The sequence below is a fragment of the Streptomyces sp. NPDC053432 genome, assembly GCF_055585365.1.
Genome location: NZ_JBVJKF010000034.1, coordinates 1 through 55,074 on the forward strand (window position 1 = coordinate 1; position 55,074 = coordinate 55,074).

Here is a 55,074-nt window from a genome sequence, read left to right on the forward strand (position 1 = left end):
ACGGAACCCGCGAGGGTCTTCTTCGAAGCGGCGATACGGCGGATGACGGCGTTGGACACGGAAAAGACCTTCCGACGGGAACAGGAGCAGTCGCGGGCACACCAGAGGCATGCGTGAGCCACTCACGCGAAGGAGAGGGGTTCGTGGGCGGCGGGTGAAGCACCCGTGCCGCCCGGCGACTCACCCAGTTCTACCCACGCCCCCGACCCCTGGCAACGACCCCACCTACTAGACGCCCTCGCAGGACGCGCCCGGCAGCCTCTCCGCCGGGAGGTCGACGACGGGCCTTGCGGCACGTTCAAGGACCACTACCGCGGCTCGTATGTGACGTGGGTCCTGTGGGGCGCCTCACCGCCGGAGGCCCCGAACGTCACGGTATGCGACCGGCCGCGGACTCCCCGGGGTCGGGGGGCGCTCGATGCATCCGTACCGGCGCGCGCGCCGAACGGCCGCGCGCGGAGTTGCCGGGTCCGGAGGCCGGTGATTGCTTGGACGGGAAGGGCTCCCGGACCGCGGGGGCCGCCTCGCACCAGGAGGACCCATGAAGTTCGCGCAGATCATCGACTTCGAGACCGAGCGCGCCGACGAGATTCGCGAACTCATCCACCAGTACGAGCAGACGGCACGGGCCGAAGGCCGCAAGCTCGGCCCCACGCACCGCACCCTGCTGCGGGACCGGGCCAATCCGAACCGCTATCTCGCCGTGGTCGAGTTCGACTCCTACGAGGACGCCATGGCCAACAGCGACGCGCCGGAGACGGCCGAGCTCGCCAAGCAGCTCGCGGCCCTCTCCACGCGGCCGCCCGCCTTCACGGACTGCGACGTGGAGGAGTCCGGGGACCTGTAGGGGACGGCCGACAGCGGCCCGCGGGCCCGCCTGCCCGCGGGCGGGCCGCCCTCAGGCCACGAGTGCGTAGGTACCGCTGGCCGTGAGCCAGAGCCCGGCCAGCAGCGAGAGGGCGACGATCAGCTGGTCCTGGTGTTGCTCCAGCCAGGTCCGCAGGCCGTTCAGCCGGGCGTCGGCGGTCTCCGGGGCCCGGACGGCGTACAGCTCCATGACCATGAGGCTGAGGGTGGCCAGCAGGCAGTAGGCGGTCAGGGCGAGCCAGTCGGAGAGGGAGGAGAGGTCGGCGTCGACGGCCGTGGCGGCGCCGGCGCCGACCAGCGCCCAGGGCTGGAGCAGCCACGCGAGTGCCGCGGTCGCGCCGAGCGAGGCGTTGTCGATACGGGCCGTCCAGCCCGGCGGCTTGCGCGGGCGGGGAGGCCGGCGGAAGCGGTGGACGCCGAAGAGCACCAGGCCGACGCCGAACGCCAGCTTCGCCGCGTCCGCGGCGGTCGACGGCGTGCTGTGGTGGGCGGGCGGCGTCCCGCCGGTCAGCAGCACGACGCAGGCGATCACCACGACCAGGTTGGCCAGCCAGGACAGCAGGAACGTGAGGCCCTTGCGCACGCCGCGGCGCGATCCGAGCAGCAGGATGAAACCGCTGTTGTGCAACGGGCCGAGCGTGATGGCCGTGCCGATCACGACCAGGTCGACGACCATCGGCACGGCCACTCCCGGGGTTGAAGGCCGGCCGGCTTCCCGGACGGGCGTTGTACGCGGGCGTGCACGGGCGTGCGGCATGCGCGGCGTGCCCGGCCGGCAGGGGTCCGGCGCACGCGTGGCGCCGCGTCCCGACTCTGCGGCCCCCGGCCGGGCGGGTCAAGCGGGCCACGCCGATACCCCCGAAAGCCTCTCCCCGCGGATCCCGCGGGCCGTGCCGTCGATCGCGGAGACCCGGGCCCACCTGCGGGGCCGGGCTGCCCGTGGGGCAGGATGGCAGCCCGGTCGAGTGCGCACACCCGCTCGAACGGGGCTCCGTACAGCACGATCTGACAGGTGAAGAAGTGACGACACGACACATACGCCGGCCGGCGGTCCCGCTCGCCGTCCGCCCGGACCCTCTCGCTCCGGAGGGAGTCCTGTGAGCCGGGACCTCCTCCTGCACGACTGGGTGGTGGCCGCCGTCGCGATGGCGGCGGGTGTCGCGGCCGCGTTGCTGCTGCGGGCACTCCTGCGGTGGCTGGGCGGCCACGCGAGCCGGACGGCCTGGAGCGGGGACGACATCATCGTCGACGCGCTGCGCACGCTCGCGCCCTGGGCCGCCGTCATCGGGGGCGCGGCCGTGGCGGCGTCGGCGCTGCCCCTCACCACGCGAGTCACGGGGCTCGTGAACGATTCGCTGATCGCCGTGCTCATCCTCATCGCCACGGTCTCGGCGGCCCGCGGCGTCGCGGGACTCGTGCAGTCGCTGGCGCAGTCCCGTACGGGTGTGGCCGGGTCGGCGACCATCTTCGTCAACATCGCCCGAGTCGTCGTACTGACCATGGGCGGGCTCGTCGCCCTCGAAACCATGGGCGTGTCCATCGCTCCGCTGCTCACGGCGCTCGGCGTGGGCGGTCTGGCGGTCGCCCTGGCGCTGCAGGACACCCTGGCCAACCTCTTCGCGGGCGTGCACATCCTCGCGTCGAAGACGGTGCAGCCCGGCGACTACATCCGGCTCAGCAGCGGCGAGGAGGGGTACGTCGTCGACATCAACTGGCGCAACACCGTGGTGCGCAACCTGTCGAACAACCTCGTGATCATCCCGAACGGCCGTCTCGCACGGACGAACATGACCAACTTCACCCAGCCGGAACAGAAGCTGTCGATCCTGGTCCAGGTGGGAGTCGGGTACGACAGCGACCTGGAGCACGTCGAGCGGGTCACGCTCGAGGTCGTCGACGGCGTGATGGCCGACGTGTCCGGCGGGGTCGCCGATCACGAGGCCCTCGTCCGCTTCCACACGTTCGGGGACTCCAGGATCAACTTCACGGTGATCCTGGGCGTGAGCGAGTTCAGCGACCAGTACCGGATCAAGCACGCGTTCATCAAGCGCCTGCACGAGCGGTACCGGGCCGAGGGCATCTCCATCCCCGCCCCCAGGCAGACGGTCTCGGTCGAGTCGTGGGGGGCGTCGGTCCCCCACCAGCGCGATGCCGTGTCCTCCGTGCTGACGGGGAACGGACGGGACTAGGGACCGCACGCCCCCTGCGGAATCCCCGGACCGCGCGGCGGGGGCATCACCGCATGGGGTGCCGGGTCCTCACGCACGCGGCGGCGCGGCGGCGGGCCCGCCCTTCGGCAGGGCCGTGGCCGCGAGGAGGAGGGCGGCGCCCAGGGCGCAGCTCGCCACCGTGAAGGCGCCGGGGGTGGCAGCGGCGCTGACGATGCCGGCCTCGTCCGCCGCGTCGCTGTTGATGCCGAGGACCACGGCTCCCGCGGCCGCCAGGCCGATCGCCCCGCCCAGCTGGCGGAGCGTCTGCCGGACGACGGACGCGTCGGGCCGCCGGTCGGCGGGGACCGCGCGCATCATCTCCGCGCTCAGGGCGGGAACCGGCAGACCCATCCCCAGTCCCACGAGGGCCATCCCGGGGACCAGCCAGCGGTACTCCCCCGACGGCAGCGCGGCCGTCCAGGCCACCGCACCCGTCGTGGCGGCGGTCAGGCCCAGCAGGACGGGCACCCGGATCGACCGGAAGCGGTCCAGCAGGTACCCGGACAGGAAGGTGCCCGTGGTCAGTGAGGCGACCAGGGGGATCAGGGCCGTGCCGGTGGCCGGGATCGACAGGTGCAGGGTCTGCCGCAGGAACAGCGTGCCGTGCACGATCACGATGAGCTGCGCGGCCTGCACCAGGAAGGTGAGGGACACTTCCACGGCGTACGGGCGGATGAGCAGCAGCCGCAGGTCCACGAGGGGCCGCGGGGACCGCAGGACGAGCCGCACGGTCAGGGCCAGCATCAGCGAGCCCGTCGCCAGGGCGGTGAAGGTCCCCGGATCGGTGACGCCCCGGACTCCGCACTGGTAGAGCCCCCAGACGAGCAGGCCCAGCGAGAGGATGACGGCGAGGGGCTGGCCCACGGTGAGCGCGCCGCCCCCGCCCTCCGTGCGGACGCGCGCCCGGCCGATCATCCAGAGGGTCAGCGCGCCGACGGGCACGTTGACGAGGAAGACGGACCGCCATCCGAAGCACACGATGAGGACCGCCCCCACCACGGGGCCCATGACGAAGAGGATCTGTGCCAGTCCCGCGTACGCGGCGAGTGCCCGGCCGCGTTCCCGCTCCTCGTACACGTCCGCGATCAGCGTCGTGGCCACCGGCAGCATCAGGGCGGCGCCGACGCCCTGCACGGCCCTGGCCGTGAGCAGGTACGGCTCGGCGGCGTCCCCGCCCGGCGTGAGGCCGCAGAGTCCGGAGGCGACCATGAACACGGCGGTCCCGCACCGGAAGGTGCGCAGGAGGCCGAAGCGGCGTGAGGCCATGGCTCCGACCGGTGTGAACGCGGCGGCCGCCAGGCTGTAGACGAGCACCACGGCGTGCAGGGCGAAGGTGGTGAAGCCCAGGCTCCGTGCCACCGGGTCGAGGGCGACGGCGACGACCGTCTGGTCCAACATGACCATGCCCCCCGCGCAGCCCATGGCGGCGACGACGAGGTGCGGGCGGGGAGAGGAGGGGCCTTCGGCGGAAGGACGGCGCGCGGACGACACTCGTCCCCAACGAGCGGGCGGCCCGCACGACATGGCCCGGCCGCGGGCAGGATGGGGGGCGTGAGCTTCGCCGTGCATGCCCGCCGCGTCCGTGACGAGCGCCTGAGTCCTGCCCGGCGCGGTGCCGCTCTGGGCAGTGCGATCGTCCTGTACGCCCCGTTCGGTTACCCGTACACCTACGCCTACCTGGGCCTGTTCGGGGACGTACGCCGCGACCCGCGGGCCATGGTGACGGCTCTGGAGCGGCTGGAGCGCAGCCGGGACGCGCGCACGGCCGAGTGGGCGGAGTTCGCCCGCCGCCGGACCGGCGAGAAGCGCGAGGCGCACCGGCGCACGCCGTCGGCGGCCGACCGGGCCTGGGCGGCGGCACCTCGTTGGGCCGGCCCCGACCTGCACCACGCCCACCGGGCGATGGTGTTGCGGTGGTCGTGCCTGCCGGTGCCGCCGGCCGCGGAGCTGCGCCGTGAGGGGCTGACCGGCCTGGAGCGAGCGGTGGTCGCACAGGTGGACGTCTACCTGTCGGCGGACCGGCCGAATCCGGAGGCGGGAGCGGTTCTGGGCGGCCTGCTGCCCGGTCTGCGCGAGGCGGCGGCGCGCACGCGGGGCACGCGGTCGGCGAGCCGGCTGGAAGCACGCGCCGACCAGCTGCGCATGATGGCCGAGCTCGTCCACTGGGACCGCCCCGCCTCCTGATCGTCCCGCCGGCCGTCCCGCTGCGTGCGTGAAGGGCCGGTGCGGCGCACCGGCCCTTCACGCGGCGGGCTCCCCCCGGCGGGGCGTCAGCCGGTGGCGGCCCGGAAGCCGCGCAGACGAAGGCTGTTGCCGACCACGAAGACCGAGGAGAAGGCCATGGCCGCTCCCGCGATCATCGGGTTGAGGAGGCCGGCGGCGGCGAGCGGGAGGGCGGCGACGTTGTAGGCGAAGGCCCAGAACAGGTTCGAGCGGATGGTGCCGAGGGTCTTGCGGGCGAGGCGGATGGCGTCGGCCGCGGCCCGCAGGTCTCCTCGTACGAGGGTCAGGTCGCCCGCCTCGATCGCGGCGTCGGTGCCGGTTCCCACGGCCAGGCCCAGGTCGGCCTGGGCGAGTGCCGCCGCGTCGTTGACTCCGTCGCCCACCATGGCCACGCTGCGGCCCTCGGCCTGGAGCTTCTTGACGACGTCGACCTTGTCCTGCGGCATGACCTCGGCGATGACCTGCTCGATGCCGACCTCGGCCGCGACGGCTTCGGCCACGGCGCGGTTGTCGCCGGTCAGGAGGATGGGGGTGAGGCCGAGCTCGCGCAGTCGCCGGATCGCCTCGGCGCTGGTCTCCTTGACCGCGTCGGCGACCTCCAGGACCGCGCGGGCCTCGCCGTCCCAGGCGACGGCGATCGCGGTACGGCCGGCCGCCTCGGCCCGGGCCTTGGCGCGCTCCAGGTGCACGGGCAGCTCGATGGCCCACTCGGCGAGGAGCTTGTCTCGTCCCACGAGGACGGCGTGGCCCTCCACGACGCCCTGGACGCCGAGGCCGGGGACGTTGGCGAAGTGTTCGGGGGTGGGAAGGGGGCCGGCCTCTGCGGCCGCGCCGGTGGCGACGGCCTGTGCGATGGGGTGCTCGGAGGCGTGCTCCAGGGCGCCCGCGAGGCGCAGGACTTCGGTCTCGTCGGTGTCGTCCGTGGTGTGCACGGCGAGGAGGGTCATCCTGCCGGTGGTGACGGTGCCGGTCTTGTCGAGGACGATGGTGTCGACCTTGCGGGTGGTTTCCAGGACCTCGGGGCCCTTGATGAGGATGCCGAGCTGGGCGCCGCGGCCGGTGCCGACCATGAGGGCGGTGGGGGTGGCGAGTCCCAGGGCGCAGGGGCAGGCGATGATCAGCACGGCGACGGCGGGGGTGAAGGCCGCCGTGAGTCCGGCGCCGGAGCCGAGCCAGAAGCCGAGGGTGGCCAGCGCGAGGCCGATGACGACGGGTACGAAGACCGCGGAGATCCTGTCCGCGAGCCGCTGGGCGGCGGCCTTGCCGTTCTGGGCGTCCTCGACGAGCTTCGCCATCCGGGCCAGTTGGGTGTCGGCGCCCACGCGGGTGGCCTCGACCACCAGACGGCCGCCGGCGTTCAGGGTGGCACCGGTGACGGGGTCGCCCGCGCCGACCTCGACGGGTACGGATTCGCCGGTGAGCATGGAGGCGTCCACGGCCGACGAGCCCTCGGTGACGATGCCGTCGGTGGCGATCTTCTCGCCGGGGCGGACCAGGAAGCGGTCCCCGACCTGGAGTTCGGCCGTGGGCACGGTGACCTCGCGGCCGCCGCGCAGCACCGTGACCTCCTTGGCGCCCAGTTCCATCAGCGCCTTGAGGGCGGCTCCGGCCTTGCGCTTGGACTTGGCCTCGAAGTAGCGGCCGGCCAGGATGAAGGCGGTGACTCCGGCCGCCGCCTCCAGGTAGATGTTGCCTGCTCCGTCGGTGCGGGCGATCGTGAACTCGAAGGCGTGGGTCATGCCGGGGGTGCCGGCGGTGCCGAGGAACAGCGCCCACAGCGACCACAGGAACGCGGCCGTCGTGCCCACCGAGATCAGGGTGTCCATGGTGGCCGCGCCGTGCCTGGCGTTGGTCCAGGCCGCGCGGTGGAAGGGCCAGGCCGCGTAGGTGACGACGGGCGCGGCCAGGGTCAGCGAGAGCCACTGCCAGTACTCGATCTGGAGCGCCGGGACCATCGCCATCGCGATGACGGGGAGGGCGAGGGACACGGCGGTGACGAGGCGCTGTCGCAGCGGGCGCAGTTCGTCCTGCTCCCCCGCCGGGCCGTCGGCGGCTCCGGCGTCGTCCGTACGGACCGGCGCGGGTTCCTGCGCGGTGTAGCCGGTGGCCTCGACGGTGGCGATCAGGTCCGCGACGGAGACGCCGTCCGCGTCGAAGGTGACCTTGGCCTTCTCCGTCGCGTAGTTGACGGTCGCCTCGACGCCGTCCATGCGGTTGAGCTTCTTCTCGATGCGGGCGGCGCACGAGGCGCAGGTCATGCCGCCGATGGCGAGTTCGACCTCGGCGGCGCCGACGGTGCTGGTGGTCATGGATGCTGCTCCTCGTTCGTGCGCGGGAGGGGGTGGGGGCCGGGGCCCGGGCCCCGGCCCGGGCGGGCCGTTCGCACGGCAGTCTGGGCGGGCCCCGGCGCGGGGGCGGTCGGGCCGGCCGTCAGGCGGCGCGGCCGGTGAGCTCGTAGCCGGCGCCGTCGATCGCCGCCGCGACGGCCTCGTCGTCGGGCTCGCCGACGGTGGTCACCGTGACGAGACCGCCGTCCACGTCCACGTCGACGGAGACGACGCCGTCGAGCGCGGTGACCGGCTTGGCGATGGCCGCCCGGCAGTGTCCGCAGGTCATGCCCGACACGCGGTAGGCGGTGCTGACGGCGGTGTCCGCGACGGCCGCGGCGGTCGCGGTGCCGGTCGCCGCGGTCCCGGCGTTCGTGCCGCAGGTGCCTTCGGGAGTACAGCAGGACATGGATCTCTCCGTTCGCTCGGATACCCAAGGGGGGTATTGATATCGACGACCACAGGTATACCCCCAGGAGGTATGGAGCGCAAGAGATCCACTCCCCTTGACTTCATACCCCAGGGGGGTATCGTGACGGACGCCCGGCAGCCGCCGCGGCATCCCACAACGCCCTTACGGGAGAGCAGACATGAACACCGGACTGAAGATCACCGCCTTCGCCGCCGCGCTCACGGCGGCCTTCGGAACCGCGTACGGAGTCGGTAAGGGGGTCGGCCCGGTGGGCACTCCGGAGAAGGCGGCGCACTCGGGTCACTCCGCGCAGGCGGGCGCACCGGGCGCGCCGGGCGCAGACGGGGACGGGCACGGCGAGCACCGTGAAGCCACGGGGCCCGCCGCCCCGGCATCCGCGCCCGGGGGCCTGCAGGTTTCGGACGCCGGATACACGCTGTCCCTGGACACGCGGCAGGTCGGACCGGGCCCCGCGGAGCTCAGGTTCTCCATCCAGGACCGGGACGGCCGCAAGGTCACGGCGTTCCGGACCGAGCACGGCAAGGAGCTGCACTTCATCGTCGCCTCGCGCGACCTCACGGTCTACCGGCACCTCCACCCGGTCCGGGCGGCGGACGGGACGTGGTCGACACCGGTGGACCTGCCCGCGGCGGGCGGCTACAAGGCCTTCGCCGACTTCACCCCGGCCGCCGACGGCGCGAAGGGCATCACCCTCGGCGCGGACCTCTCCGTGCCCGGCACGTACGCCCCCGCCCCGATGCCACCGGCCGCAGCGACGGCGGAGGCCGACGGGTACGGCGTCACGCTGGGCGGCACCCTCGACCCGGGCAGGGCGGGCGAGCTCAGGCTCACCGTCAGCAAGGACGGAAAGCCCGTCACGGACCTGGAGCCCTACCTCGGCGCGTACGGCCACCTGGTCGCCCTGCGCGACGGCGACCTCGCCTACCTCCACGTCCACCCCAACCCGGGCGGCCGCGGCCCCGAGGTCTCCTTCACCGCCACGGCCCCGAGCGCCGGCACGTACCGGCTGTTCCTGGACTTCCAGCACGGGGGCAAGGTCCGCACGGCGTCCTTCACCGTCCGCACGGGCGCATCCGCAGACGAGCCCGCAGGGCACTCCCACTGACCGGGCGCCTGCTCCGTACGGGAGGGGGAGGCCGAGTCGGGGCCGCTACCCGCCGGCGCGGGCCCCGTCGGCGGTAGGGTGCGCCCCGTGTCCGAGCATGAGCGCGATCTCATCGGTTACGGCGCCGAGCCGCCGCACGCCGCCTGGCCCGGCGGTGCGCGGGTCGCCGTCAGTCTCGTACTCAACTACGAGGAGGGCGGGGAGCAGAGCGTCCTCGAAGGGGATGCCGCCTCCGAGGGGTACCTGCACGAGGTCGTCGGCGCGCCGCCCGTGGTGGGCGGGCGCGATCTGAACGTGGAGTCGATGTTCGCCTACGGCTCGCGCGCCGGGTTCTGGCGCGTCCACCGCACCCTGGCGGCGCACGGGGCGCCGCTCACCGTCCACGCCGTGGGCCGGGCCCTGGAGCGGAACCCCGACGCGGCGCGGGCGATGGGCCGTGCGGGGTGGGAGGTGGCGGGCCACGGCTGGCGGTGGATCGACTACCGGCACGTGCCCGAGGACGTGGAGCGCACCGACATCGCGCGCTCGGTCCGGACGATCGAGCGGCTCGTCGGGCGCCGGCCCGTCGGCTGGTACACCGGACGTACGAGCGGCAGCACGCGGCGGCTCGTCGCGGAGGAGGGCGGCTTCCTCTACGACTCCGACGACTACTCCGACGACCTGCCGTACTACGTGGAGGCCGCCGGGCGGCCGCACCTCGTGCTCCCGTACAGCCTCGACACCAACGACTTCAAGTTCCTGATCGTGCACGGCTTCACCACCGCCGACGACATGCTCGCCTACCTCGTGGACGCGTTCGACGCGCTCCACGCCGAGGGCGCCGACCGTCCGCGCATGATGAGCGTCGGCATGCACTGCCGGATCATCGGCCGGCCCGGCCGCATCCGGGCCCTCGACGGTTTCCTGGAGCACGTCGCCCGGCGCGGCGGGGCGTGGGTCGCGACGCGGGAACAGATCGCGCGTCACTGGCTGGCCATGCACCCGCCGCCCCGCTGAACGCGGGCGCCGAGCACCGGTCCACGTAGTCGGCCGGCAGCGGCCCGAGGGCGTGCGGCACCGTCAGGTCGCGAGCGAGAGCCACAGGGGTGATCTGTGGTCATCCGATCGGGCAGTTCGCGATCGATGCCCATATGTCCACCCCTTGTGCGGGCCAAGCTGGTTCCTCGACACCGAGCCCGTTCGGCCTGGTCCGACGACCGTTGGGGAAGACATGAAGACATCGAAGTACGCTGCCGTCCCACTGGCCGTAGGGCTCGCCCTGACCGCGGTCACAGCCTCCGTACCGGCCACGGCCCAGCCCCGTCCGGCTACGGCGGGTCCGGCCGCGGCGGGTCCGGCTTCGGCGGCCACCCGGGTGACGCTGACCAACACGGACGACGGCCACAACGTCGTCCTGCAGCTCGGTGACGACGTCGAGGTCAGGCTCTCCAGCTACCGCGCCGACGGACTCACCTACACCTGGAGCGTTCCGGTCTCCAGCGTCCCCCTGGTGCTCCGGCGGACCGCAGGGAGCACGACACCGAACGGTGGTGCTCAGGCCGTCTTCCACGCCGAAGAACCCGGCGTCAGCACGATCACCGCCGTGCGCCACTGCCGCCCCGACCCCGGTCGCACCTGCCCGCTCGTCCTCGTGCCGTGGACCGTCACGACAGAGGTGCAGTAACGGGACGGGCCCACGCGTTCTTCCGCAGCCGCTCACCCGCTCGAAACGTCACGGTCGGCACGCAGGGCCCGGATGAGCCAGGGGTGGACCGGGCTCAGGCCCGGTACCACCTGCCAGCCGTTGAGGATCCACACCAGCCGCCAGTACCGGTCCACGCGCGGATCGTGGGCCTCCTCGAACCGCCGGGCCAGCCAGTCCCGGAAGGCGGCGTCGGGGGTGCGCTCGAAATGCTCGGCGAAACGGTGCACGAGCTCGTCGACGACCGGGCGGGCCCGGTGGTCGAACGGGTCGATGTCCGACTCCACGGCCTCGGCCACCTTCCGGCGGACGAGGTCCGTCAGCTCCTCGCCGGCCTCGCCCTCGATGCCGAGCCGGCCTCCGGCGGCCTGGTAGGCGGCCGTGCGGCGCATCCGCGCCCGGAAATCCCCGTCGCCGAGCAGTTCGACGAGCTCCACCCAGGCGGCGATCTGCTCGGTGGACGGGTCGTCGGGGAGGTCGGGAGTGGCAGCGCGAACCATCGCCGCTGCGGCGGGCGCGCCTTCCTCCGTGCCGGGGCTGCCGAACGTGTCGGCCAGGAAGTCGTCGATCAGACGTCGGCGTTCCTCGCCGGACAACTGCGTGAGCCGGTGCATGAGCTTGATCTCCTCGGGACTGGAGCCGCTTCCGGCCACGGCTCGCAGAACGCTCCGACGCAGTTGCAGCACCCGGATCCGGGCGTCCACGGCATCGGCGTGCGCCGCGGCCACTTCCGCCACCGAGAGCTCGCGGTCCAGTACCCGCTGGATCGTGGCCAGGTCCATGCCCAGCTCACGCAGGGTACGCAGGAGTTCCAGGCGGAGCAGTGCGTCGAGGCCGTAGAGCCGGTAGCCGGCGGGGCTTCGGGTGGTCGGCGCCACCAGCCCCGCGTCGGAGTAGAACCGGATGGTCCTGACGGGCAGGCCGGTCCGGCGGGAGAGCTCCCCGATCGAGCAGAGGGTCGTGGCGTCCATGGCTCCCACTCTGCTGTCTCCAGTCACTGGAGACTCAACCCCGTCGATGCCCCGGCGCCGGGCAGGGCCGCCGGCAGCCTGTGCGGGGACGGGCCGGGCGGCCCCTCCGGCACGGCGGGTCATGGGGTCGGCCCGGGGCCGGGGCCCTGCCAGGCCTCCAGGAGGCTGATGCCGGGCAGGGCGACCGGCTCGCCGCGTACGAAGGCCTCGTCGAGCTCGCCTTCGCGCAATGCCTCGCCCGGGGCCGTCAGGACGGTGCGGCGCGCGCCGCGGTCGGACAGCACCGGTCCGAGCTGCCGCTCCAGGCGGCGCACCTGGGTGCTGACCGCGGACTGGAGGATGCCCAGACGGCCGGCGGCCCGGCCGAAACCGCCCTCTTCGGCCACCGCGACGAAGTACCTCAGCTGTCTCGGTTCCACGCTCGTGCTCCCCCGGTACGACGGCGTCTCCCCCGCCGGCCACCTCGGTCCGAGATGGCCGTGATCCTCAACCGGCGCCGGCCGACGGGTTGTTCCCGGCCGAGCACATGGCACTGCCCGGGGGAGCCGGGATCCGGCTGCTCGCCGACGCCGCCGACACCGGTGGCGCGGTGGGCGCCGATCTGCTGAAGCCGGCCGCCGGGGCCGATGGTGCGGGCCCGCTCCACCACGCCCGGTCGACGGAGGTGTTCCACGTCGTGGCGGGCACCGCCCGGTTCCGCCTGTCCGGCGGGGACGACGCGGACCGCACACGCGACAGGGGCGGCCCCGACGGCCCCGGCGGTGACCGGGTGGGGACCGTGGGTGCGGGCGGCCTCGTGGTGGTCCCGCCGGGTACCGTCCACGCCTTCGGCGCCGCGCCGGGTCAGGAGGCGGGGGTGCTCGTGCTACTCGCCCCGGGAGTCGACGCTTCGGGTACTTCCGGGCCCTGGGGCGGGTCCGGCGGGGCGAGGGGCCCTTCGAGGTGCTCCTCCCCGAACAGCGGTGCTGCGACGTACACTTCGCCGGTTCGGTCCCGCCGTGGCGGGGAGGTGGACGAGGACCGCGCGGCACCCCTGCCGGGGGCTGCCGGGCGGCAGACCGCGTCCGGGGCGCACTTGCCCAGGAGACGTTCCGGCCCGGCGGACACCCCGGCGTCGGCGACGGGCGGAGAGGAATCCCATCGACATGGACGTGCCCGATACGACCGCGGTCGTCCACGCCTGTCTGCGCGGAGGCGCCGGCGGCAGCCCCACGGCGGTGGTGGCCGACGACGAACGGCTGGGCGACGAGGACCGCCGGCGCGTGCCCCTGGAAAGCGGGACCTCGCACGCCGTCTTCCTCCGTGTGCCGGGCCCGGGCACGGCCGAGCCGCCCGGAGTCCGCGTCCGCTTCTTCACCTCCGAGGGCGAGCTGCCCGCCTGCGGACACGGTACGGTCGCCGCGCTGGCCTTCCTCGCCTCCCGGGCGGGGGACGGGGCCGGGGCCGGGGCCGAGTACCGGGTCACCCTCCGGACCTCCACACGCGTGTTCGACGGCTGGGCGGTGCGGCGGAACGGGGCGCACTTCTCCGCGGGCTTCGACCCCGGCCCCGTCGCTCTTCGGTCCCCGACCGCCGCCGAGCTGGGCCTGGCGCTTCCCGCGCTCGGTGCCGCCGCGGAGGCCGCCGCCTCGCAGGTACGGGTGGCCGGGGTGGGGCGGGAGCGGCTGCTCGTGCCCGTCGCGAGCCGCGCCGCGCTCGCCGCCCTGGACCCGGACCTCGACGGGTTGCGGGACGCCTGCGACCGGCTGGGGCTGCTGGGTGCGTACGTCCACTCGCCGCCCTCGCCGACGGGTGAGCTGGCGGCCCGGATGTTCGCGCCGTCGATCGGGGTCCCGGAGGACATCGCCAACGCGAACAGCACCGCCTGCCTGGCCGCCCGTCTGGCGGGGCGGGGCATCACGCGCATCGCCGTCGACATGGGCGACGCGGTCGGCAGTCCCGCCACCGTCACCGCCACGGCGCGTCCCGGGCCGTCGGGCGTGCGGGTCCGCGTGGGAGGCACCGCCACGGTCGCCGGACTCCGAGTGGCCGGCCGCCGGCAGGCCTGACAGGCTGTCGGCAGTGACCGACAGGAGGCATCCGTGCTGCTCGAAGGCGTGATGCTGCTGTGGTTCCTTCAAGTGGCCGTGGCGGTGGCGTTCGTCGCCGTCGACATCCGCAGGACGCCGGAAGCGGCGGTGATGAAGTGGGGCTTCGTCATCATCACCGCTTTCAGCAGCCTCTTCGGCGCCCTGATGTACGCGGTGAGCTGCCGTGAGCCGCTGCCCGGCACGCACGAGCAGTACGTGGCGGCCAAGTGGCGGCAGGTCGTCGGCTCCACCATGCACTGCGTGGCCGGTGACGGCGTCGGCATCCTCGTGGCAGCGGTGATCACCTACAACCTGGGGCTCCAGCCGTGGGCGGAGCTGCTGTGCGAGTACGCGCTGGGCTTCCTGTTCGGCTGGACGGTCTTCCAGGCCCTCTTCATGAAGAGCATGTTCGGCGGCTACCGCGCGTCACTGAAGAAGACGTTCATGGCGGAGCTGCTGTCCATGAACGCGGTCATGGGCGGCATGACGGCGGTCATGAACCCCTGGATGACCAACACCGTGCCCCACCCCGCTCCTACAGGTCCCACCTTCTGGTTCATCATGTCCATCGCCCTGTGCGCCGGTTTCCTGGTGGCGCTGCCCATGAACTGGTGGCTGGTTGACCAGGGGCTCAAGCACGGCATGGTGACCGTCCGTGATGCGGAGCCGGTGCCGCTGGCCGCGAGCACGGCCCTCGCCGGCGCAGCCCTCTCCGGCGGGGCCCTCTCCGGCGGGGCCCTCTCCGGCGGGCCGGACTCCGGGGATGCCGGAGGGCACGACCACCACACGATGCAGGCGGGGGTCGGCCGCCGCCGGCTCGCCGTCATGGCGGTGGTCAGCTTCCTCGTCTTCGGCGCCGGAGTCCTGGTCGCCGGCGTTTTCGGGCATCTGACCATGTGATCCCGCCGCATCCTTTCTCCGGGAGAGGCCGCAACCGCCCGTCCGGGGCCGGACGGGCGAGCCGCTGAGGCCCCCTCAGACCTGGCGCGCCCCGCCGTCCACGAAGAGTTCGATCCCGGTGACGTAACTGCTTTCGTCCGAGGCGAGGAACAGCGCGGCCGCGGCGACCTCCTCGGGGCGGCCGGGGCGGCCGAGGGGGACGCGGGCCGTCGCCTCCTCGATGACCTCGGCGGGGGCCTGAACCAGGGACGGGGTGGCGATCGGGCCGGGGCTGAGCGTGTTGACACGGATCCCGCGGCCGGCCAGTTCCAGGGCCATGCTGCGGGCCATCGAGCGGACGGCGGCCTTCGTCGCGGCGTAGACGCCGAAGCTCCTGGAGCCGCCGGAGCCGGACGCCGAGCCGAGCAGGATGATCGACCCGCCGTCCTCGAAGAGGGGCAGTGCCCGCTGCACGGTGAAGAAGGCCGCCTTGAAGTTGAGGTCCGTGGTCCGGTCGAACTGGTCCCGGGTGAGATCGGCGAGTCCGGCGGGCCGGCCGCCCCCGGCGTTGACCACGAGGATGTCGAGAGGGCTGCCGGTCTCCTCCACCGCCGTGCGGAGGCGGAGCAGGTCGGCCTCGCGGGTCACGTCCCCCGGGACGGCGGTCGCCGAGCCGCCCAGCGCGGCGGCGGCCCGGGCGAGTTCGGCCTTCCGCCGGCCGGTGAGGAAGACCCGGGCGCCCTCCTGGACGAAGCGGGTGGCGATCGCCAGGCCGATGCCGGACGAACCTCCCGTGACGACCGCGACCTTGCCGTCGAGCTGTCCCATACGTCGCCCCATACGTCGTCCTCCGAGCCGTGGCCCCCGACGGAACGGCCGGGGATGCGCGCCCGAGGGTCGGGCGGCGGCCCGGGGAAGTCAAGGCCCGGTCCCGGCCCGCAACGGCCGCGGCCCCGCGAGCCGGTGGGCTCGCGAGGCGGCGGGGGTGTGCGGGGCCGGGTGCCGTCCGGGGATCAGGGACAGGTGGCCAGGAGGACCGAGACGACCGTGCAGGAGGCCGTCGCGCTGTCGTTGAGCGTGTCGGGGTCGGTCGGGGCGGACGCCGTCCGTGTGGCGGTGACCGAGACGCGGCCCAGCGAGAGCAGGCTGAGCGGTACGCGGAACGTCCTGGCCGGGGCGGAGCCGGCGGCGATCGTGCCGTAGACGCAGGTCACGGTGGCCCCCAGGGCGGTGCACCCCGGAGAAAGGGATCCGGCGGACGAGCCGGGCGGCAGGGTCGCCGTGAGCGTGGCCGAAGTGACCGTACCCGGGCCGGCGTTCCGGGCCGTGAGCGTGTAGGTGAGGTACGGGACGAGGAGGCTCGCGCCGGGCTGCGCGGTCAGGTCCACGTCGATGTCGGCGGGCGGGACCTGGTACGTGTACCGGCCCGCGGCGGCCACGGCGCTGGTGCCGCCGGGCGTGGTGACCTGTACGTCGACGGGGCCCGCGGCGTGCGCGGGGGCCGTGGCCGTGCACGCGGTGGCGGTGCAGGACAGGGCGCCGGCCGGGTTGCCGGGGCCGAAGGTGAGCGAGGTGGCGCCGCTGAGGCCGGTGCCGCCCACCGTGACAGCGGTACCGCCGTCCGTCGTGCCCGTGGACGGGCTGAGCGAGGTCACCACGGGTACGGGGACGTAGGTGAAGCGGTCGGCGGCGGACGGTGCGCTGGTGCCGCCGGAGGTGGTGGCCTGTACGTCCACCGTGCCGGTGCCGGCCGGTGCGGTGGCGGTGCACGAGACGGGGGTGCAGGTGACTCCGGTGGCGGGGTTGCCCGCGCCGAAGGTGATGCCGGCGCCCGCCAGGTTCGTGCCGGTGACCGTCACCGCGGTGCCGCCCGCGGCGGGTCCGGTGGCGGGGCTGACGCCGGTGACCGTGGGAGCGTCCCGGTGGAACGCGAACACGATGCGGCCGTCTCCGGCGTTGGCGCCGTTGGTCAGCGTGACCGGTGAGCCGGGGACCGTGCCGGAGACCAGGCTGGATCCGCCGCCTCCGCCACCGCCCCCGCCGCCGGTGGTGCCGTACCGGCCGCCGGCGCCTCCCCGGCCTCCGCCGCCGTACCCGGCGCCGCCGCGCCCGCCGGCGCCGGTCGGGCTGAAGACCCCTTGCGCGGCTGAGCCGCCTGGGCCGTTGGGGTAGGAGCCCGGGGAGCCGTTCGCGCCCTCGTTGTCCGTGCCGAAACCCCCGGTCCCCGCCGTCCCGCCGGCGGTGTCGGTGCCCGGGCCTCCGCCCGTGCCGCCCTGGGCGTCGGGGACCTGGCCGTTGCCGTCGGCCCCCGCGCTGCCGCTGTCGCCGCCGGGCGCTCCCGGGTAAGCCGGGGAGCCGATGCCCGGTCCGCCCGCCCCGCCGCCCGAACCGGCTGTCAGCAGGGGGGCGTTGGCGGCCGTCGTGACCGCGACGAGGGCGCCGCCGGACCCGGGGGCGCCGAACTGCGTGTTCGCGGCCGCGTTGGCCCCACGCTTTCCGACGGTGACGTCGAACGTCTGCCCGGGCGTCGCGGGGACGGTCGCCACGAGGTGGGCGCCCTTGCCGCCCGGTGTGCCGTCGTAGGCGCTGCCGCCGCCCGCGCCGTCGAGGGTGACCACGGCACTGGAGACGTCGTCGGGCACGGTGAGGCTTCCGGAGCCGCCCGCCGTGCAGGTGATCGTGGTGACGCCGTCCGCCACGACCGGTGCGGCGCACACCCCTTCGGCCGCCGCCGGTTCCGCCAGGACCGTCAGGCCGCCCGCGGCCAGCGCGGACGACGCGGCCACGGCCAGCAGGCGGCTCCGCCACCAGGGTCTCGGCCCGCGTGACACGGCGATCGATGACATCGAAGTCTCCCCCTCGGAGCCGGTATCGAGGACCGCTCGCGGAGCGGCGGCCCGGTGATGACGGCGGAAGCATCGCAGCGGCGGGCGCGCGGCGGGCGCGAAATGCCGGATCGTCACTTCTGCCCCGCCGGAAAATCCGACAGGGGAACCGGATCGGCTCACGCGTACGAATATTCCGTGCCGGGGGTGGAGATTCCGGGTCGGCCGGATTCCGGGAAGCGCTCGACGACGGCCGTCACGCCCTTGCCGGTGTCCGGGTCGGCGCCGCTGGTCCGGAGACCGGGAGTCAGCCGGCCGGGGGTACGGCGTACGGGCGCAGGACCATCAGGGAGTCCTCCACGGCCGCGACCATGGCGAAGGGGAACCTGTCGAGCTCGAGGCAGAGCGCGACGTCGTCGGGGTGGGCCCCTTCGCGCAGCCCCCGCGCCAGCTCGGCGGCGGCACGCGACCGCGCCGCGCGGCGGAGGTACCCGGCCGCGTCCGTCCCGGCCCCGGTGGCCCTCCCCGCGATGTACTGGGCGCACGCCAGGTCCTCTTCGGCCCGCCCGTCCTCGCCGGTGACCACGAACGTGACGCTCTCGCAGGCGCGGGTACGCAGGAACCGGGCCGTGGCCTCCGCCACCACGAAGCCGGCGCACAGCACCAGCGGGGCGTCCTTGACCGCGAGGGCGCCGACCGTCCCGGCCGTGGTCTTCTGCACCACGGTCCGGCCGCCGAGGTCGACGGAGCGCAGCAGGCCGGGCGAGTTGACCAGCTCGAACCCGGGCGCGGGCGGACCGTCCTTGAGCGCCACCCATTCCGGGTGGCGTGCCGTGAGCTCGCGGGCCTCGTCCAGCGAGCCGGCGAGCACGATCTTCTCGGCTCCCCGGGCGAAGAGCCAGGCGGCCACCGTGAAAGCGCGCATGACGTCGACCACGACCGCCGCGGACGACGGGGCTTCGGCGAGCTGCGGGATGCCGAGGAATCGAGTGTCCATTCGATCATGATTGCGTACGTCCGGCCGGTGTATCGCGGGTGTATGGAAAATCGCATACGCCACCGCAACGGCCCTCCGGTTCCCATGGGTGCATGGACCACAGCGCATCTCCGTCAGCCCCGCCCCGCCGCACGCGCCGGATCGTGTTCCTCGCCGTGGCGATCCTCGGCTTGGCGGGTCTCCTGGTCGTCATGCGGCGGCCGCTCATGATGTCCGCTCCCATGTGCATGGCCGGGCGGTGGCACGGCTGCTTCGACACGTTCAACGGTGTGGTGCTGATGACGCTGGTCGCACTGCCGCCGGCCGTGCTGGTGGCCTGGCTCCTGGCGCGGCGGCGGCGCGCCGCCGGTGTCGCGGGGGCGTGGCGGATGTCGCTCGCCGAGGTGGGAATGGTCCACGGGACGGTGCCGTTCGTCTGGCTGACCATGATGCCCGGCGCCGGTGCCGGCGTCGTCCCCGGCCGGGTGAGCATGGTGCCGCTGCGGGACCTGGCCACGATGGGGCCGCTCGGGATCGTCGGGAACCTGCTGGTCTTCGCGTCGCTGGGGTTCTTCGCCCCGATGCGGTTCGCGGCGCTCGCGTCGCTGCCGCGGATCCTGGCGCTCGGGGCGGGCTGCTCGGTCCTGGTCGAGGCCGCGCAGTACGTCCTGCGGCTGGACCGGGTGTCCTCCGTGGACGACGTACTGGTCAACGCCGTCGGGGCGGTGCTGGCCGGGTGGGCCTCGCGCGCCTGGTGGCGCACCACGGCGTCCGCGCCGTCGGACGGTGCTCGTCCCGCGCAGGATCCGGCACTGGAGCCGGCGGGCTGAGCGGCGTCGGATACGCCGCCGATACGCGGTGCTGCTTAGGCTTCGGACATGCGCGTACTGATCGTGGAGGACGAGCCGTACCTGGCGGAGGCCGTCCGTGACGGTCTGCGGCTGGAGGCGATCGCCGCCGACATCGCCGGCGACGGCGACTCCGCCCTGGAGATGCTGAGGGTCAACTCCTACGACCTCGCCGTGCTCGACCGCGACATCCCCGGCCCCTCCGGCGACGAGGTCGCCCGGCGCATCGTCGCCTCGGGCAGCGGCATGCCGATCCTCATGCTCACCGCCGCCGACCGGATCGACGACAAGGCGTCCGGGTTCGAGCTCGGTGCGGACGACTACCTCACCAAGCCGTTCGAACTGCGGGAGCTCGTCCTGCGGCTGCGGGCGCTCGACCGCAGGCGCGCCCACGCCCGGCCGCCGGTCCGTGAGCTCGCGGGCCTGCGGCTCGACCCCTTCCGCCGGGAGGTCTTCCGCGACGGACGCCATGTCGCGCTGACCCGCAAGCAGTTCGCGGTACTCGAAGTACTGGTCGCCGCGGAGGGCGGCGTCGTCAGCTCCGAGGAGCTGCTGGAACGGGCCTGGGACTCGAACGCCGACCCCTTCACCAACGCCGTCCGCATCACCGTCTCCGCCCTGCGCAAACGGCTCGGCGAGCCATGGGTCATCGTCACGGTGCCGGGCGTCGGCTACCGCATCGGCACGGGACCCGACGGCGCCGCCACCCCCGCCCGTGATTCGGATGCGTAGACGCCCGGGGCTCAGTGCCCGGCTGAAGCTCACCCTCAGCTACGCCGGATTCCTCGCCGTCGCCGGGGCCCTGCTGCTGGCCGTGGTGTGGGCGTTCCTGCTGCGCTACGTACCCGACAACTCCCAGGGGCTGCTGGGGATCTCGCCCAACCGCTACCTCCTGGTGCACATGTTCGCGCCCGCCGCGGCCGTGGCGATGGCCTTCCTGCTCGTGTTCGGCCTCGTCGGGGGCTGGATCCTCGCAGGGCGGATGCTCGCGCCGCTCACCCGGATCACGGCCGCGGCGCGGACGGCCGGGGAGGGGTCGCTGTCCCACCGGATCCGCATGGAAGGGCGGCAGGACGAGTTCCGTGAGCTCGCCGACGCGTTCGACACCATGCTCGGCCGGCTGGAGTCGCACGTCGCCGAGCAGCGGAGGTTCGCCGCGAACGCCTCCCACGAACTGCGCACCCCGCTGGCCATCACGCAGACGCTGCTCGACGTGGCCCGCAAGGACCCCACGCGTGACCGGGACGAGGTCCTCGAACGCCTGCAGAGCGTCAACGCGCGCGCGATCGGCCTCACCGAGGCCCTCCTGGTCCTCAGCCGCAGCGACCGCGGCGCCTTCGCCCGTGAGCCCGTCGACCTCTCCCTCGTCGCCGAGGAAGCGGCGGAATCCCTGCTCCCGCTCGCCGAACGGCGCGGCGTCGCGCTCGACGTCACCGGCGGACCGGCATGGACCAGGGGCTCCGCCGAGCTCCTGCTGCGGATGGTGACGAACCTCGTCCAGAACGCGATCGTCCACAACCTCCCCGCCGGCGGCGCCGTGACGGTCCGCACCGAGGCCCGGCAGGGCACGTGCGTGCTGCGGGTCGAGAACACCGGGCACGCGGTGCCACCGGAACTGGTGCCGACGCTCACCGAGCCGTTCCAGCGCGGAACGGAACGCGTGCGCACCGACGAGCACGCCGGCGTCGGCCTCGGCCTCGCCCTCGTGCAGAGCATCGTCCGGGCCCATGACGGAACCCTGGAACTCCTCCCCCGGCCCGCCGGCGGTCTCCTCGTCACGGTCCGTTTTCCGGGCGGGGGCACGCCGGGGCCGGGAGAGCGTACGGTGCTCATGTGATCAAAGGCGAGAACACGGCGGGGACCGCACTGCTCCTCGCGGCCGCGCCGACGGGCAGGAGCCGGCTCATCAACGCCACCGGCGTCCTGCCCACCCTCGCGGCCGTCCCACCCAGCACCCTCACCGGAACCCCGGCCGGCACGATCGTCGAGCTCGCCGACCCGATGGACCAGCAGACGGTGCTCACCCGCGTGCGCGCGGCCGCCGCGGCCCCGGGGCCGCTCAGTCTCCTCATCACCGGGCAGCTCCAGCTCGACGCGCGGCAGCACCGGCTGCACCTGGCCCTGGCCCGGTCCACTCCCGCGACCCTGCGGTACTCGGGGCTGCCGTGGGACTGGCTGGTCGGCGAACTGAAGCCGCGGCGCCCCGACTCGACGAGGGTCCTGGTCGACCTGGTCGCCGCCCCCGAGGCCTGGCAGGAGATCGCCGCGTACGGTCTCACGCTCGGACCCGGGATACGGCTCCACGGCCGGGTGACACCGCCGCCGGCCCGCAACCGGCCCCCCGCGGAACCGTCGTACCTCCAGGCCGTCGCCACCATCTGGCGCAGCGGACTGAACCCGCCGCCGGACGAGCTCCACGCCAGGGCCGCCGCCCAGGCCGGCCACGACGGGGCGCTCCTCCTCGCCGTGGACTCCGCGCCGGCGCACACGCCACCGGCTACGGCTGCGGCTCCGGCTCCCGCTGCGGCTGCGGCTCCGGCTCCGGCTCCGGCGACGGCGGCCGGGGATCCGCTGCCCGCGATCCTCGCCATCGCGCACGCCGGGCGCCACGGCGAGGCAGCGGCGCTCGCGGCGCAGTGGGAGCGCTGGGCCGTGCGGACCAGCGGCGCGGGGTCCGTCGAGGCCGTCCACTGGCTGGAGGTCCGGGCCGATCTGGCCCACGTCGCCGACGACGCGGGAGGCAGCTGCGAGCTGTGGATGGCGGCCGCCGATGCCCGCCTGGCCCGCCACGAGTCCCCGGACAGCCCGGGGGTGCAGGCGGCCGTGGACCGGGCGCACCACCAGTGGCAGCAGCTCCAGGACCCGCGACGCGCCCGGGAACTCGGGCCGCGCCTGGTCTCCTTGCGGGGCCGCGTCCCGGGACGGCGGCCCGGAGCCACGGAGGCCGTCCGGCGTCGGCTGGAGTTCCTGCGCGCGGGGGCGCTCACCGCGGGTCAGTGACGACGGCCGGGGCGCGGCCGACATCGCCGGCCGACTCGCCGGCCGGGGTCTCGGCCCACGGGTGACGCGCCGCCCGACGCGGCGTTGTTCCCCATATGGACAGGGACGAAGACCTTCTCGACGTGCTCCTCGACCGGCCCACCGACGGGCGGCTGAAGCTGATCAGCGAGGACGAGGCGCGGGCCGTCATGGTGCTGCTCGGCATCCTCGGGGACGAGACCCGCTCCGAGGAGGTCCGCGAGGCCGCCGAGGAGCTGCGCTGCCGTCTCGGCGCGCGGCTGGCCGCACCGGCGGCCTCGTACCGGACGACGTCGTAGCGGACCCCACCGGGCCGCCGCAGGGCCGGTGCGGCCCGGTGGGAGGCGCCTTTGTCATCATCGTCCGATGAACGATGATCAGCGCATACACCCCTCGAAGGTGGCCGGTGACCGTGCGTCGCTCACCTCCTTCCTCGACTACCAGCGGGCGACCCTCGCCATGAAGTGCGCCGGGCTGACCGGCGAACAGCTGAAGCGGAGGGCGGTCCCGACCTCGGGGCTCACGCTCCTCGGCCTGGTGCGGCACGCGGCATCGGTCGAGCGGAGCTGGTTCCGTCTCGTCGTGAACGCCGAGGACGTCAAGGTGCCCTGGCCCGGCGAGGCCGACGGCACCTTCGCCGAGTTCGACGTCGAGGACGCCGATGTCGCCGAGGCGTTCGAGGTGTGGCGCGAGGAGTGCGCCCGAGCCCGCGCCGTGGTCGCCTCCGTCGGTTCGCTCGACGACACCGTCGGGTTCCGCGGCGAGGAGATCTCGCTCCGCTACGTCCTCACCCACATGATCGAGGAGTACGCACGGCACAACGGGCACGCCGATCTGCTGCGCGAGGCGATCGACGGGGCCGTCGGCGAGTAACGGGCCGGACGCCCCCGGAGCGGGAGTTGTCGGTCCCTCGTGGAAGACTGCGGCGCATGTCTCTCTCCGGCCTCACCTTCGACCAGTGGCAGTCGTTCGACGCGGCCACCGCCCGCCGTGTCGCGCAGCAGGCCGCCGACGCGGCGGGCGGCCGCCTCGTCGCCGTCGAGGCGGTCGAGCATCTCGGTGCGCGGATGCACCGTGCCCGGATCGAGCGGGACGCCCGGGAATTCGCGCTCGTGCCGGGCGGCTCCGTCGTGCTGGGGTTCGACCCCGACTCCTGGCGGCCGACGCCCGAGCAGGCCGCCGACTACCAGGAGAGCCAGGAGGAGGGCTACGGGTACGGCCTCGATCTGCGGGAGTACCTCGCGCACGTGCTGAGCCCGCGCCGGCGCGTCACCCTGGGGACGGTGCTCATGGCGGTGGAGGACGAGAACCTGTCCGAGCCCCCCGCGGACATGCCGGCCGTGCTCGCGGCGCGCGGGCTGCGGATGCCGAGTTCCGATGAATGGGAGCACGCCTGCGGGGCCGGTGCGAGCACCCTTTTCCGATGGGGCGGTGACTGCCCGCTCGACCGGATCCCCTACGGCGATCCCGCCGGACCGCACCACGGCCTGAACGCCCTGGGTCTGCACATCGCCTACGACACCTACCGCTCGGAGCTGACGAGCGACGTCACCGCGGTGCACGGCGGCGACGGCGGCGAATCGGTGTGCGGCGGCTACGGCAACCTGCTGGGGTGGCTGCCGCTGGCGACGGCCAACCGCAACCCGTTCGCCGCCGAGTTCGTGTACGGGCCGGAGGGCGAAGGTCTGTACGACTCCTTCTCCACCCGGCCTGTCATCCCCCTCTGATCACGTCGTCGTCCACGCGTCACAGCGTGGGCGGCCCCGTGTGCACCGAGGTGTCCGCGTGGCGGAGTTCGGCGAGGAGTTCGCTCTGCCCTGCCAGCAGCTCGGTGAGGATGCGCCGCGCGGCCCGCAGCAATTCCGCCACGTCACCGCCGGCCAGCGCGTAACTGACCGTGGATCCGTCGCGGATGGAGACCACGATGCCGGACCGGCGCAGTACCGCGAGCTGTTGGGAGAGGTTGGACGGTTCGATCTCGATCTCGTTCAGCAGTTCGCGCACCGGAACAGGGCCGTTCTGCAGCAGTTCCAGTACGCGGATCCGCACGGGATGTCCGAGCATGCGGAAGAACTCCGCCTTGGCCTGGTACAGCGGCACCTGCATGCGACAACACTCCCACCCGGGTTCGACCAATCCATGGTCCAGCGGCCGGTCCTGGCGGACCGGCGACGTCCAGCTCAAAGCCATCCTCCCGCTTCCCGGCCCCGGCCCACTCGCGGCTGATCACTTTCAGATGTGCCGAGTTGAAGATTCTTTCAACTCGTGGGCGTGCGAAGCCGGGATGCGGGACGAACGGTTAGAGCTCCAGCTCCGCCTCGATGCGCTTGAGCTGGTGCCGCGCCATGGCCAGGTTCGCCCTGGCCTTGTCCAGGACCAGGTACAGGAACAGGCCGTTGCCCCCTCGGCCCTTGATCAGCCGGATGAGGTGGTACTGGGCGCCGAGGGTGATGAGTACGTCCTCGATGTCCTCCTTGAGGCCCAGCATCTCCATCGTGCGGGTCTTCGCCCGGATCACGTCGGTGTTGCCGGCCGCGGCCACTTCCAGGTCGAGGTCCTTGCCCCCGCCCAGTGTTCCCAGTGCCATACCGCTCGTGTAGTCGACCAGCGCGACCCCCACGGTCCCCTCGATCGAGGTCATCGCCTCCTTCAGAGACGTCTCCACGCTCACCATCAGTACTCGCTCCCTCGACTCTCGACGGCCCCGGCGGAGTTCAGAAGCTCCCGCCAGGTGATGACCGCAGACGCTACCCACTGCGCGTCAGGAGGGCGGTGAAGAACGGGTAATCGGCGGAAAACGATCGTCCGCACCCTAGAATGCGCCGCCGCGCCTCATGAGGCCGTCGCCGTGCGGACCCGGTGCTCGCGCCAGAACGAGGTGAGGTCCGTGGTCGTCACCGCCTGCGCGGCGCGCTGGAAGGCCTCGGTCGTGGAGACCCCGTACCAGTGGTCGCGCACATAGCGCCGCAGCATGCCGGCCATCGCCGGGGAGCCCAGCACCCTCTCCAGGTCGTGCAGCACGCACGCGCCGTAGGCGTAGACGAAGCGGCTCCAGCCTGGGCCGTAGGCGTTCCAGTAGCCCATCGAGTTGGTGACGGCCTGGGTGTCGTTCTCCCAGTTGACGACCTCCGCGCAGTACGCGCCGGCGTCCCCCGCGAGCAGGTCGCCGGAGTACACGGCGAAGGCCTCGTCCAGCCACGGCGAGGCGTACTCGTCATTGCCGACGATCCCGTACCACCACTGGTGGGCCAGCTCGTGGACGACGGCGCCGCCCTGCTCGTCGGCCCAGACCAGGACCAGGCCGGGGAACTCCATGCTGCCGATGGGTGCGAAGCGGTCGCTGAGGACCACGTCGACCTCGCCGTAGGGGTAGCGGCCGAAGCGCTTCCCCAGGGCGTCGACGGCTCGGAGCGCCTCGGCGCGGGCGGTGCCCACCCACGCGTCCGGAGTGCCGTCCGTCCAGTACGCGCGCACGGTGACGCCGCCCGGAGACGTGGCCGCGCCGCCGCGGAACGGGCCGGCCGCCCACGCGAAGTCCCGTACCTGGCGCGCGGTGCTGGTGGTGACGCTGCGGCCGGGGGCGCCCGGCCGGGTGGTGGTGGTACCGGTCGCCGGGACCCTCAGCCCGGCCGGGTGGTCGAGGGTCACGCCGAAGTCGGAGGCCAGGGTGTAGTAGCTCTCGCCCCGGTCGACGTGGGGGTCCAGGTGCCAGCCCCGCGCGTCGCGGACGGCCAGCACCGGCAGCGCGTTGCCGAGGTAGCGGTGGGCGCCGTCCCGTCCGAAGCGGTGCAGCCGCTCCGGGACGGTGATCGAGACGTCGAAGCCGACGGTGGCCCGGCCGCCGGGCGGCAGCGGGGCGGGCAGCGCGATCCGTACCGCGGTGCATCCGACGGACGGGGCCTGCGGGGTGCCTCCGGTCACCCGGTCGATCCGGACCGGGGAGGGTTGCCGCGGGGTGCCGCAGCCGTCGGTGCCGTCGCCCCAGAGGCGGACGTGGACCTCGCGCAGCGGCTCGGCGGAACGGTTCCCGAAGGTGACCGTCTCGCGGCCGGTCCACCGGTCGCCGGTGGCGTCGGCGCGCAGGTCCGCGCGGTACGAGGGCCTCGACGGGGCGGCGCCCTCGTCGCCGGCCCCCGTCGTCGCGGCCCCCGCCGCCGCGGCCCCGGCCGCAGCGGAGGCCGGGGCGGCGAGCCCGGTCACCGCCAGGAGTGCCGCGAGCACCAGGCCCGCCAGTCCGCGCCCGCTCCGTTCCATGGTCCGCCCCCGAGGTCGTGGTGATGAGCATGCGCGCCGCAGACGCTACGGGACCCCCGCGGCCTTTCCCATACCCCTGTTCGAGCTCAACCCGACTGCCGGAGGGCCGACTTCATGGAGTACGGCGTGCGCAGCGGCCGGCCCCCGGGGGGCGGAACAGCCGCGGGCCCGGGCGCGTTGAGGGGGGTATGGCAACCCTTGGACTGATCGGCAGCGGAAACATCGGTGGCACCCTCGCGCGGCTGGCCGTGGACGCCGGGCTCGACGTGGTGCTGAGCAATTCCCGGGGACCGGAGTCGCTGAGCGGCCTGGTCTCCGAGCTCGGGCCGCGGGCCCGGGCGGCCACCCCCGCGGAGGCGGCGGCCGCGGGCGACTGGGTGGTGGTGACCATCCCGCTGGGGAAGTACCGGGACCTTCCGGCGGCCGCGCTCGCCGGCAAGGTCGTACTCGACACGATGAACTACTACCCGGAGCGCGACGGGGTCCTCCCGGCCCTGGAGGCGGAGGAGAGCACCACGAGCGAGCTGGTCCAGGAGCACCTGGCCGGGGCCCACGTGGTCAAGGTGTTCAACAACATCTTCTTCAAGCACCTGGCCGGCCTCGCCCGCCCGGCGGGGGCGGCCGACCGCTCGGGGCTGCTGCTCGCGGGCGATGACCCGGCGGCGAAGCAGTCCGCGGCCGCCCTCGTCGACCTGCTGGGCTTCGAGCCGGTGGACGCGGGAACCCTGGCCGACAGCTGGCGCTTCCAGCGGGACACCCCCGCCTACGCCCTCCCGTACATGACCGTCACCGACGGACCGGGCATCGACCCGGCCGACCCGGGGGCGGTCGCGGACGCGGACACCCTGCGCGCCGCCCTGACGAAGGCGGTCCGCCCGACGGGCGCCTGACCGGGGACTCCTGACCGGCGGCGCCTGACCGACGGGTGGCCGGGAACAGGAAGTAGGGTGCACGGAATGAACACTTCCTCCGCGCTCCCGCATTCGTTCCGGCTGCTCGTCACGGGTGGAGGGACGGGTGGCCACACCTACCCGGCCCTCACCGCGATCCGTACGCTGCAGGGCCGCCTCGCAGCCGCGGGCGGCACGCTCGACGTCCTGTGGATCGGGACCGCCGACGGCCTGGAGGCACGCGTCGCCCCGGCGGAGGGCATCGCCTTCAAGACGGTCGCCACGGGGAAGATCCGCCGTTCGGCGAACCCGCTCAAGATGCTGTCGGCGGCGAACGTGAAGGACATGGCGAAGGTGCCGCTCGGGGTGGCCCAGGCCCGGGCCATCGTCTCGGAGTTCCAGCCGGACGTCGTCCTCGCGACGGGCGGGTACGTGGCGGTGCCCGCCGGTCTGGCCGCGCGCCTGTGCCGGCGCCCGCTGGTCCTGCACGAGCAGACCGTCCGGCTGGGGCTGGCCAACCGCAAGCTGGCCGGTTCGGCCACGCGGATCGCGGTGTCCTCGGAGTCCTCGCTGCCGCTGCTGCCCGCCGAGGTCCGCGACCGTGCGGTCGTCACCGGCAACCCGGTCCGGCCCGAGGTCCTCACCGGCCACGCCGAGAAGGCCCTGCACGCGTTGGACCTCACCGGTTTCGACCGGCGTCTGCCCACGGTCTACGTGACCGGCGGGGCGCAGGGCGCCCAGCAGATCAACGGCGTGGTGCGCGACGTGCTGCCGTGGCTGCTGGCCCACGCGAACGTGATCCACCAGTGCGGCCCCGCGAACGTGGACGAGCTGCGCGCCGCCGCCTCGGCGCTCGACCCGGTCCTCGCCTCCCGGTACCACCTGACCGGGTTCGTCGGGGCGGAGCTGCCGGACGTCCTGGCACTGGCGGACGTCGTGGTGTCCCGCAGCGGCGCCGGCACCCTGGCCGAGCTGACCGCGCTGGGCAAGCCCGCTGTGTTCGTGCCGCTCGCCACGTCGGCCGGGAACGAGCAGGCGCACAACGCCCAGCACCTCGCGGACGCGGGAGCGGCGGTCGCGCTGCTCGGCGAGGTCACCCCGCAGAGCCTGCAGGGCGCGGTCGGCCCGCTGCTGACCGACCCGGCCCTGCGGACGGCGATGGCGGAGCGGGCCCGGGCGTACGGAAGGCCGGACGCCGCGGACCGGCTCGTCGACGTCCTGCTGTCGGCGGCGACCGGCTGAGGGCCGGACCCCGGCGAACCCCACCGGACCCGTGTTCCGGGCGGCATGACCGCCCGGAACACGGGTCCGTCGTTTCCGCCTCCGCCGGTCCGCTTCCGCCGGTCCGCTTCCGTCAGTCCGTCTGCGGCTGGGCGCGTCGGGCGTACGCGCGGGCGGCGCGGGCGCGGTCGCCACAGCGGGTGGAACACCAGTGGCGGCGGCCGTTGCGCAGCAGGTAGCGGTTGCAGGGGCTCGACCCGCAGGCGGTGAGGCGTTCGGCGTCGGGGCCGGTGAGGAGATCGGCCGCGTCGGCGGCGAGGGTCGCGAGGGCGCGGTCGAGGATCGCGTTGGTCGGGCACGGGGCCACGCGGTAGGGGCCGCTCTTCTCGTCCCAGTACAGCAGGGCGGCCGTGGGGGCCTTGCTCATCGCGTCGTTGACCGCGGAGAGCGCCGCGGGCAGGGCGGGCAGCCCGTCGGCACGGGCGGCGAACAGCGCCCTGAGGTGCTCGCGCATCGAGCGCAGCTGCGTCGCGCACATCTCCCGGATCCCGGCGTCGGCCGGCGCGAGGCCGTGTGCGGTCAGCCAGCGGTTCGCGCTCTCGGGCGTGCCGAGCGCATCCGTGAACTGCCCGCTGGGCAGCGCTACGGCGCTGTTGACGAAGTCGAGGGCGAGGTGGTCCTCCGCCCCCGGCGCGGGCGGTGGCACGGAGGCGGCTGCCGGGATCTCACTCATGGTTCTCATGGTACCCATTGCGTCCATCCGTGAGAGCCCCCTATGATCATCACGGATAGCCCACCACTCATCCGTGAGGTTCTGATGGTTGACACCAGCACGCCCGTCGAGCAGTTCCCCGTCCGCGTCCTCGGCGGCCCGACCGCTCTCTTCGAGTACGGCGGCCTGCGGTTCCTGACCGACCCCACCTTCGACGCGCCGCGCGAGTACCCCATGCCGAGCGGCCGGCGACTGACCAAGACGGCGCCCGCCTCCGCCGCACCGGCCGACCTCGGCCGCATAGACGTGGTCCTGCTCTCGCACGACGAACACCCCGACAACCTCGACGAGTCCGGCCGGGCACTGCTCGCCGGCGTCCCCCTGACCCTGACCACCCCCGGGGGCGGCCGGCGCCTCGGCGGGGGTGCCAGGGGGCTCGCCGACTGGGAGACGGTCGACCTGGACCGCCCCGGCGGCGGCACGGTCACGGTCACGGGCGTGCCCGCCCTGCACGGGCCCGGAACGCGCGACGAGGTCGAGCCGTTCACCGGGCAGGTCGTCGGGTTCGTCCTCACCGGGCAGGACCTGCCGACGGTCTACGTCAGCGGCGACAACGCCTCGCTCGGCCTGGTGAAGGAGATCGCCGACCGGTTCGGCCCGGTGGACACCGCCATCCTGTTCGCGGGGGCGCCGCGCTTCCCGCAGCTCTTCGGGGGCGGGCTGCTCGTCCTCGACAGCGCGCAGGCGGCGGAGGCCGCCGGGATCCTCGGTGCGCGCAGGGTGGTTCCCGTCCACTACGACAGCTGGGGGCACTTCACCGAGGGACGCGACGAACTGGTCGCCGCCTTCACCGCCTCCGGGCTGCTCGACCGGCTGGACCTGGGCGCCCGGGGCTGACCGTTCCGGCGGGGCCGGGCCGGGCCGCACCCAGCAGTCCGGACCGGCCCCGGTCCGCGCCGGACCGGCCCCGACCGGCCGCCGGCCGGAGGCAGGTGGCGCGCAAGCGGTCGTGGGCGGCAGGCCGGGATACTGGCCCTCATGACGCACCCGCCCGATCGACCGGCCACCCCCTTCTCCCGCCTCAAGGTCCGTACCGGAGCCCTCGTCTTCTGCGGCGACGAGGTCGCCCTCATCCGGCGCGACCGCGCGGACTCCACCCACTACTCCCCGCCCGGGGGCAACGTCGAGGACGGGGAGGACTTCCGGCACGCCCTGCGCCGCGAACTCGCCGAGGAACTCGGCCTCGACGTGGACCGGGCCGAGGGCGGTGACCTCCTGTGGGTCGTCGACCAGCGCGTCAGCCGCCCGGGTCCCACTCCTCCCCCGCGCAAGCTCCACCTGATCTACCGTCTGCACATCACCCCGGAGGTCCGTGCGCGCCTGGCCGTGCAGGAGTTGGACGAACTCCCCGACGGCGGCCACGAGGTGGGCGTCATCGAGTGGATCGACTACCGCAGGACCGCCGGACTGCCGGTCTTCCCGCCCATCGGTTCCGCCCTCGCCGCCCTGGACCACCCGCGCGCGACCGTCACGGATGCCGATTTGGGCGCCGTCACCGACGCCGACTGGACGTGGGTCTGATCCCGGCGGGCCCGCCCGCGCGGCCGTCCCGCCCCTCCGGGGCGTCCACCGCTCAAACTGATGATCGGATTTCGGCCGCGGGACGGGTATGATCCCCGACAGCAAGGCCGTAGCGCAGAGGTCGTCGCGCCCACGCATCGAGCTGGAGGACGTCGGTTCGAATCCGACCGGTCTTGCGTCTACTTGTGCAGTTCTCGTCTCAAGTCGTGTTGGACGCCGGGCACCGGCGAAGGAACCGGTGGAGTGGTGATGACACAGCCGACACCCGTACGTTGCCCTGCGATCGAGCACCCCGACATGCCGCCGGCCGACCCCGCCGGCCTCGGCCCGCTGCTCGCCCGGCTCGCCGCGGACCGGCCCGTCGAGACCGACGAGACCTTCCCGCTCGGGACCCTGCGCACCGACGGCCGCGCCGACCTCTGCAAGCAGGGACTCGGCCCGGAGGGAGCGGCCCGGCTGCTGCCGGCCGCGGCCGCCTCGGCCCATGCCACCCACCTGCTGCTCGGGACCAACGCCATCGGCGACGCGGGCGCCCGCACCCTGGCCGCGACCCTCACCGCCGGCCACGGGCTGCACACCCTCTACCTCGGCTGCAACCGCATAGGCCCCGACGGTGTGGACGCCCTCGCCGGCGCGCTCGCCGACGACACCACCGTCCGCGCCCTCTGGCTCAAGCGCAACCCGCTCCACGCGGACGGCGCCCGGACCCTGGCCGCTCTGCTGCGCCGCAACTCCGCCCTGCGCACCCTCGACCTGGTCAACACCGGGATCGGCGCCGACGGAGTACGCCTCCTGCTCGACGCCCTGCTGGACCGCGGGCAGCCCCTGGAACGGCTCTTCCTCGGCGGCAACGGCCTCGGCCCCGACGCGGCCCCGCTGCTCGCCGCCCTCATCCGGGAAGCCGGGGTGCGCGAACTGTACGTCCCTGCCAACCACCTCGGTGACCAGGGCGCCGCCGCCCTCGCCTCCGCCGCGGACGATGCCGGCCACCCGGTCCGCCTCGGGCTCGGCGGCAACGGCATAGGCGCCGCCGGAGCGCGCTCCCTCGCCGCGTCCCTCGACGGCATCGAAGCCCTCGACCTCGGCCGCACCATGTCCGAGCGCAGCCTCGGGGCCCCGGGCAACGACCCCGGCGACGAAGGGGCGTACGCCCTGGCCGCCGCCCTCCCGGGCAGCCCGCTGCGCCGTCTGGAGCTGCGCCACACCGGCCTCACCGGACGCGGCGCGAAGAGCCTGCTCGCCGCGGTGCCCGCCGACAGCCCCCTGGAGTACGTCGGCCTCGGCCCCGGCCTGCCCCGCCGGGTGAAGCGCTCCTTCACCGAACGGCTCCGCCCCGCCCGGGCCGCCCACCCCGACCTGCGTGCGATCGGCAGCGTGTACCGGTGAGCGACGACAACACCGGACAGCCCGTCGGCTCCGCGTGGGAGGACGGACCGGCATGGCAGCGGATCCGCCGCTACGCCGTGCCCCGCTGGATGATCGAGCAGGCCACCGCGCACCGCCTGGCCGGTGACTGGCGGGCCGCCTGCGCGGCCGCCGCCGTGGACGTCCGTTTCGAGCCGGCCGAGGTGGAGGCCCGCCACGGCTCCGCCGTCGCCGAGGCGCTCGCCGAGGACCTGCGCAACTTCGCCCCCGACCTGCTGCGCTGGCACCTGCCCCGGTACCTGGGCGGCCGCACCACCCTCGCCACCGACCTGCGCGTCGTGCTCGCCTCCTACGGCGGCCCGGACGGCCCGGCCCTGTCGGTCACCACGCCCCTCATGACCGAGGGCTCGCAGCGGCTCAGCCTGCACTGCGAGCCGCTGCTCGCCGCCGAGAAGCGCAACTCGTACACGGGCCAGGGCTTCGTCCGGGAGCACTGGGAAGCGGTCCGGCCGTTCTGGGACGCCCGGTTCGCGTCCGAGCTGGGCGCGCACTTCACGGTCCCCGAGGGGCTGCGCGAGCGGATCGCCCGCCTGCGCGCCGACGGGGAGACCCTCGCGGCCTACGCGGCCGCGGGCATCGAGTGCGACCTGACCGACCCCCCGGCCCCGCCGTACGGGCGCCCCACGGACGCGAAGACCGCCCTCGCGGGGATCCGGGTCGACCTCTCCCGGCTCGCGCCCGAGGTGACGCGGCTCGTGGCGGCCGGGGCGGGCGACCGGTACCGGATCCCGACCGGCTGGTACTCCCACGTCCTGCTGGAACACGCCGGCCCCGACCGGCTCCGGGCCCGCATCATCGGCCGGAACGAGGGGCTCGCCGTCCCGCCCATGCCCCGGTACGCCTACCAGCCGCTCCCCGACCTCGCACTGGTGCGCACCGGCCGGACGACCCCGCGCGAGCTGCACCCGCTGGTGGCCGCCGCGCTGTTCCCCGACGCCGGACCCGCCGAGGGCCCGCCCGGCCCCGACGCGGGCGCGCCGGTGCGGGTGCGCTGCCACGGCGGATGGCACGAGGTGCGCTCGCGCGACGGCGTGCTCGACGTGCCGCACACCCCGGAGGAGCAGCAACGCGAGCGCGCGATGCGGGCCTTCGGCGGCGCGGTCTCCGGGTGCTTCGCCGTGCAGCAGAGCTGGACCACGGGCGAGGGGCGGCTGCCCCGGGCCCTGCGGGCCCAGCGGGGCGAACTCTTCCTGCGCGTCCAGCACGGGGACACGCCCGGTGTGACGGCCCTGCTGGACGCGGGCGTGGACCCCCGGATCCGGGACGCCCGCGGCCGCGGCCTGCTGCACTGCCTCCACCTGCTCGACCACGAGGCGCTCCTGCCCCGGCTGCTGGCGGCCGGACTCGACCTGGAGGCCCGGGACAAGAACCAGCGGACGCCGCTGCTCTCCGCGGTGCACTGGGGCGGTTCCGCGGATCTGGTGCGGGCCCTGCTGGAGGCCGGCTCCCGGATCGACGTCACCGAAGAGATGGAACTCTCGCTGTCCCAGGAGATCCGCCGCTACAAGCGCAAGGACCTCGTCTTCCTGCAGGAGCGCGTCGACGAGGAGTTCCCCGACATCGGCGCGGACTGGTTCGACGAGCACATGGAGTACCGCGAGGAAGACGAAGAGGACGACGAGGACGAGGACGAGGACGAAGACGCATGAGTGCGAACCGGCCCCAGCCCTCACACGCCCTGGCCGCCGCCGACGCCCTGGGCGCCCGGCTCGCCGCCACCCGCACCGAGCCCGCCACCAACCCCCAACTGGAGGCACTGGCACTGGCCGTGACGGCCAATCAGCCCGTGCTGCTCTGGGGTGAGCCCGGTATCGGCAAGTCCGCCGGCATGGAGCAGCTCGCCACCGCGCTCGGCGTGCGGCTGGAGACCGTGATCGCCAGCGTCCACGAGCCCTCCGACTTCGCCGGGCTGCCCATCGTCGGCGAGGACCCCGCCACCACCGGTGTCCCCATGGCCCCTCCGGACTGGGCGGTGCGCCTCGCCCGTACCGGCCACGGGCTGCTGTTCTTCGACGAGTTGTCCTCCGCCCCGCCGGCCGTGCAGGCGGCCCTGCTGCGCGTGGTACTGGAGCGCCGGGTCGGCAGTCTCGAACTCCCGGCCGCGGTACGGATCGTCGCCGCGGCCAATCCGCCCGCCAGCGCCGCCGACGGCTGGCACCTCAGCCCGCCGCTCGCCAACCGCTTCGTCCACCTCGACTGGACGCACGACCCGCGCACGGTGGCCCGCGGCATGGCCGGCACCTGGCCCGAGGTGGCGATCCCCGCCGTGGATCCCGCCAAGGCCTCGGGTGCGGCCGCCCGGGCCCGTGGCGTCGTCTCCGGGTTCCTCACCGCCCGGCCGGGCCTGGTCCACCACATGCCGGCCGAGGCCGCGGGGCGTGGCCGCGGCTGGCCCTCCCCGCGCACCTGGGAGATGGCCCTGCGGCTGCTGGCCACGGGGTACGCGGCCGGGGTGGGCCGGGAGGCGCTGGCCGCCGCGCTCACCGGCGCCGTCGGTGAGGCCGCGGGGATCGAGCTGCTCTCGTACCTGGAGCACCTCGACCTGCCCGACCCGGACCGGGTGCTGGCCGACCCGGACGCCTTCGCCCTGCCCGAGCGCGGCGACCGGCAGCTGGCCTTCCTGATCGCCGTGGTCGCCGCCGTGCAGAGCGAGCTCACCCGGCCCCGCTGGGAGGCGGGCTGGGCGGTCCTGGCCAAGGCCGTGGACGCGGGCGTGCCCGACGTCGCCGCGCGGGCCGCCGCCGACCTCGCCGCGATGCGCGACCTCGACTGGCCGGTGCCCGCCGGGATCGACGCCTTCGTGGAACTGCTCCAGCTGTCCGGCTCCTTGCCGGGCGGCGGCTGAACCCGGGGCCCGCCGTGCGCCCGCAGCTGGACCGCGCGAAGCTGCTGGCGGCCCGTTACAAGGCCGCCGAGTCCCGTCCGTACCTGGCTTCGGCCCTGTACGCGCTGACGGTGGTGCCGTCGGAGGGGCTGAGCACCATGGGCGTCGACCGGCACTGGCGGTGCTACGTCTCGCCCGCCTTCGTGGAGGCGACGCCGGTGGTCGAGCTGGCCGGGGTGTGGATCCACGAGGTGGCGCACCTGCTGCGCGACCACCACGGCCGAGCCGAGCGGCTGCCCGCCGCCGACCAGCGCGACCGGGTCCGGGTCAACATCGCGCAGGACTGCGAGATCAACGACGACCTGCTCGCCGACGGGCTGGCGCTGCCCGAGGGCCGCGTGGAGCCCAGGCACTACGGCCTGCCCACGGGCGGCATGTTCGAGAGCTACCTGCCGGCGATCCCCCCGACCCCGCACGGCCCGGACTGCGGTTCCGGCGCGCACGGCGTGCCGGGCCCCTGGGAGCTGGGCGAGGACGGCGGCCCCGCCCGGGTCGGCTCCGTGGAGGCCGAGGCGCTGCGCCGGCAGACCGCCCAGGCCGTACGGGCCCACCAGCGCGCCCGGGGCCGGGTCCCCGAGGGCTGGACCCGGTGGGCGGAGGAACTGCTGGAGCCCACCGTGGACTGGCGCGAGGTCCTGTCCGGGGCGGTCCGCGAGGCCGCCGCCTGGGCGGCGGGCGCCGTGGACTACACGTACCGGCGCCCCTCGCGGCGTACTCCCGCGCTCGGCGGCCGGGTGGTCCTCCCCAGCCTGCGCAGACCGCTGCCCCGGGTGGCGGTCGTCATCGACACCTCGGGCTCGATGGGCCCCGACGACCTCGCGGCCGCGCTCGCCGAAGTCACCGGCGTCCTGCGGGAGGTGGGCGTGGGCGGCAACCGGGTCGCGGTCCTCGCCTGCGACGCGGACGTGCACGCCGTGACCCGGGTCCGCAGCGCCGAAGAGGTGACCCTGGCCGGCGGCGGGGGCACGGACATGCGGGTCGGCGTCGACGCGGCGCTGGCCCTGCCGGACCGGCCGAACGTCGTGATCGTGCTGACCGACGGCTACACGCCGTGGCCGGAGGAGACGCTGTCCTGCCGGCTGATCGCCGCGCTGGTCGGGGAGGATCCGCCCGCGCCACCGCCGTGGGTGGAGGCGGTACGCGTCGCCCTGCCGACCCACTGACCCCGCGGGCCGGCCGGCCCGCGGATCCGCGGGCGCGGCCGCGGCCGTAAATCGGTTGACCCGGCCGCGGGTCGGCGCTGCATGGTGGCCGGGACACCGCGCGGGGTGGTGTCCGCATGCATCCATGGAAGGCGCCGCAGCAAAAATGGAGATCCGCAACACGACCGATCAGGACCTCGACGTCTTCGTCGACACCATGCACGCCGCGTTCGGCTTCCACCCGGAAACCCCGGTCGACGGTGGCGGACTCTGGTGGTCGGCGCTGGAGATGGACCGCGGCCTGCTCGCTGTGGCGGCCGACGGGAAGCCGGTCGGCACCGCCGCCGCGTACTCCTTCGAGCTCACCCTGCCCGGCGAGCACCTCGTACCGGTCTCCGGGGTGACCGGCGTCGGCGTCCTGCCCTCGCACCGACGCCGGGGCGTGCTGAGCGCGCTGATGCGGCATCAGCTCGCCGAGCTGCGCGCCCGCGGGGAGTTCCTCTCCGTGCTGCTGGCCTCCGAGGCCCTGATCTACCGCAGGTTCGGCTACGGTCCGGCCACGTACACGGCGGGGCTGACGGTGCCGCGCCACCGGGCGGCCCTCGCGGTTCCCCGGGCACGCGGCGCCGCCGACGACCGGGCCGCCGGGAGTGGGGCGTCCGGGTCGGTCGAGGTGCTGCGGAGCACCGACTGCGCCGGGATCCTCGAGGAGGTCTACGACCGGTACCGCCGCGCGCAGCCCGGGGCGCTGTCCCGCCCGCACCGCTGGTGGTCCCTGCGTGCGGGACAGCCCCCGGTCTCCCCGACGCCGCGGTACGTGGCCGTCCACCGGGACGCCGAGGGGGTCCCGGACGGGTACGCCAGTTACACGATCGAGCCGGGGGCCTCCAGGACCATGAAGGTCGACGAGACCATAGCCGTCGACGACGCCGTCCACACGGCCCTGGCCCGGTTCCTGCTGGAGCACGACCTCGTCAACCAGGTGTCCTTCAAGCACGTCCCGACCGACCATCCGCTGCGCTGGCAGTTCGAGGACTTCCGGGGCGGCGAGGTGACGGGGGTCGGCGACTGGCTGTGGGTGCGGCTGCTGGACGTCCCGGGGGCGCTGACCGCGCGCGGCTGGTTCGCGGACGGCGAGATCGTCCTCGACGTCGAGGACCGGTTCCTCGCCGAGCACGGCCGCTACCTGCTGACCGTCCGGGACGGCAAGGCCGACTGCGTCACGACGGACCGGGAGCCCGATCTGTCCCTGGACGTGAGCGACCTGGCCTCAGTCTACCTCGGCGGCACCGCCCCGAGCACCCTCGTGCGCGCCGGCCACGTACGGGCCCACGGCCCGGGCGCGGCGGCCCTGGCGGACACGCTGTTCCGGACGGAGCGCTCCCCGCACTGCCTGCACTGGTTCTGACCGGACGGTGGGCGGCCTTCGGGCTCAGTGGAAGTCGAAGGCGGCGACGACGGGCCCGTGGTCGGATCCGGCACCGGCCGGAGCGTTGACGGCCTCGGTGGCGACCACCGCCCATCGCCCGGCTGGGCCAAGGGAAGGCGGCCGGCTGCCGCAAATGGCTCAGTGCGGGGGCGCCGGGCGGGCCGGGAGGCGGGTGGGGTGGCTAACGTCGCCCGCAGGCAGAAGGGTCCGCGAAGCGTGTGGAGGCACCATGTCCCGTCGGGGCCGCTGGCTGGTGCGCGCCTGCACGAGTACGGTCGCGGCCGGTCTGCTCATGACCGGGTGCTCCGCGACACGGCCGCGGGAGGGGTCCGGCGGCAGTCCCGGCACCGAGGTCGCGGTGGGCGCGTACCTGCACTACGGCTCGCCGGGTGTCGAGCGGATGCAGGAGTTCTCACGCTGGCTCGGCGGTACGCAACTGCGTGCCGGGCACACGTACCTGCCCGGCGACACCTGGGAGAACATCGAGGGGGCGCCCGACTCCCTGCGCACCTGGGCGCAGTGGCGCAGGGCGCGGGCCGATCGGCTGTTCGTCCTGAACGTGCCGATGCTGGAGCGCAACGAGGCCGGTGTCCCCGACGACCGGGTGGCCGGGCTGATCCGTTCCGGCGCGCGGGGTGAGTACGACCACCACTTCCGGCGGCTGGGCGAGCGTCTGGTGGCGCTCGGGGTGCCGGACACGGTGGTCGTGCTCGGCTGGGAGATGAACGGCTTCAACTACACCCACCGGTGCCGGCCCGACCCCGACAACTGGAAGCGGTACTGGCGGCGGATCGTGGGTGCCATGCGCTCGGTGCGGGGGCAGCGGTTCCGTTTCGACTTCGCCCCCAATCGCGGCGGTGACGCGATCGCGTGGCCGCGGTGCTACCCGGGCGACGACGTGGTCGACGTCATCGGCATGGACAGCTACGACCAGCCGCCGGGCGAGGACTTCGACGACCAGGTCCGCCAGCCGTACGGGCTGCAGGCCCAGGTCGACTTCGCGAAGGCGCACCGCAAGCGGATCTCGTACCCCGAGTGGGGGCTGTTCCGCAACGGCGACAACGCCGAGTACGTGCGGCGCATGCTGGCGTGGATCGCCGAGCACGGGCCGCTGTACCACAGCATCACCGACTACTGCCCGCACGGCGTGTGGCAGTGCGCCGAGAACCCCGACTCCGCTCGGGTCTACCGCGAGTTGCTGTCCCCGCGGCGCTGATCCGGCCGGGTCACGCACTAGGCCTTCAGGTCGCTCCTGATCATGGCGGTGGCGGACGCCAGCCGGCTGATGCCCGTCTGCACCTCGCGGATGCCCTCGGAGGCCCGGGGCGAGTCTTTCCTGCCGGCTCCCTCGACGCACTCGCCGCCCCCGTGCTCGAAGGCGGTCAGGGCCTCGGTCCAGAAGCCCCGGGCCTTGTCGCTCGGTGGGGTGCCCTGCTTCTTGGCCTTCGCCACCTCGGCCAGCAGCTCCTGGCAGGCGGTGCCCCAGGTGTCCATCGGGCGCACGCTGACCTCGTTGACCCGGCCCGCGGTGTCGGCGAGTGCCTTGATCCTCTTGTCGCCGCCCGAGGACCACCAGTCCTCCAGCTCCTCGGCCGGGCTCGAACCGCACCCCGTGAGCAGCGCTCCGGTGGCGACGGCGACGACGGCGGCGATGAGCAGTCTGGCGCGCACCCGCATGGGACCCCCCTTGTCCGGTGGTGCCGATACTGCCAGGCACGGGCGGGCCGGGGAGGGCCGACGCCCGAACTGAGTTTCAGGACACAGCATTTGCGGCTCGCGACCGGAGATCAACAGGCAGTAGGCTCGACCCGCAACACGACGCGAGGCGAACGGGAGCTCGAGTGGCGCGGGTTGCGATCATAGGTGGCGGTATCAGCGGGCTGGCGACGGCCCTCATGCTCGGCCGGCGGGGCCACCCGGTCACGTTGTTCGAACAGGACGCGCGGCAGGCCGGGGACCACCTGGACGAGGACTTCTACGACTGGAAGCGGCCCTGGGTCCCACAAGCCGTCCAGCCCCACTCCTTCCTCGCACCCGTACGCACGGTGCTGCGCACCGAAACCCCCGACGTCTACGAGGACCTGCTGGCGCGCGGGGCCCGGGAGTACCACGACTTCGACTGGTTCGGCGAACACCCGCCGCACCGGGCCGGCGACGAGGACCTGGTGACCCTGCGCACCCGCAGGATCGTGCTGGAGGCCGCCCTGACGGCGGCCGTACGGCGCGAACCCGCCGTCGACGTGCGGCGGGGCTGCCGGGTGCACGGCCTCACCTTCGAGGAGGGCCGCCCTGCCCGGGTCACCGGAGTGCGGGCGGGTGCGCGGAGCCACCCGGCGGACCTCGTCGTCGACGCGTCCGGCCGCCGGACGCCGGTGCCCGCCTGGCTGGCCGGGGCCGGCTGCCGGCCGCCCGTGGTCGACAGCCACCGTGCCGGGATCGCGTACCTGTGCCGCTGGTACCGGCTGCGCGCCGACGGCCCGCGGGACCCGGGCCGGGTGAGGACCGGCTCCGCGTCGCCGTTCGCGCTCGCGGGCGTCTTCCCCTCCGACAACGACACCTTCGCGCTGCACCTCGTCCTCTCCACGGGTGATCCGACCCGCGGCGCGCTCACCGATCCCTCGGTGTTCGAGGCCGCCGCCCGCCGCTTCCCGGCGACCGCGGCCTGGCTCGGCCTGGCTCCCGAACCGCGGTCCGGGGTCCTGGCGATGGCCGGCCTGGACAATCGCTGGACCTCCCTCACCGACGCCGACGGCCCCGTCGTCACCGGCCTGGTCAACACCGGGGACAGCCTCGTCCACACCAATCCCACCCTCGGCCACGGCGTGGCCCTCGGCCTGCGCGCCGCCCAGTACCTCGCCGCCCATGCCGACGGGACAGCCCAGGATCCGACCGGCTACCACGCCTGGACGGCGCAGGCCCTCCGGCCGTGGTACGAGGCACAGGTGACGGCCGACCGCGCCAACGAGCGTCGCCTCGCGGAGAGTTCACCCGTTTCCGACCGGCGGGCCGCCGCCCTGGCCGTGTGCGCCTTCGAGGATCCCGTCGTCATGCGGGCCCGGGCCCAGGTCCGCCACCTGCTGCGGCCCGCCGCCGACGCCTACGGCGCGGACGAGGTGGACGGACGCGTCACGGCCTGGCTGGCGGCCCGCCCGGACTTCACGCCGGAGCACGACGGCCCGACCCGCGATCAGTGGGACGCGCTCATCCCGGGCTGAAGCCGACCCGTTCGGCCGGCGCCGCGTCACCGCGTGGCGGCCGGGAAGGGCGTGGGCGTACGGGGACACGTGCCTCGCGCGTACGGGGCGGCGGGTCAAGGGCTGGCGGTCAGGGGCGGCGGGTCAGCGAGGGGGGAGCTCCGGCCGACTGCGCTCCCTCCGACTCCAGGGTCAGGCGGTCCGGTTCGGTCAGGCTCAGCACGTAGAGGTTGCCCCGGGGGCAGTCGAAGGTGGCCCCGCGGTCGGTCGGGTGGCTGGTCACCGCCGCGAAGACCGCCCTGTCGGCCCCGATCTGACGCAGCTCCAGGGCTTCCGTGCACCCCAGGTTCCGCCCGGTGGAGACCTCCTTTACGTCGCTGACCTGCCGGCCCACGACCTCGCCCACCGCCCCGGCGTGCAGGGTGACGGTGACGGCGAACTCGCCCGTCCTCGCCCGGGAGACCCCGTCCGCCTCCGGCGTCCCGGGCCCGGTGCCGGACCAGGTACCGACCCACGCCTGCGGCAGCCCCGCCGCCGAGGACGCCTGCGCGGACGACGTCGGTACGGGCGAGCGGGTGGACGGCGTCGCCCCGCCTCCGTCGCCGCCCCCCGCGTACCGGGCCGCGAGCGCGACGACCACGGCGAGGACCGCAGCACCGGCGGCCGCGCCGATCACCCGGGACCGGCGGGACGCCGGGCCGTCGACGGCCCCGGGAGCGGCGGGCGCGGTGGACGGGGTCACGGGCGCGCCGGGGGCGGGGAGGGGAGCCGACTGCGGCGGGGGCGGCAGCGGGAGCGGGGCCGGGGAGAGCGGCGGGGCGCCGGTCCCGGCGGCGGCTTGGACGGACGGCTGCGACGCGGCCAGGAGTTGCCGCAGTTCGGCCTCCCTGCGGCCGACGTCCGCAATGAGCTCCCGCGGCATCACGCCGGTCCAGTCCTCCCCGTCGGCCGCTTCGCCGAGCCGCGCCCGCACCTCCTCGGCGGTCGGACGCCGTGCCGGGTCCTTCTCCAGGCACTGCCGCACCAGCGGCAGCAACTGTTCCGGGACGCCGTCGAGGACGGGCTCGTCGTGCACGATCCGGTACAGGAGGGCGGGCAGGTCCACCTCCTCGCCGTGCGCCAGGAACGGACTGCGGCCGGTGGCCGCGTGGACGAGGACGGCGGCCAGGGAGAAGACGTCCGCCGGCGCCGATGCCACGGCGCCCGTCGCCTGCTCGGGCGCGAGGTAGCCGGGCGTGCCGATGACCGTGCCCGTCCGCGTGTGGCGCGGGTCGCGCACGGCGCGGGCGATGCCGAAGTCGATGAGGAAGGGCCGCTCCCGACCGAGCAGTACGTTGGCCGGCTTGATGTCGCGGTGGACGACGCCGGTGGCCCGTACGGTGACCAGCGCGGCCGCCAGCTCCCGGGCCAGCCGCTCCACGGCAGGCGCGGCGAGGGGCCCGTGCCGCTGCACCCAGTCCCCCAGCGTCGGCGCGGCCACGTACTCCGTCGCCAGCCACTGGGGCAACTCGCCCGGCGGGCTGAAATCCACCACCGAGACCGTCCACGCGCTGCGCACGCGGTCATTGGTGGTGATCTCGCGGGCGAACCGGTCGGCGAAGTCCGGCTCCAGGCTCAGCTCCCGGTGCACGGTCTTGAGGGCCAGCGGCCGCCCGGATGCCGTCCGGGCCAGGAACACCTCGCCCATCCCTCCCGAGCCGAGGCGCGCCAGCAGGCGGTACCCCCCGATCTCCGGCCGGTCACCGGGCCGCAAAAGCTCCACCGACTCCCCCGTCCCCCGTCGCGCGCGGGCCGCGCGCTGCACGGTCCGTCCCGTGGTCACCCTAAGGGACGAGCCCTCCCACGGGCGGGCCCGCGGGCTTCGTTCCGCCCCGCCCGCCGGGCCGCCGCCGCCTGCGGGTGCGCGGTCCCCACGGATGGGGGAAGCTGGGAGGGCCGCGACAACGACGGCGGGGAGGCAGGTTTCCGTGAACGCATCCGCAGCCGACCGTCCCGTGCGCAGATCCCGGCGCCGGGTGCGGACGGCCACCCTGCTGTGCTCCGCGGCGGCTCTGGCCGCCTCCGGGATCCCGGCCTCGGCGCACTCCGCCGCAGCGGCCCGGCCGCTGGACCCGGCGGCCCCCGTCGTGGTCGTCGACTGTTCCTCCCAGCCGCAGATCCGCCCCACGGAGTACCTCCTGGCCTGCGGTGACGGGAACAACCGCCTCGTGGGGCTCCGCTGGGACAGCTGGGGGGCGAAGACGGCGACCGCCACCGGCGTCGACATGGTGAACGACTGCCGCCCCTACTGCGCGGCCGGCCGGTTCCGCTCGTACCCGGTGTCGGTGACCCTGAGCAATCCGCAGGTGTGGCCCGAGAACCCGGGCCTCCAGCGCTACTCCACGATCCGGCTCCTGTACACGGACACCTCACCCGCCCCCGTGTCCAAGGACGTGACGTACAAGCTCGTGTACTGACGGCGCGTCCGGCGCCGGGTCACGCGTCCCAGGTGACGGGGAGGCTCTTCACCCCGTAGATGTCCGCGGTCTCCGGACGCAGGGAGACGTCCTCTGCCGGTACGGCGAGGCGCAGCGTGGGGAAGCGGCTCAGCAGCGCGGAGAGCGCGACGCGCATCTCGATGCGGGCCAGCTGCGCGCCCAGGCACAGGTGGAGCCCGTGGCCGAACGCCAGGTGCCCGCCGTCCTCCCTGCGCAGGTCGAGCGCGTGGGGCTCGGTGAACCGTTCGGGGTCACGGTTGGCGGTGTTGTACGAGAGGACGACGGTCGTGCCGGCCTCGATGGTCTGGCCGCCCACCTCGACGTCCTCCAGCGCGGTCCGCATGAACGACTTGGCGACGCTCAGGTATCGCAGCAGTTCCTCGACGGCCGGATCGATGAGCGCGGGATCGGCGCGCAGCGCGGCCAGTTGCTCCGGGTTCTGCAGCAGCGCGAAGACGCCGAGGGACAGCATGTTGGCGGTGGTGTCGAAGCCGGCCGCCAGGAGGATGACCGCGATCCCCTGCAGCTCCTCGTCGGTCAGGTCGCCCTCGGTGAGTTCGCTGAGCACGTCGTCGGTGGGGTTGGCGCGCTTGGCGGCCACGAGCCGTGCGAGGTACTCCTGGGTGGCGGTGTAGGCCGCCAGCAGGTCCTCGTCGTTCGTCTCCCCGCTCATGAACATGTCGATCTGTTCCTGGAAGGAGTCGCGGTCCTCGTACGGCACCCCCAGCAGCTCGCAGATGACGATGGTGGGGATGGGCTTGGCGAAGGCGGCCACCAGGTCCACTGTGGGCCCGGCCTGCGCCATGGCGTCCAGGCAGTCGGCGGTGATCTGCTCGATGCGCTCGGTGAGCAGGCGCATCCGCCGCGCGGTGAACTTGCCGACCAGCGGCTTGCGGTAGCGCCCGTGCTGCGGTTCGTCCATGAGGAGGAACTCGCCGGGCGGCGCGGGCGGAATCTCGAAGTCGACCACGTTCAGGAGCTCTTTGCGCGAGCTGAACCGCGGGTCGGCCAGGACCGACCTGACCAGGTCGTATCCGGTGATCAGCCAGCCCGGCCTGCCGCCGGGATGGATGTGGCGGCTGATGGGTCCGTGCCGACGGGCGTCGAGCAGCTCTGCCGGCGGGTCGAACGGACAGCCGGGCTGACGCTCCGTCGGCATCGCCGGGACGGTGTGGACGGATTCGCTCATGACCATTCCTCATCTCGCGACATCAGGCGTTTGACTCCTGCCGAAAGCTACGTTGCATTCAGAAGGGGGGCAATTAGCCTGGAGGCATTTATGCAGGTCAGAGCGGCATAATCAGTGCAATGGGTTGAGCTTGAATGCAATGGACCGTTGCAATGGGCGGCGGTGAAGGCACCGGTGCCGACACTGGCGCCGACGCCCTCCCCGGCCTACTCTCCGGTCGTGCCGTCGAGCATCTCGCGCAGGATGTCCAGGTGGCCGTTGTGACGGGCCGTCTCCTCGGTGAGGTGCAGGAGGATCCAGCGCAGGTCGACATGGAGGCCGTCACGGACCGCCCGCTTCGCCCGCGCGTCCAGCGCGTTCCCGGCGACCAGCTCGCGGTGGCGGGCGCTCTGTTCGGTGTACTCACCGAGCAGTTGCGCGAGCGGGTAGTCGACGGCGATGCGCATCTCGCGGTCGGGGTCCTCCTCGGTCCAGGGGCCCCGGTCCTCCTCACCGAGGAAGACCACCTGGAACCAGAAGTACTCGACCCAGCGGAGGTGGTTGATCAGTCCGCTCACGGTCATCAGCGGTGAGCCCGGCAGGAGCGCCTTGCGCGCGTCGTCGGCCGAGAGCCCCTCGCACTTGGCGCGGGCGGTGTCGCGTGCGTAGTCGAGGAACGTGGTGAGCTGGGTGCGCTCGTCCCACGCGGGCGGCGTGTCATCGGTTCTGGTCATCGCGGGAAGGGTTCCCGATCACGTGACCCGTGTCGAGGCATTTATCGAGATGCCGGGCCGGTTCCGGCGATCGCCGAGTCGTCGCCCGCGTCAGGAAGGACGCGGGCCGACGCCGTGGAGGAGGGTGTCGACGATGGAGGTCGCGAGGGCGTCGGGGTCGCGCTCGCCGTCCCCGCGCGGGGCGTGTTCCCCGCCGTGCAGAACCTCGCTGATGAGGGCGTAGAAGACACGGCGCACCCACTCCAGGTCGGCGTCCGGCGCGATCACACCCTCATCCTGGAGCCGCCCGAGCAGCTCGGTGCACCGGAGGGCGATCTCCTGGTGCGTACGCGCGGCCTCCTCGCTCTGCGCCAGGGCCGGCCCGAGGGCGAACCCCCAGGCCCCCTTGACCCGTAGCACGTTGGCGGTGGCGCGGTGCAGCGCGACCAGAGGCGGGGCCGTCTCGGGATGACCGTCGTCGATGGCCTCCGCGAGCTTCGACGCAGCCTCCGCCGCCAGGGCGTCGACGAGGGCCTGCCGGCTGGCGAACCGCCGGTGGACGGTGGTCCGGGTCACTCCGGCGGCCTCCGCGACCTGTTCCATCGACGCGGCCGGGTTCTGGGCCAGGACGCGCTCCGCGGCCGCCAGGATCGCGCGGACGCTGCGTTCGGCGTCGGCCCGCAGCGGGCGGCCCGCCGTCTTGCTCATCTCGTACCTCCAGCCGTGTCGTCCAGGGAGACGTTACAGCGCGGGAGCGGATCACCCATTAACTGACACAGCACTGTTGCAGATTGAGCAACATCGGATACTCTCGTGTCACAGATAGGGCCCGCGTCGTCATGCCGACCGATGTGCCCTGCTCATCCCGCGTTTCCTCCAGAACACGAGCGAAGGAGCACCACCGTGCCTACAACTGCTCTCATCACCGGCGCGTCCTCGGGCCTCGGCGCCGAGTTCGCCGAGCAACTCGCCGCCCGCGGCCACGACCTCGTCCTGGTCGCGCGGTCGGCCGACCGGCTGGCCGCCCTCGCCGACCGGCTCGGCGACACCCACGGCGTGCGGGCCCACGTCCTGGTCCAGGACCTCGCCGAGCCGGACGCCGCCCGCAGGGTCGGAGCCGAACTGGCCGAACGGGGCCTGCACGTGGACCTGCTGGTCAACAACGCCGGATTCGGCACGTGCGGCCGGTTCGAGCACACCGACGGACAGCGCGACCACGAGCAGCTGATGGTCAACGTGGTCTCGCTCGTCGGCCTCACCCATGAACTGCTGCCCGGCATGCTCGCGCGCGGCCAGGGCTCGGTGATCAACGTGGCGTCCACCGCCGCCTTCCAGCCGACGCCGTACTTCGCCGTCTACGGCGCTTCCAAGACCTTCGTGCTCGACTTCAGCCTCGCGCTCCGCCAGGAGTACCGGCGGCGCGGCATCCGCGTGCTCGCGCTCTGCCCCGGACCGGTGGAGACGGGCTTCTTCGACGTCATAGGGACCCGGAAGGCCGCCGTGACCGGCTCGTTCGCCCTGCCCCAGGCGGTGGTCCGCTCCGCACTGCGCGCCCTCGACTCCGACCGGGCCTACGTCACACCGGGTCTGAGCAACGCGGTGACCGCCCACCTGGCCCCCCGACGGCCGCGCGCGATGGTCGCGGCGATCGCCGAGCGCGTCTCGCGCGGCGTCCGGGACGTGCGCGAGGACGGGCAGCGGACGGCGGTGTGACGCGGCGCCGGATATTCCGTACCGCGCCGCCGTCCGAACCAGCAGACTCACCCCCATGGTGGTGGAGATGGACGCGCTCAGGAACGAGATCGGCAGTTGGGCGGCCGGCGGCCCGGGCGGGCCGGCGGGCGAGCTGGTCGACCGGCTGCGGATACGGACGGCGGTACTGCTGGAAGGGGCCAGCGACCTCGCGGCCGTCGAGACCCTCGCCGCGCGGCGCGGCCGCGACCTGGCCTCCGAGGGGGTGTGCGTCGTGTCGATGGGAGGGGCCATGAACATCGGCCGCTACGCCGGACTCCTCGGGCCGACCGGCCTCGGCCTGCGCCTGACCGGTCTGTGCGACGAGCGCGAGCGGGGCTTCTACGAGCGCGGCCTGGAGCGGGCGCGGGCACCCCTCGGAGGGATCTTCGTGTGCGTGGCGGACCTGGAGGAGGAGCTCATCCGGACCCTGGGCACCGCGCGGGTCGAGGAGATCGTCGGGGCCGAGGGCGACCTCCGCGCCTGGCAGACCTTCCTGCGTCAGCCCGCACAGCACGGCCGCTCCCGGCAGCAGCAGTTGAGGCGCTTCCTGGGGACGAAGAAGGGCCGGAAGATCCGCTACGGTCACCTCCTCGTCGAGGCCCTGGACCTCGACGCGGTGCCCACCCCTCTGGAGGGCCTCCTCGCGAGCCTGTGACCGGCGCGCGGGAGGAGACGCCCATAGCATGCGGGGATGGATCTCCGGGCGGGCCAGGTGCTGGTCCACTACGTGGAGCACGGGCCGGGAGCCGGCCGCCCCGTGCTCGTCCTCCACGGCGCCGGCGTCGACCACCGTGAGGCCGAGGCGTGCTTCGAGCCCGCCTTCGACGGCGTCGCGGGGCTGCGCCGGCTGTATCCCGACCTCCCCGGCATGGGCCGGACTCCCGCTCCCGAAGCACTGCGCGGTGCCGACGACGTCCTCGACACGCTGCTCGCCTTCGCGGACGAGGCCTTCGGCGGGACCCCGTACCTCCTCGTCGGGCACTCCGCGGGCGCGTACTTCGCGCAGGGGATGGCCGCGAGGCGCCCTGAGCGGGTCGCGGGTCTGGCACTCGTCTGCCCGCTGTCGGCCGGAGTGCGCGACGTACCGGAGCACCGTGTCGTCGCCGGAACGGGCGAGCTCGGGGACGAGGTCTTCCGCGGCTACTTCGTCATCCAGTCCCCGGAGATGCTCGAACGGTACGAGCGTCACGTCGTCCCGGCCGCGGAGCTCGTCGACCAGGCAGCGCTGGACCGCATCGGTGAACGGTGGGCACTCGCCCCCGGCCCGTCCGAGGTCTACGGGGGTCCGACGGTGATCGTGGCGGGGCGGCTGGACTCGACGGTCGGGTACGCCGCCGCCACCGACCTCGCCGGCCGGTACCCGCACGCCTCGCTCGCCGTGCTCGACGACGCGGGACACGCCCTGCCCCACGAACAGCCGGAACTCCTGCGCGCCCTGCTCGCCGAGTGGCTCGTACGGGTCGGGCGCGCGGGCCGCCCCTGAACCCGGAACACGTACGACACCGGTCGCGCGTCCGGGACGGGCGCCGCACGGACCCCCGCGATCGTCCGCCCGTTCCTCCGGGTATCGTCCCGGTTCGCCCGGTGTCTATCATTCGGGCCGTACCATGCGCCTGCCGGGCGCGTGGAGCGAACCGCGGGCGTCAGGGGGAGGCGCGATGGCTGCACGACCGTACGACCGCATACGCGGGTCGCACGAGACGGACGGGAACGACCTGCCGGGCGGGGTGGAGCTGTACCACCTGAGGCCGGACGGCGGCATCGACCTCACCGACCGCGAGGGCTCCCGGGAGCTGGGACCCGAGCGGGAGTTCCTGCGCTTCATCGACGACGGGCAGCTCGCGCACTACCTCGTGGGCGACGCGGCCACCTCGCCGGAGCGGCCCTCCAACGCGACGGTGAAGCTGGGGGTCGTCGGCCCGCGCAGCGCCTTCACCCCGCACGCGCACGGCGGTGAGCACTTCGTCCTCAGCCTGGGACACGCCGCGTGCGGGCTCTACGACGCCGACCGCGGCCGCGTCACCCAGGTGCCGCTCGCCCCGGGCATGCTGATCCGCATCCCGGAGATGATGCCGCACTCGTTCGCGAACCGCGGTGAGGCCCCGCTGACCATCGTCGCCGCCAACACGGGGTACGGGATCGACCACGAGGACTACGCGATCACCGCGACGGAAGCAGAGCACCGGGCCTGCGCGGGCGCCGCGCGGTCCGCCGCGCCGGCGCTCCTCGCCGCCGCCACCGACTACCGGGTCCTGGCCGCCGCGCTGCGCGACATCGAGCTCGCCCAGCGGGTCGACGGCATACCCGGCACCAGCGTCCGCGAACGGCTGGCCGCACGGCTGCGCCGGGTGGCGACGGCGCTGGAGGTCCGCCGGTGATCTGCCCGCACTGTGAACGCAACCTGCTCCGCAAGGAACGCACCGGCAACATCTGCGGCCACTGCAAGCGCGCCTACGCGCTGGACCCCAAGACCAACAGCCTGCGCCTGGGCGACCTGCGGGTACGCCGGATCGCCACGGGGCTGACGGACGACGGACGGATCCACGTCACCCCCGGCCAGCTGTGGTACGCACTGTCGCGCAAGCGGATCAGGGACGGCGACTTCGACCCCGGCTGCGCGGGCGGCGCCATCGTCTTCGCCGTGATCACCGCTCTCCTGGCGGGAATCGGCGGGCTGACGTTCATGTGGTACGTCTCCGGAGTCCTGCTGGTTCTCGCCTTCGGCAACCTGATCGCCCACGCGATGGGAGCCGGCCGGGGCATCCCGCCCATACCCCGCTCGCTCTTCCGTGACGCGGTGCTCGTCCCGTGGGTCAGGGTGTACGGAACCCTGCCGCCCGGCCTGGTCGACGACATCGGCGACCCCTGGCCCCGGCGGCCGGCCGACGCGCCGCCGCCGAACGCCGTGCTGGTCTGCCCCGACCCCTCCATCGCCGCCTTCCTCACCGCCGACGGGCTGCCCGAACGCCACGGCATCGCCCTGGTGGAGGGCCCCGAGCAGGTCCGGTCGTCCCTGCTCGCCGAACTGCCGCCGCGCGGCCCGGTCCTGGTGCTCCACGATGCCGACGCGCGCGGTGAGCTGCTGGTGCAGCACCTGCGCGCCGGCCTCCCCGGGCGCCCGGTGGTCGACGCGGGTCTGTCCCTGCGTACGGTCCGGGCCCGGGCGAAGGCGGTGGCGTACCGCGATTCCCTGCACAAACCCGCGCCCGAGGAGATGCGACGGCTCACTGCCCTGGGCACGTTCACCCCGGAGGAACTGAAGTGGCTGGCCCGGGGCTGGCGGTTCCCGCTCGTCGGCGTTCCCCCGGTCAAGCTGCTCGCCGTGGTCGACCGGCTCGCCGGACAGGCGGCCCGCGGCGGCGACACCGAGCGGCGCCGGGCCGCCGAAACCGGCTTCATGACCTGGCCCGGAGCCGCCCCCGGCGGCACGGATGCGGAGGACGCGTCGCGGTGAGATGCCCGAACTGCTTCACCGAGCTGAAGCGCAAGGAGCGCACCGGCCGGGTGTGCTCGCACTGCCAACGCGGCTTCGCCCTGGACCCCCAGCTGCACGGCACCGGCATGCACGACCTGCGGATCCGTCACTGCGCGAAGACCCTGACCGACAACGGCAGGCTCAAGGTGACGGTCACCCAGCTCTGGTACCGCTCGCGTACGGCGAGCTCGTCCTGGCCCGGCCGGGAGGCGCGGGGGATCCGGCGCGGCATCAGCTGGCCCGTGGCCCTGGCGGTATGCGCCGGGCTGATCGCCCTCGCGGCCCGCAGCAGCGGTGCACCGGCCTTCTGGGCCGGCGTCGGCGCCGTGCTGGTCCTCGTGGTGCCCAAGCTGATCCCCTACCGGCGGGCCCTGCCCGCCGGCTCCTCCATCAGCCCTCCCGAGTACGCCTTCCGACGCCTGATGACCGGCGAGTGGCGCACGACGTACGGAGAGCTGCCGCCGGGTGTCGTGGACGACGACGACCGCACCTCCCGGCGCGCCGCGAAGCGGCCGCCCCGTCCCAGGGCCGTGATCCTGTGCACCGACCACGCCGTCGCGGTCTTCCTGAAGGCGAACGGCGTGCCCGCGCGGCTGGAAGCCGTACTGCTGGAGGCCGACCCGGACTACCTCCACGAAGAGCTCGCCGAACTCGGCGACATCGACGCCCTCGCCGCCCTTCCGGGCCGGCTCCCGGTCGTGGTGGTCCACGACGCGAGTGCCATGGGCGCACTGCTGACGCCGCTCCTGCGCATCGCCCATCCGGACAGGACCGTGGTGGACGCCGGGCTTCCGGTGGCCGCGGTCCGGCGCCGGCGCGGCGCCGTCCACCGCTTCTCCGAGCCCCAGGCGGTGGACACGGACGCGCTGCGGGCCGTCGCGGACCTGTCCGAGGAGGACGCCTCCTGGCTGGCCGCCGGGTTCTGGAGCCCGGTCGCGGCGGTTCCCCCGGCCCTGCTCCTCACCGTCGTCGAGCGGGCGGTGGAACGGGCCGTGGCCGCCGCCCCGGCACCGTCCGGTCCCGCACCCGAGGACAGCTTCCTGACCTGGCCGGACACCCCCGCGACGAAAGGTACGTCCACCGCATGAGCACGAGCACGACCCCGCGTACGGAGGGGGGCGCGGGCAGGGGCCTGCCCGGCTCCGTGGTCACCGCACGCCCCGCAGCGCCCCGCCCCGGGGGCCGGATCCTGGACCTGGCGATCGGGCGGGCCGCCGCCCGCGCGGCCGACCCGGGCGGGCTCCGGTTCACGGAGCGTCAGCTCTACTACGAGACCTGCCGGGTCCTCAGCCCCGCCCCCCGGCTGCTGCGCCGCGTTCCCCGCACCCCGGCGCCGGTGCTGCGGCTGCCCTCCTTCACCCGTGCCCTGGACGCGCGCGGGCGGGACACCGTACCCGGCCTGCTGCCGGCGGCCGTGCCGCCGGCGGAGGGTTCCGGTTCCCGGCCGTCCGAGCCCGACCTGTACGACTACGGGCTGCCCCGGCTGCTGCTGTGCCAGGACCGCTCGATCGCCGCGATGCTGCTCGCCAACCACGTCCACCTGGAGGCGGCCTGCCCGGTCCTCGCGGTGGCCGACGCGCTGCCGCTGGATCCGCGCCTCGTCGCGGCCCTGGAGCGGGCCGGGGGCGGCACGGTGCACGTCCTGCACGACGCGAGCCCCGAAGGCGTGACGCTCCCGGCCCGGGTACGGGCCTCGCTCGGCCCCGTGGCCGGGGTGCGGGTCAGCTCGCTGGGTCTCGTCCCGCGGCACGTCTCCGCCCTGCGGCTGCCGACCGGCCGCGGTCCGGCCCCGGCCCCCGAGGCGGGCGCCGACTGGCCGGGCGCGCTGCGGCCGCGCGAGGCGGCATGGCTGGCCCGGGGCCGGTTCGCCGAGGTGGCCGCGGTCCCGCCGGCCAGGCTCGTACGGACGGTGCTGCGCCTGACCCGGGGGCCGCGGCCGCCCCGCGACTCCATGTGGGGCGAGCTGAGCGGTCTGCGCACCGCCGGCTTCATGACCTGGCCCGCCGCGTGACCGGCCCCCGTCACCCCTTCCACCGACCCGAGGTACGCATACGATGATCCGGCCCCAAGAGATCGGCTACGCGGACGAACTCCTCGCCGACGGCACCGTCCACCGCAGGTACGAGGACGGTCTGGAGGAGTGGCGCACCCGTACCCCCGGCCGGCCCCACCTGGTGAGCTGGCGCGACAACCGGGGCGGCTCGGGCACCGACGAACTGCTCGGCAACCGGGTCGTCAAGCGCACCCTCGCCGACGGCACCGCCCTCTACGCCCGGGACATCGGCTACGGCCGGACGGTGTGGCCGCGCGGCGAGCGCGTCACCGTGAACCGCAGCTCCTTCGGCGGCCGGATGGGGGTGCTGCTCGCCGGGCTGGGGGTGGCGGCCCTCGCCGTGACGGCCGCCCAGCTGCCGCCGCTGACCATGAGCCCGGAGGAGGAAGAGGCCCTGCGCCGCCAGCAGGAGCAGGCCCAGGCCTCGTCGTCCTCGGGCGGCGACGGGGGCGGCGATGGCGGCGGGGACTCCGGCGACGACAGCTGGGAGGACGCCTGGGACGGCGACGAGGACGCCTGGAGCGACGACGACTTCGGCTGAGCCGAAGCCCCCGACAGCGGGACAGACACCACGCACGAAGCACGAAGCACAGCACGAAGGAAAGGAGCCGTCCGTGGCACGTCTCTGCGCCTGCCTGGCCGAGACCACCGGGCGGGCCCGCGCCCATCTGGAGAGCATGGGCGCGGTCGGGCCGGGCCACGTCCCCGTCGGCGTACCCGGTGCGGAGCTGAGCCTCGTCACCGGTGAACCGGGCCGGGCCACGGGCCCGTTCACGGCGCACGGGCGCACCGCGGTCGGCGAGGTCACCCTCCACAACCGCCCGGTGCTGTTCGCCGCCCTCGCGGCCCGCGCCGACGCGCCCCCACCGCCGGCCGACTGCACCGACGGGGAACTCCTGCTGCACTGCTGGGCGTTGCTCGGCGAGGCCGGAGTGGCGCTGGCCGAGGGGATGTTCGTACTGGCCGTGCTGGACGGCCCGGACCTGGTCCTGATCCGGGACCACGTCGGCGCCCGCACCCTCTTCTACGCGCGGGCCGACGGTGCCTGGGCCGCCTCGACCTCGCTGCGGGCGCTGCGCCGCTGGCCGTCGCTCGGCACCTCCATGAACCTGTCGGCGGTCCGCTCCTTCCTCACCTTCGCGTACCTGCCCGGCGAGGAGACCCTCCTCACCGGGGTCCGCGAGGTGCTGCCCGGCAGGATCCTGCGGCTCGCCCGCGACGGCGAGGTCACCGAAACGGTCCACTGGGAGCCCCGGGAGCACATCGAGGAGCCTGTTCCGGCCGACCCGGCCGGCCATGTCCTCGCCCTGCGCGCCCTGTTGGAGCAGGCCACCGCGGCCCGGCTGCCCGCGGCGGAGCCCGCCGCGGTGCTGCTCTCCGGGGGCATCGACAGCTCCCTCGTCACGGCCCTGGCGGCGAAGCTCCACGGCCACCCCGTCCACACGTACTCGATCAGCTTCGGTGACGACCTGCCGAACGAACTGGGCTACTCGGGGCTGGTGGCGTCGCACTGCCACACCCGGCACCGGATCCTGAACGTGTCGGGGGCGGCGGTGGCGTCGCGGCTCGCCGAGGCCGCGGCGCTGCTGGACAGCCCGGTCGGGGATCCGCTCACGGTGCCGAACCTGATGCTGGCCGAGGCCGTGGCCGGGGACGGCGCCTCCGTGGTCCTCAACGGCGAGGGCGGCGACCCCGTCTTCGGCGGTCCGAAGAACCTCCCCATGCTGGTGCAGGAGATGCACCGGACACCGGGCGCGCCCTGGGACGAGGACCGGGCGACCGCCTACCTTCGCTCGTACCGCAAGTGCTGGACGGACCTCCCGGTGCTGCTGACCGCCCCGGTCCTCGAAGCGCTGGAGGACGCCCCGCGCCTGGAGCGGCACGTCGAGCCGTACCTGACCCCGCAGGGCCCCGGCCCGCACGCCATGGACCACCTCCTCAACCGGCTGCTCCACTGCAACCTGCGGACCAAGGGGGCGCACCACATCCTGACGAAGGTGGAGCGTCTGACCTCCTCCCAGGGCGTCGAGGGCCGCTCCCCGCTCTTCGACCGGTCGGTCATCGACCACGCGTTCGCGACGCCGCCGGGGTTCAAGCTCCGCGGCACGGCAGAGAAGTGGATCCTCAAGGAGGCCGTACGGGACCTGCTGCCGGCCACCGTGGTCGACCGGCCGAAGAGCGGGATGCGGGTGCCGGTCCAGCAGTGGCTGACCGGCCCGCTGCGCGACCTCGGCCACGAGCTGCTCCTCGGCCGGCGGTCCCGGCAGCGGGGCCTGTTCCGGCCGGAGAC

General features: G+C 74.1%; 54 protein-coding genes and 1 pseudogene (1 of these 55 only partly in view). 37 read left to right on the plus strand and 18 right to left on the minus strand.

Annotation, left to right across the window (positions count from 1 at the left end; translation table 11 throughout):
- Positions 1–541 precede the first annotated feature (541 nt).
- Complete coding sequence (locus tag ACZ6Y1_RS35145) at positions 542–847, plus strand: hypothetical protein (RefSeq protein ID WP_469639757.1); 306 nt, start codon at positions 542–544, stop codon at positions 845–847.
- A gap of 51 nt (positions 848–898) precedes the next feature.
- Here ACZ6Y1_RS35145 and ACZ6Y1_RS35150 read toward each other — a convergent pair whose 3' ends face one another.
- Complete coding sequence (locus ACZ6Y1_RS35150) at positions 899–1,543, minus strand: GAP family protein (RefSeq protein WP_469639875.1); 645 nt, start codon at positions 1,541–1,543, stop codon at positions 899–901.
- Between the two features lie 421 nt (positions 1,544–1,964).
- On the opposite strand from ACZ6Y1_RS35150, the gene ACZ6Y1_RS35155 reads away from it, so the two are divergent.
- A complete protein-coding gene (locus ACZ6Y1_RS35155; RefSeq protein WP_469639759.1) occupies positions 1,965–3,056 on the plus strand; it encodes a mechanosensitive ion channel family protein in 1,092 nt (363 codons plus the stop codon).
- Between the two features lie 69 nt (positions 3,057–3,125).
- On the opposite strand, the gene ACZ6Y1_RS35160 is transcribed toward ACZ6Y1_RS35155, so the two are convergent.
- A complete protein-coding gene (locus ACZ6Y1_RS35160) occupies positions 3,126–4,646 on the minus strand; it encodes an MFS transporter (protein WP_469639761.1) in 1,521 nt (506 codons plus the stop codon).
- On the opposite strand from ACZ6Y1_RS35160, the gene ACZ6Y1_RS35165 reads away from it, so the two are divergent.
- Positions 4,629–5,261: a hypothetical protein gene (locus tag ACZ6Y1_RS35165; protein WP_469639763.1), complete on the plus strand. Its 633-nt coding sequence runs from the start codon at positions 4,629–4,631 to the stop codon at positions 5,259–5,261. The genes ACZ6Y1_RS35160 and ACZ6Y1_RS35165 overlap by 18 nt on opposite strands.
- Positions 5,262–5,347: 86 nt before the next feature.
- On the opposite strand, the gene ACZ6Y1_RS35170 is transcribed toward ACZ6Y1_RS35165, so the two are convergent.
- Together ACZ6Y1_RS35170 and ACZ6Y1_RS35175 are read right to left on the minus strand one after the other, a co-directional pair.
- Positions 5,348–7,609: a heavy metal translocating P-type ATPase gene (locus ACZ6Y1_RS35170; RefSeq protein WP_469639765.1), complete on the minus strand. Its 2,262-nt coding sequence runs from the start codon at positions 7,607–7,609 to the stop codon at positions 5,348–5,350.
- A 121-nt stretch (positions 7,610–7,730) separates the two neighbouring features.
- Complete coding sequence (locus ACZ6Y1_RS35175; protein WP_469639768.1) at positions 7,731–8,036, minus strand: heavy-metal-associated domain-containing protein; 306 nt, start codon at positions 8,034–8,036, stop codon at positions 7,731–7,733.
- Positions 8,037–8,217: 181 nt separating this feature from the next.
- Between ACZ6Y1_RS35175 and ACZ6Y1_RS35180 the strand changes: the two genes are divergently transcribed.
- The 3 genes from ACZ6Y1_RS35180 (at position 8,218) to ACZ6Y1_RS35190 (ending at position 10,828) form a co-directional block, all read left to right on the plus strand.
- Complete coding sequence (locus tag ACZ6Y1_RS35180; RefSeq protein ID WP_469639770.1) at positions 8,218–9,165, plus strand: hypothetical protein; 948 nt, start codon at positions 8,218–8,220, stop codon at positions 9,163–9,165.
- An 87-nt stretch (positions 9,166–9,252) separates the two neighbouring features.
- The gene (puuE, locus tag ACZ6Y1_RS35185; protein ID WP_469639772.1) at positions 9,253–10,161 is read left to right on the plus strand and encodes an allantoinase PuuE; all 909 of its coding nucleotides are present in this window, start codon (positions 9,253–9,255) and stop codon (positions 10,159–10,161) included.
- A 214-nt stretch (positions 10,162–10,375) separates the two neighbouring features.
- Positions 10,376–10,828, plus strand: coding sequence for a hypothetical protein (locus ACZ6Y1_RS35190; RefSeq protein WP_469639774.1), 453 nt, complete (start codon positions 10,376–10,378; stop codon positions 10,826–10,828).
- Positions 10,829–10,860: 32 nt separating this feature from the next.
- Here the strand turns inward: ACZ6Y1_RS35190 and ACZ6Y1_RS35195 are convergent, their stop codons facing one another.
- Positions 10,861–11,817 (minus strand): MerR family transcriptional regulator, encoded by a 957-nt coding sequence (locus ACZ6Y1_RS35195; RefSeq protein WP_469639776.1) that lies wholly within the window; start codon positions 11,815–11,817, stop codon positions 10,861–10,863.
- A gap of 119 nt (positions 11,818–11,936) precedes the next feature.
- On the minus strand, positions 11,937–12,236 hold the full coding sequence (locus ACZ6Y1_RS35200; RefSeq protein WP_469639778.1) for a LysR family transcriptional regulator: 300 nt from the start codon (positions 12,234–12,236) through the stop codon (positions 11,937–11,939).
- Positions 12,237–12,962: 726 nt separating this feature from the next.
- Here ACZ6Y1_RS35200 and ACZ6Y1_RS35205 point away from each other — a divergent pair.
- A complete protein-coding gene (locus ACZ6Y1_RS35205) occupies positions 12,963–13,865 on the plus strand; it encodes a PhzF family phenazine biosynthesis protein (protein ID WP_469639780.1) in 903 nt (300 codons plus the stop codon).
- 33 nt (positions 13,866–13,898) lie between these two features.
- The gene (locus ACZ6Y1_RS35210; protein WP_469639782.1) at positions 13,899–14,786 is read left to right on the plus strand and encodes a DUF4396 domain-containing protein; all 888 of its coding nucleotides are present in this window, start codon (positions 13,899–13,901) and stop codon (positions 14,784–14,786) included.
- A 75-nt stretch (positions 14,787–14,861) separates the two neighbouring features.
- On the opposite strand, the gene ACZ6Y1_RS35215 is transcribed toward ACZ6Y1_RS35210, so the two are convergent.
- From ACZ6Y1_RS35215 to ACZ6Y1_RS35225, 3 genes are all read right to left on the minus strand, one after another.
- Positions 14,862–15,593 carry an SDR family NAD(P)-dependent oxidoreductase gene (locus tag ACZ6Y1_RS35215; protein ID WP_469639784.1) on the minus strand — a complete coding sequence of 244 codons (732 nt, stop codon included), beginning with the start codon at positions 15,591–15,593 and terminating at the stop codon, positions 14,862–14,864.
- Between the two features lie 185 nt (positions 15,594–15,778).
- Positions 15,779–17,611 (minus strand): IPT/TIG domain-containing protein, encoded by a 1,833-nt coding sequence (locus ACZ6Y1_RS35220; RefSeq protein WP_469639786.1) that lies wholly within the window; start codon positions 17,609–17,611, stop codon positions 15,779–15,781.
- A gap of 286 nt (positions 17,612–17,897) precedes the next feature.
- Positions 17,898–18,587 carry a 2-phosphosulfolactate phosphatase gene (locus tag ACZ6Y1_RS35225; RefSeq protein WP_469639788.1) on the minus strand — a complete coding sequence of 230 codons (690 nt, stop codon included), beginning with the start codon at positions 18,585–18,587 and terminating at the stop codon, positions 17,898–17,900.
- 92 nt (positions 18,588–18,679) lie between these two features.
- On the opposite strand from ACZ6Y1_RS35225, the gene ACZ6Y1_RS35230 reads away from it, so the two are divergent.
- From ACZ6Y1_RS35230 to ACZ6Y1_RS35260, 7 genes are all read left to right on the plus strand, one after another.
- Positions 18,680–19,396, plus strand: coding sequence for a VanZ family protein (locus ACZ6Y1_RS35230; protein WP_469639790.1), 717 nt, complete (start codon positions 18,680–18,682; stop codon positions 19,394–19,396).
- Between the two features lie 48 nt (positions 19,397–19,444).
- Positions 19,445–20,146: a response regulator transcription factor gene (locus ACZ6Y1_RS35235; protein ID WP_469639793.1), complete on the plus strand. Its 702-nt coding sequence runs from the start codon at positions 19,445–19,447 to the stop codon at positions 20,144–20,146.
- Positions 20,139–21,251: a sensor histidine kinase gene (locus ACZ6Y1_RS35240; RefSeq protein WP_469639795.1), complete on the plus strand. Its 1,113-nt coding sequence runs from the start codon at positions 20,139–20,141 to the stop codon at positions 21,249–21,251. The genes ACZ6Y1_RS35235 and ACZ6Y1_RS35240 overlap by 8 nt, the downstream gene beginning before the upstream one ends.
- A complete protein-coding gene (locus ACZ6Y1_RS35245; RefSeq protein ID WP_469639797.1) occupies positions 21,248–22,414 on the plus strand; it encodes a hypothetical protein in 1,167 nt (388 codons plus the stop codon). Before ACZ6Y1_RS35240 ends, ACZ6Y1_RS35245 begins: the two co-directional genes overlap by 4 nt.
- A 95-nt stretch (positions 22,415–22,509) precedes the next feature.
- Positions 22,510–22,731, plus strand: coding sequence for a hypothetical protein (locus ACZ6Y1_RS35250; RefSeq protein WP_469639800.1), 222 nt, complete (start codon positions 22,510–22,512; stop codon positions 22,729–22,731).
- Between the two features lie 67 nt (positions 22,732–22,798).
- Positions 22,799–23,305 carry a DinB family protein gene (locus ACZ6Y1_RS35255; RefSeq protein ID WP_469639802.1) on the plus strand — a complete coding sequence of 169 codons (507 nt, stop codon included), beginning with the start codon at positions 22,799–22,801 and terminating at the stop codon, positions 23,303–23,305.
- Between the two features lie 56 nt (positions 23,306–23,361).
- Positions 23,362–24,159 (plus strand): hypothetical protein, encoded by a 798-nt coding sequence (locus ACZ6Y1_RS35260; protein WP_469639804.1) that lies wholly within the window; start codon positions 23,362–23,364, stop codon positions 24,157–24,159.
- 19 nt (positions 24,160–24,178) lie between these two features.
- On the opposite strand, the gene ACZ6Y1_RS35265 is transcribed toward ACZ6Y1_RS35260, so the two are convergent.
- The 3 genes from ACZ6Y1_RS35265 to ACZ6Y1_RS35275 all read right to left on the minus strand — a co-directional run bounded on the left by ACZ6Y1_RS35265 (position 24,179) and on the right by ACZ6Y1_RS35275 (position 26,686).
- Positions 24,179–24,538 carry an ArsR/SmtB family transcription factor gene (locus tag ACZ6Y1_RS35265; RefSeq protein ID WP_319731486.1) on the minus strand — a complete coding sequence of 120 codons (360 nt, stop codon included), beginning with the start codon at positions 24,536–24,538 and terminating at the stop codon, positions 24,179–24,181.
- A 193-nt stretch (positions 24,539–24,731) separates the two neighbouring features.
- Positions 24,732–25,106, minus strand: a complete 375-nt coding sequence (locus ACZ6Y1_RS35270) for a roadblock/LC7 domain-containing protein (protein WP_469639806.1) — start codon at positions 25,104–25,106, stop codon at positions 24,732–24,734.
- A 158-nt stretch (positions 25,107–25,264) separates the two neighbouring features.
- A complete protein-coding gene (locus ACZ6Y1_RS35275) occupies positions 25,265–26,686 on the minus strand; it encodes a M1 family metallopeptidase (protein ID WP_469639809.1) in 1,422 nt (473 codons plus the stop codon).
- A 188-nt stretch (positions 26,687–26,874) separates the two neighbouring features.
- On the opposite strand from ACZ6Y1_RS35275, the gene ACZ6Y1_RS35280 reads away from it, so the two are divergent.
- On the plus strand, positions 26,875–27,576 hold the full coding sequence (locus tag ACZ6Y1_RS35280; protein ID WP_469639811.1) for an NADPH-dependent F420 reductase: 702 nt from the start codon (positions 26,875–26,877) through the stop codon (positions 27,574–27,576).
- 66 nt (positions 27,577–27,642) lie between these two features.
- Positions 27,643–28,818 (plus strand): UDP-N-acetylglucosamine--N-acetylmuramyl-(pentapeptide) pyrophosphoryl-undecaprenol N-acetylglucosamine transferase, encoded by a 1,176-nt coding sequence (locus tag ACZ6Y1_RS35285; RefSeq protein ID WP_469639813.1) that lies wholly within the window; start codon positions 27,643–27,645, stop codon positions 28,816–28,818.
- 112 nt (positions 28,819–28,930) lie between these two features.
- Here the strand turns inward: ACZ6Y1_RS35285 and ACZ6Y1_RS35290 are convergent, their stop codons facing one another.
- Complete coding sequence (locus ACZ6Y1_RS35290) at positions 28,931–29,530, minus strand: CGNR zinc finger domain-containing protein (RefSeq protein ID WP_469639816.1); 600 nt, start codon at positions 29,528–29,530, stop codon at positions 28,931–28,933.
- Between the two features lie 84 nt (positions 29,531–29,614).
- Between ACZ6Y1_RS35290 and ACZ6Y1_RS35295 the strand changes: the two genes are divergently transcribed.
- The 9 genes and pseudogenes from ACZ6Y1_RS35295 to ACZ6Y1_RS35335 all read left to right on the plus strand — a co-directional run bounded on the left by ACZ6Y1_RS35295 (position 29,615) and on the right by ACZ6Y1_RS35335 (position 39,186).
- Entirely contained in the window at positions 29,615–30,406 is a 792-nt protein-coding gene (locus ACZ6Y1_RS35295) for an MBL fold metallo-hydrolase (RefSeq protein WP_469639818.1), read from the plus strand.
- Between the two features lie 141 nt (positions 30,407–30,547).
- Entirely contained in the window at positions 30,548–31,090 is a 543-nt protein-coding gene (locus tag ACZ6Y1_RS35300) for an NUDIX domain-containing protein (protein WP_469639820.1), read from the plus strand.
- A gap of 103 nt (positions 31,091–31,193) precedes the next feature.
- Positions 31,194–31,266: pseudogene (locus ACZ6Y1_RS35305) on the plus strand.
- Positions 31,267–31,339: 73 nt separating this feature from the next.
- Positions 31,340–32,476 carry a leucine-rich repeat domain-containing protein gene (locus ACZ6Y1_RS35310; protein ID WP_469639822.1) on the plus strand — a complete coding sequence of 379 codons (1,137 nt, stop codon included), beginning with the start codon at positions 31,340–31,342 and terminating at the stop codon, positions 32,474–32,476.
- Positions 32,473–34,164 (plus strand): ankyrin repeat domain-containing protein, encoded by a 1,692-nt coding sequence (locus ACZ6Y1_RS35315; RefSeq protein WP_469639823.1) that lies wholly within the window; start codon positions 32,473–32,475, stop codon positions 34,162–34,164. Before ACZ6Y1_RS35310 ends, ACZ6Y1_RS35315 begins: the two co-directional genes overlap by 4 nt.
- Positions 34,161–35,360, plus strand: a complete 1,200-nt coding sequence (locus ACZ6Y1_RS35320) for an AAA family ATPase (RefSeq protein ID WP_469639825.1) — start codon at positions 34,161–34,163, stop codon at positions 35,358–35,360. The genes ACZ6Y1_RS35315 and ACZ6Y1_RS35320 overlap by 4 nt, the downstream gene beginning before the upstream one ends.
- A gap of 14 nt (positions 35,361–35,374) precedes the next feature.
- On the plus strand, positions 35,375–36,562 hold the full coding sequence (locus tag ACZ6Y1_RS35325) for a vWA domain-containing protein (RefSeq protein ID WP_469639827.1): 1,188 nt from the start codon (positions 35,375–35,377) through the stop codon (positions 36,560–36,562).
- Between the two features lie 145 nt (positions 36,563–36,707).
- Positions 36,708–37,949 carry a GNAT family N-acetyltransferase gene (locus ACZ6Y1_RS35330; RefSeq protein WP_469639829.1) on the plus strand — a complete coding sequence of 414 codons (1,242 nt, stop codon included), beginning with the start codon at positions 36,708–36,710 and terminating at the stop codon, positions 37,947–37,949.
- A gap of 313 nt (positions 37,950–38,262) precedes the next feature.
- Positions 38,263–39,186 carry a glycoside hydrolase family 26 protein gene (locus ACZ6Y1_RS35335; RefSeq protein ID WP_469639877.1) on the plus strand — a complete coding sequence of 308 codons (924 nt, stop codon included), beginning with the start codon at positions 38,263–38,265 and terminating at the stop codon, positions 39,184–39,186.
- 17 nt (positions 39,187–39,203) lie between these two features.
- On the opposite strand, the gene ACZ6Y1_RS35340 is transcribed toward ACZ6Y1_RS35335, so the two are convergent.
- Positions 39,204–39,647 (minus strand): hypothetical protein, encoded by a 444-nt coding sequence (locus tag ACZ6Y1_RS35340; RefSeq protein ID WP_469639831.1) that lies wholly within the window; start codon positions 39,645–39,647, stop codon positions 39,204–39,206.
- A gap of 164 nt (positions 39,648–39,811) precedes the next feature.
- On the opposite strand from ACZ6Y1_RS35340, the gene ACZ6Y1_RS35345 reads away from it, so the two are divergent.
- Entirely contained in the window at positions 39,812–41,185 is a 1,374-nt protein-coding gene (locus ACZ6Y1_RS35345) for an FAD-dependent oxidoreductase (RefSeq protein ID WP_469639834.1), read from the plus strand.
- A gap of 109 nt (positions 41,186–41,294) precedes the next feature.
- Here ACZ6Y1_RS35345 and ACZ6Y1_RS35350 read toward each other — a convergent pair whose 3' ends face one another.
- On the minus strand, positions 41,295–42,926 hold the full coding sequence (locus ACZ6Y1_RS35350) for a serine/threonine-protein kinase (RefSeq protein WP_469639836.1): 1,632 nt from the start codon (positions 42,924–42,926) through the stop codon (positions 41,295–41,297).
- Positions 42,927–43,131: 205 nt separating this feature from the next.
- Between ACZ6Y1_RS35350 and ACZ6Y1_RS35355 the strand changes: the two genes are divergently transcribed.
- The gene (locus ACZ6Y1_RS35355) at positions 43,132–43,620 is read left to right on the plus strand and encodes a hypothetical protein (RefSeq protein ID WP_469639838.1); all 489 of its coding nucleotides are present in this window, start codon (positions 43,132–43,134) and stop codon (positions 43,618–43,620) included.
- A gap of 19 nt (positions 43,621–43,639) precedes the next feature.
- Here ACZ6Y1_RS35355 and ACZ6Y1_RS35360 read toward each other — a convergent pair whose 3' ends face one another.
- From ACZ6Y1_RS35360 to ACZ6Y1_RS35370, 3 genes are all read right to left on the minus strand, one after another.
- The gene (locus ACZ6Y1_RS35360) at positions 43,640–44,830 is read right to left on the minus strand and encodes a cytochrome P450 (RefSeq protein WP_469639841.1); all 1,191 of its coding nucleotides are present in this window, start codon (positions 44,828–44,830) and stop codon (positions 43,640–43,642) included.
- 206 nt (positions 44,831–45,036) lie between these two features.
- Positions 45,037–45,543 carry a DinB family protein gene (locus ACZ6Y1_RS35365; RefSeq protein WP_469639843.1) on the minus strand — a complete coding sequence of 169 codons (507 nt, stop codon included), beginning with the start codon at positions 45,541–45,543 and terminating at the stop codon, positions 45,037–45,039.
- 90 nt (positions 45,544–45,633) lie between these two features.
- Positions 45,634–46,230 carry a TetR/AcrR family transcriptional regulator gene (locus ACZ6Y1_RS35370; protein ID WP_469639845.1) on the minus strand — a complete coding sequence of 199 codons (597 nt, stop codon included), beginning with the start codon at positions 46,228–46,230 and terminating at the stop codon, positions 45,634–45,636.
- A 195-nt stretch (positions 46,231–46,425) separates the two neighbouring features.
- On the opposite strand from ACZ6Y1_RS35370, the gene ACZ6Y1_RS35375 reads away from it, so the two are divergent.
- The 9 genes from ACZ6Y1_RS35375 to ACZ6Y1_RS35415 all read left to right on the plus strand — a co-directional run.
- The gene (locus tag ACZ6Y1_RS35375; protein ID WP_469639847.1) at positions 46,426–47,235 is read left to right on the plus strand and encodes an SDR family NAD(P)-dependent oxidoreductase; all 810 of its coding nucleotides are present in this window, start codon (positions 46,426–46,428) and stop codon (positions 47,233–47,235) included.
- A 55-nt stretch (positions 47,236–47,290) separates the two neighbouring features.
- Complete coding sequence (locus tag ACZ6Y1_RS35380) at positions 47,291–47,911, plus strand: TOPRIM nucleotidyl transferase/hydrolase domain-containing protein (RefSeq protein ID WP_469639850.1); 621 nt, start codon at positions 47,291–47,293, stop codon at positions 47,909–47,911.
- 36 nt (positions 47,912–47,947) lie between these two features.
- Positions 47,948–48,739 (plus strand): alpha/beta fold hydrolase, encoded by a 792-nt coding sequence (locus tag ACZ6Y1_RS35385; protein WP_469639852.1) that lies wholly within the window; start codon positions 47,948–47,950, stop codon positions 48,737–48,739.
- A 175-nt stretch (positions 48,740–48,914) separates the two neighbouring features.
- Positions 48,915–49,634: a cupin domain-containing protein gene (locus tag ACZ6Y1_RS35390; RefSeq protein WP_469639854.1), complete on the plus strand. Its 720-nt coding sequence runs from the start codon at positions 48,915–48,917 to the stop codon at positions 49,632–49,634.
- Entirely contained in the window at positions 49,631–50,710 is a 1,080-nt protein-coding gene (locus ACZ6Y1_RS35395) for a hypothetical protein (protein ID WP_469639856.1), read from the plus strand. The genes ACZ6Y1_RS35390 and ACZ6Y1_RS35395 overlap by 4 nt, the downstream gene beginning before the upstream one ends.
- Entirely contained in the window at positions 50,707–51,819 is a 1,113-nt protein-coding gene (locus ACZ6Y1_RS35400) for a TFIIB-type zinc ribbon-containing protein (RefSeq protein ID WP_469639858.1), read from the plus strand. The genes ACZ6Y1_RS35395 and ACZ6Y1_RS35400 overlap by 4 nt, the downstream gene beginning before the upstream one ends.
- Entirely contained in the window at positions 51,816–52,742 is a 927-nt protein-coding gene (locus ACZ6Y1_RS35405; RefSeq protein WP_469639860.1) for a hypothetical protein, read from the plus strand. Before ACZ6Y1_RS35400 ends, ACZ6Y1_RS35405 begins: the two co-directional genes overlap by 4 nt.
- Before the next feature lie 43 nt (positions 52,743–52,785).
- Positions 52,786–53,325, plus strand: coding sequence for a hypothetical protein (locus tag ACZ6Y1_RS35410; protein WP_469639862.1), 540 nt, complete (start codon positions 52,786–52,788; stop codon positions 53,323–53,325).
- A gap of 73 nt (positions 53,326–53,398) precedes the next feature.
- A protein-coding gene (locus tag ACZ6Y1_RS35415; protein ID WP_469639864.1) for an asparagine synthetase B family protein crosses the window boundary here: on the plus strand, positions 53,399–55,074 show its 5' portion. Its footprint extends 106 nt past the window's final position; 1,676 of the gene's 1,782 nt are visible here — the first part of the coding sequence; it begins with the start codon at positions 53,399–53,401; its stop codon lies beyond the right edge, outside the window.

Coding starts and splice junctions, on each gene's coding strand:
- ACZ6Y1_RS35145 (WP_469639757.1), top strand. CDS start 542: ATGAAGTTCGCGCAGATCATCGACTTCGAGACCGAGCGCGCCGACGAG.
- ACZ6Y1_RS35150 (WP_469639875.1), bottom strand. CDS start 1,543: ATGGTCGTCGACCTGGTCGTGATCGGCACGGCCATCACGCTCGGCCCG.
- ACZ6Y1_RS35160 (WP_469639761.1), bottom strand. CDS start 4,646: ATGCACGGCGAAGCTCACGCCCCCCATCCTGCCCGCGGCCGGGCCATG.
- ACZ6Y1_RS35170 (WP_469639765.1), bottom strand. CDS start 7,609: ATGACCACCAGCACCGTCGGCGCCGCCGAGGTCGAACTCGCCATCGGC.
- ACZ6Y1_RS35175 (WP_469639768.1), bottom strand. CDS start 8,036: ATGTCCTGCTGTACTCCCGAAGGCACCTGCGGCACGAACGCCGGGACC.
- ACZ6Y1_RS35180 (WP_469639770.1), top strand. CDS start 8,218: ATGAACACCGGACTGAAGATCACCGCCTTCGCCGCCGCGCTCACGGCG.
- ACZ6Y1_RS35190 (WP_469639774.1), top strand. CDS start 10,376: ATGAAGACATCGAAGTACGCTGCCGTCCCACTGGCCGTAGGGCTCGCC.
- ACZ6Y1_RS35195 (WP_469639776.1), bottom strand. CDS start 11,817: ATGGACGCCACGACCCTCTGCTCGATCGGGGAGCTCTCCCGCCGGACC.
- ACZ6Y1_RS35205 (WP_469639780.1), top strand. CDS start 12,963: ATGGACGTGCCCGATACGACCGCGGTCGTCCACGCCTGTCTGCGCGGA.
- ACZ6Y1_RS35215 (WP_469639784.1), bottom strand. CDS start 15,593: ATGGGACAGCTCGACGGCAAGGTCGCGGTCGTCACGGGAGGTTCGTCC.
- ACZ6Y1_RS35220 (WP_469639786.1), bottom strand. CDS start 17,611: ATGTCATCGATCGCCGTGTCACGCGGGCCGAGACCCTGGTGGCGGAGC.
- ACZ6Y1_RS35225 (WP_469639788.1), bottom strand. CDS start 18,587: ATGGACACTCGATTCCTCGGCATCCCGCAGCTCGCCGAAGCCCCGTCG.
- ACZ6Y1_RS35230 (WP_469639790.1), top strand. CDS start 18,680: ATGGACCACAGCGCATCTCCGTCAGCCCCGCCCCGCCGCACGCGCCGG.
- ACZ6Y1_RS35235 (WP_469639793.1), top strand. CDS start 19,445: ATGCGCGTACTGATCGTGGAGGACGAGCCGTACCTGGCGGAGGCCGTC.
- ACZ6Y1_RS35240 (WP_469639795.1), top strand. CDS start 20,139: ATGCGTAGACGCCCGGGGCTCAGTGCCCGGCTGAAGCTCACCCTCAGC.
- ACZ6Y1_RS35250 (WP_469639800.1), top strand. CDS start 22,510: ATGGACAGGGACGAAGACCTTCTCGACGTGCTCCTCGACCGGCCCACC.
- ACZ6Y1_RS35255 (WP_469639802.1), top strand. CDS start 22,799: ATGAACGATGATCAGCGCATACACCCCTCGAAGGTGGCCGGTGACCGT.
- ACZ6Y1_RS35260 (WP_469639804.1), top strand. CDS start 23,362: ATGTCTCTCTCCGGCCTCACCTTCGACCAGTGGCAGTCGTTCGACGCG.
- ACZ6Y1_RS35265 (WP_319731486.1), bottom strand. CDS start 24,538: ATGCAGGTGCCGCTGTACCAGGCCAAGGCGGAGTTCTTCCGCATGCTC.
- ACZ6Y1_RS35270 (WP_469639806.1), bottom strand. CDS start 25,106: ATGGTGAGCGTGGAGACGTCTCTGAAGGAGGCGATGACCTCGATCGAG.
- ACZ6Y1_RS35275 (WP_469639809.1), bottom strand. CDS start 26,686: ATGGAACGGAGCGGGCGCGGACTGGCGGGCCTGGTGCTCGCGGCACTC.
- ACZ6Y1_RS35280 (WP_469639811.1), top strand. CDS start 26,875: ATGGCAACCCTTGGACTGATCGGCAGCGGAAACATCGGTGGCACCCTC.
- ACZ6Y1_RS35285 (WP_469639813.1), top strand. CDS start 27,643: ATGAACACTTCCTCCGCGCTCCCGCATTCGTTCCGGCTGCTCGTCACG.
- ACZ6Y1_RS35290 (WP_469639816.1), bottom strand. CDS start 29,530: ATGAGTGAGATCCCGGCAGCCGCCTCCGTGCCACCGCCCGCGCCGGGG.
- ACZ6Y1_RS35295 (WP_469639818.1), top strand. CDS start 29,615: ATGGTTGACACCAGCACGCCCGTCGAGCAGTTCCCCGTCCGCGTCCTC.
- ACZ6Y1_RS35300 (WP_469639820.1), top strand. CDS start 30,548: ATGACGCACCCGCCCGATCGACCGGCCACCCCCTTCTCCCGCCTCAAG.
- ACZ6Y1_RS35310 (WP_469639822.1), top strand. CDS start 31,340: ATGACACAGCCGACACCCGTACGTTGCCCTGCGATCGAGCACCCCGAC.
- ACZ6Y1_RS35320 (WP_469639825.1), top strand. CDS start 34,161: ATGAGTGCGAACCGGCCCCAGCCCTCACACGCCCTGGCCGCCGCCGAC.
- ACZ6Y1_RS35330 (WP_469639829.1), top strand. CDS start 36,708: ATGGAGATCCGCAACACGACCGATCAGGACCTCGACGTCTTCGTCGAC.
- ACZ6Y1_RS35335 (WP_469639877.1), top strand. CDS start 38,263: ATGACCGGGTGCTCCGCGACACGGCCGCGGGAGGGGTCCGGCGGCAGT.
- ACZ6Y1_RS35340 (WP_469639831.1), bottom strand. CDS start 39,647: ATGCGGGTGCGCGCCAGACTGCTCATCGCCGCCGTCGTCGCCGTCGCC.
- ACZ6Y1_RS35360 (WP_469639841.1), bottom strand. CDS start 44,830: ATGAGCGAATCCGTCCACACCGTCCCGGCGATGCCGACGGAGCGTCAG.
- ACZ6Y1_RS35365 (WP_469639843.1), bottom strand. CDS start 45,543: ATGACCAGAACCGATGACACGCCGCCCGCGTGGGACGAGCGCACCCAG.
- ACZ6Y1_RS35370 (WP_469639845.1), bottom strand. CDS start 46,230: ATGAGCAAGACGGCGGGCCGCCCGCTGCGGGCCGACGCCGAACGCAGC.
- ACZ6Y1_RS35380 (WP_469639850.1), top strand. CDS start 47,291: ATGGTGGTGGAGATGGACGCGCTCAGGAACGAGATCGGCAGTTGGGCG.
- ACZ6Y1_RS35385 (WP_469639852.1), top strand. CDS start 47,948: ATGGATCTCCGGGCGGGCCAGGTGCTGGTCCACTACGTGGAGCACGGG.
- ACZ6Y1_RS35390 (WP_469639854.1), top strand. CDS start 48,915: ATGGCTGCACGACCGTACGACCGCATACGCGGGTCGCACGAGACGGAC.
- ACZ6Y1_RS35405 (WP_469639860.1), top strand. CDS start 51,816: ATGAGCACGAGCACGACCCCGCGTACGGAGGGGGGCGCGGGCAGGGGC.
- ACZ6Y1_RS35410 (WP_469639862.1), top strand. CDS start 52,786: ATGATCCGGCCCCAAGAGATCGGCTACGCGGACGAACTCCTCGCCGAC.